The 55,477-nt window shown below is 67.4% G+C and carries 57 protein-coding genes, 1 other RNA gene and 1 riboswitch (2 of these 59 cut by a window edge); of the genes, 28 read left to right on the forward strand and 30 right to left on the reverse strand.

Features of this window, described 5'->3' with window-relative positions; all coding sequences use genetic code 11:
- The 5 genes from INQ43_RS09825 to INQ43_RS09845 all read left to right on the forward strand — a co-directional run.
- Positions 1-134 carry the 3' portion of a YceI family protein gene (locus INQ43_RS09825; RefSeq protein ID WP_228062477.1) on the forward strand. The gene continues 643 nt to the left of window position 1, outside the view, so only the last 134 of its 777 coding nucleotides appear in the window; its start codon lies off the left edge, out of view; its stop codon occupies positions 132-134.
- Complete coding sequence (locus INQ43_RS09830) at positions 131-715, forward strand: cytochrome b (RefSeq protein ID WP_194036314.1); 585 nt, start codon at positions 131-133, stop codon at positions 713-715. The genes INQ43_RS09825 and INQ43_RS09830 overlap by 4 nt, the downstream gene beginning before the upstream one ends.
- Positions 712-1,308, forward strand: a complete 597-nt coding sequence (locus INQ43_RS09835; RefSeq protein ID WP_194036315.1) for a YceI family protein — start codon at positions 712-714, stop codon at positions 1,306-1,308. Before INQ43_RS09830 ends, INQ43_RS09835 begins: the two co-directional genes overlap by 4 nt.
- 124 nt (positions 1,309-1,432) lie before the next feature.
- A complete protein-coding gene (locus tag INQ43_RS09840) occupies positions 1,433-3,208 on the forward strand; it encodes an N-acetylmuramidase domain-containing protein (RefSeq protein ID WP_194036316.1) in 1,776 nt (591 codons plus the stop codon).
- Between the two features lie 34 nt (positions 3,209-3,242).
- Positions 3,243-3,686: a hypothetical protein gene (locus tag INQ43_RS09845; protein WP_194034097.1), complete on the forward strand. Its 444-nt coding sequence runs from the start codon at positions 3,243-3,245 to the stop codon at positions 3,684-3,686.
- An 83-nt stretch (positions 3,687-3,769) separates the two neighbouring features.
- Here INQ43_RS09845 and INQ43_RS09850 read toward each other — a convergent pair whose 3' ends face one another.
- The gene (locus INQ43_RS09850; RefSeq protein WP_194036317.1) at positions 3,770-4,003 is read right to left on the reverse strand and encodes a glutaredoxin family protein; all 234 of its coding nucleotides are present in this window, start codon (positions 4,001-4,003) and stop codon (positions 3,770-3,772) included.
- A 74-nt stretch (positions 4,004-4,077) separates the two neighbouring features.
- Between INQ43_RS09850 and INQ43_RS09855 the strand changes: the two genes are divergently transcribed.
- Complete coding sequence (locus tag INQ43_RS09855) at positions 4,078-4,485, forward strand: PQQ-like beta-propeller repeat protein (RefSeq protein WP_194036318.1); 408 nt, start codon at positions 4,078-4,080, stop codon at positions 4,483-4,485.
- A gap of 105 nt (positions 4,486-4,590) precedes the next feature.
- A complete protein-coding gene (locus INQ43_RS09860) occupies positions 4,591-5,973 on the forward strand; it encodes an L-serine ammonia-lyase (RefSeq protein ID WP_194036319.1) in 1,383 nt (460 codons plus the stop codon).
- Between the two features lie 397 nt (positions 5,974-6,370).
- Here the strand turns inward: INQ43_RS09860 and INQ43_RS09865 are convergent, their stop codons facing one another.
- From INQ43_RS09865 to INQ43_RS09875, 3 genes are all read right to left on the reverse strand, one after another.
- Complete coding sequence (locus INQ43_RS09865; protein ID WP_228062688.1) at positions 6,371-7,444, reverse strand: homoserine dehydrogenase; 1,074 nt, start codon at positions 7,442-7,444, stop codon at positions 6,371-6,373.
- 173 nt (positions 7,445-7,617) lie between these two features.
- Positions 7,618-8,838, reverse strand: a complete 1,221-nt coding sequence (metB, locus tag INQ43_RS09870; RefSeq protein ID WP_194036321.1) for a cystathionine gamma-synthase — start codon at positions 8,836-8,838, stop codon at positions 7,618-7,620.
- Positions 8,835-9,896 carry a homoserine O-succinyltransferase gene (locus INQ43_RS09875; RefSeq protein WP_194036322.1) on the reverse strand — a complete coding sequence of 354 codons (1,062 nt, stop codon included), beginning with the start codon at positions 9,894-9,896 and terminating at the stop codon, positions 8,835-8,837. Before INQ43_RS09875 ends, metB begins: the two co-directional genes overlap by 4 nt.
- A 66-nt stretch (positions 9,897-9,962) precedes the next feature.
- Positions 9,963-10,084: riboswitch (SAM riboswitch) on the reverse strand.
- 127 nt (positions 10,085-10,211) lie between these two features.
- On the opposite strand from INQ43_RS09875, the gene INQ43_RS09880 reads away from it, so the two are divergent.
- Together INQ43_RS09880 and INQ43_RS09885 are read left to right on the forward strand one after the other, a co-directional pair.
- On the forward strand, positions 10,212-11,348 hold the full coding sequence (locus tag INQ43_RS09880; RefSeq protein ID WP_194036323.1) for a phytase: 1,137 nt from the start codon (positions 10,212-10,214) through the stop codon (positions 11,346-11,348).
- 5 nt (positions 11,349-11,353) lie between these two features.
- A complete protein-coding gene (locus INQ43_RS09885) occupies positions 11,354-12,262 on the forward strand; it encodes a peptidoglycan DD-metalloendopeptidase family protein (protein WP_228062478.1) in 909 nt (302 codons plus the stop codon).
- Positions 12,263-12,412: 150 nt separating this feature from the next.
- Here the strand turns inward: INQ43_RS09885 and INQ43_RS09890 are convergent, their stop codons facing one another.
- Both INQ43_RS09890 and INQ43_RS09895 read right to left on the reverse strand, forming a co-directional pair.
- Positions 12,413-12,727 carry a type II toxin-antitoxin system RelE/ParE family toxin gene (locus tag INQ43_RS09890; RefSeq protein WP_194036324.1) on the reverse strand — a complete coding sequence of 105 codons (315 nt, stop codon included), beginning with the start codon at positions 12,725-12,727 and terminating at the stop codon, positions 12,413-12,415.
- A complete protein-coding gene (locus tag INQ43_RS09895) occupies positions 12,715-12,972 on the reverse strand; it encodes a type II toxin-antitoxin system prevent-host-death family antitoxin (protein ID WP_194036325.1) in 258 nt (85 codons plus the stop codon). The genes INQ43_RS09890 and INQ43_RS09895 overlap by 13 nt, the downstream gene beginning before the upstream one ends.
- 367 nt (positions 12,973-13,339) lie before the next feature.
- Between INQ43_RS09895 and INQ43_RS09900 the strand changes: the two genes are divergently transcribed.
- The 9 genes from INQ43_RS09900 to coaE all read left to right on the forward strand — a co-directional run bounded on the left by INQ43_RS09900 (position 13,340) and on the right by coaE (position 21,864).
- Positions 13,340-13,771, forward strand: a complete 432-nt coding sequence (locus tag INQ43_RS09900) for a pilin (protein ID WP_194036326.1) — start codon at positions 13,340-13,342, stop codon at positions 13,769-13,771.
- A gap of 547 nt (positions 13,772-14,318) precedes the next feature.
- Positions 14,319-14,762 carry a hypothetical protein gene (locus tag INQ43_RS09905; RefSeq protein WP_194036327.1) on the forward strand — a complete coding sequence of 148 codons (444 nt, stop codon included), beginning with the start codon at positions 14,319-14,321 and terminating at the stop codon, positions 14,760-14,762.
- A 110-nt stretch (positions 14,763-14,872) separates the two neighbouring features.
- Positions 14,873-15,163, forward strand: a complete 291-nt coding sequence (nadS, locus tag INQ43_RS09910; RefSeq protein WP_194036328.1) for a NadS family protein — start codon at positions 14,873-14,875, stop codon at positions 15,161-15,163.
- A gap of 284 nt (positions 15,164-15,447) precedes the next feature.
- Positions 15,448-17,178, forward strand: coding sequence for a type IV-A pilus assembly ATPase PilB (pilB, locus tag INQ43_RS09915; RefSeq protein WP_194036329.1), 1,731 nt, complete (start codon positions 15,448-15,450; stop codon positions 17,176-17,178).
- 96 nt (positions 17,179-17,274) lie between these two features.
- The gene (locus INQ43_RS09920) at positions 17,275-17,577 is read left to right on the forward strand and encodes a helix-turn-helix transcriptional regulator (RefSeq protein WP_228062479.1); all 303 of its coding nucleotides are present in this window, start codon (positions 17,275-17,277) and stop codon (positions 17,575-17,577) included.
- Positions 17,574-18,803, forward strand: coding sequence for a type II toxin-antitoxin system HipA family toxin (locus tag INQ43_RS09925; RefSeq protein WP_194036331.1), 1,230 nt, complete (start codon positions 17,574-17,576; stop codon positions 18,801-18,803). The genes INQ43_RS09920 and INQ43_RS09925 overlap by 4 nt, the downstream gene beginning before the upstream one ends.
- Positions 18,804-19,024: 221 nt before the next feature.
- Complete coding sequence (locus INQ43_RS09930) at positions 19,025-20,284, forward strand: type II secretion system F family protein (RefSeq protein ID WP_194036332.1); 1,260 nt, start codon at positions 19,025-19,027, stop codon at positions 20,282-20,284.
- A 13-nt stretch (positions 20,285-20,297) separates the two neighbouring features.
- Positions 20,298-21,161, forward strand: coding sequence for an A24 family peptidase (locus tag INQ43_RS09935; RefSeq protein WP_193984256.1), 864 nt, complete (start codon positions 20,298-20,300; stop codon positions 21,159-21,161).
- Between the two features lie 82 nt (positions 21,162-21,243).
- Positions 21,244-21,864 carry a dephospho-CoA kinase gene (gene coaE / locus INQ43_RS09940; protein WP_194036333.1) on the forward strand — a complete coding sequence of 207 codons (621 nt, stop codon included), beginning with the start codon at positions 21,244-21,246 and terminating at the stop codon, positions 21,862-21,864.
- A 122-nt stretch (positions 21,865-21,986) separates the two neighbouring features.
- Here coaE and INQ43_RS09945 read toward each other — a convergent pair whose 3' ends face one another.
- From INQ43_RS09945 to INQ43_RS09955, 3 genes are all read right to left on the reverse strand, one after another.
- Complete coding sequence (locus INQ43_RS09945) at positions 21,987-22,979, reverse strand: Nudix family hydrolase (protein ID WP_194036334.1); 993 nt, start codon at positions 22,977-22,979, stop codon at positions 21,987-21,989.
- A gap of 54 nt (positions 22,980-23,033) precedes the next feature.
- On the reverse strand, positions 23,034-25,799 hold the full coding sequence (gene secA, locus INQ43_RS09950; RefSeq protein ID WP_194036335.1) for a preprotein translocase subunit SecA: 2,766 nt from the start codon (positions 25,797-25,799) through the stop codon (positions 23,034-23,036).
- Positions 25,800-25,957: 158 nt separating this feature from the next.
- On the reverse strand, positions 25,958-26,791 hold the full coding sequence (locus tag INQ43_RS09955) for a M23 family metallopeptidase (RefSeq protein WP_228062480.1): 834 nt from the start codon (positions 26,789-26,791) through the stop codon (positions 25,958-25,960).
- 82 nt (positions 26,792-26,873) lie between these two features.
- Here INQ43_RS09955 and INQ43_RS09960 point away from each other — a divergent pair, with 82 nt between their 5' ends.
- Complete coding sequence (locus INQ43_RS09960; protein WP_194036336.1) at positions 26,874-27,332, forward strand: DUF721 domain-containing protein; 459 nt, start codon at positions 26,874-26,876, stop codon at positions 27,330-27,332.
- A gap of 191 nt (positions 27,333-27,523) precedes the next feature.
- Here INQ43_RS09960 and lpxC read toward each other — a convergent pair whose 3' ends face one another.
- The 17 genes from lpxC to rsmI all read right to left on the reverse strand — a co-directional run bounded on the left by lpxC (position 27,524) and on the right by rsmI (position 46,374).
- On the reverse strand, positions 27,524-28,441 hold the full coding sequence (gene lpxC / locus INQ43_RS09965; protein WP_194036337.1) for a UDP-3-O-acyl-N-acetylglucosamine deacetylase: 918 nt from the start codon (positions 28,439-28,441) through the stop codon (positions 27,524-27,526).
- A gap of 237 nt (positions 28,442-28,678) precedes the next feature.
- Positions 28,679-29,914, reverse strand: a complete 1,236-nt coding sequence (gene ftsZ, locus INQ43_RS09970) for a cell division protein FtsZ (RefSeq protein WP_194036338.1) — start codon at positions 29,912-29,914, stop codon at positions 28,679-28,681.
- A gap of 105 nt (positions 29,915-30,019) precedes the next feature.
- On the reverse strand, positions 30,020-31,270 hold the full coding sequence (gene ftsA, locus INQ43_RS09975) for a cell division protein FtsA (RefSeq protein ID WP_194034124.1): 1,251 nt from the start codon (positions 31,268-31,270) through the stop codon (positions 30,020-30,022).
- Positions 31,254-31,976: a cell division protein FtsQ/DivIB gene (locus tag INQ43_RS09980; protein WP_194034125.1), complete on the reverse strand. Its 723-nt coding sequence runs from the start codon at positions 31,974-31,976 to the stop codon at positions 31,254-31,256. Before INQ43_RS09980 ends, ftsA begins: the two co-directional genes overlap by 17 nt.
- Entirely contained in the window at positions 31,973-32,938 is a 966-nt protein-coding gene (locus tag INQ43_RS09985; RefSeq protein ID WP_305058401.1) for a D-alanine--D-alanine ligase, read from the reverse strand. The genes INQ43_RS09980 and INQ43_RS09985 overlap by 4 nt, the downstream gene beginning before the upstream one ends.
- 20 nt (positions 32,939-32,958) lie before the next feature.
- Positions 32,959-34,401, reverse strand: a complete 1,443-nt coding sequence (gene murC / locus INQ43_RS09990; protein ID WP_194037652.1) for a UDP-N-acetylmuramate--L-alanine ligase — start codon at positions 34,399-34,401, stop codon at positions 32,959-32,961.
- Between the two features lie 8 nt (positions 34,402-34,409).
- Positions 34,410-35,546, reverse strand: a complete 1,137-nt coding sequence (gene murG / locus INQ43_RS09995) for an undecaprenyldiphospho-muramoylpentapeptide beta-N-acetylglucosaminyltransferase (protein WP_343221384.1) — start codon at positions 35,544-35,546, stop codon at positions 34,410-34,412.
- Positions 35,543-36,898 (reverse strand): putative lipid II flippase FtsW, encoded by a 1,356-nt coding sequence (ftsW, locus tag INQ43_RS10000; RefSeq protein WP_194036339.1) that lies wholly within the window; start codon positions 36,896-36,898, stop codon positions 35,543-35,545. Before ftsW ends, murG begins: the two co-directional genes overlap by 4 nt.
- On the reverse strand, positions 36,898-37,980 hold the full coding sequence (gene mraY / locus INQ43_RS10005; protein ID WP_193984272.1) for a phospho-N-acetylmuramoyl-pentapeptide-transferase: 1,083 nt from the start codon (positions 37,978-37,980) through the stop codon (positions 36,898-36,900). The genes ftsW and mraY overlap by 1 nt, the downstream gene beginning before the upstream one ends.
- Positions 37,970-39,400: a UDP-N-acetylmuramoyl-tripeptide--D-alanyl-D-alanine ligase gene (gene murF / locus INQ43_RS10010; protein ID WP_194036340.1), complete on the reverse strand. Its 1,431-nt coding sequence runs from the start codon at positions 39,398-39,400 to the stop codon at positions 37,970-37,972. The genes mraY and murF overlap by 11 nt, the downstream gene beginning before the upstream one ends.
- Positions 39,397-40,917 (reverse strand): UDP-N-acetylmuramoyl-L-alanyl-D-glutamate--2,6-diaminopimelate ligase, encoded by a 1,521-nt coding sequence (locus INQ43_RS10015; protein ID WP_228062482.1) that lies wholly within the window; start codon positions 40,915-40,917, stop codon positions 39,397-39,399. The genes murF and INQ43_RS10015 overlap by 4 nt, the downstream gene beginning before the upstream one ends.
- On the reverse strand, positions 40,914-42,755 hold the full coding sequence (locus tag INQ43_RS10020) for a penicillin-binding transpeptidase domain-containing protein (RefSeq protein ID WP_228062690.1): 1,842 nt from the start codon (positions 42,753-42,755) through the stop codon (positions 40,914-40,916). Before INQ43_RS10020 ends, INQ43_RS10015 begins: the two co-directional genes overlap by 4 nt.
- A 95-nt stretch (positions 42,756-42,850) precedes the next feature.
- The gene (ftsL, locus tag INQ43_RS10025; RefSeq protein ID WP_043958208.1) at positions 42,851-43,114 is read right to left on the reverse strand and encodes a cell division protein FtsL; all 264 of its coding nucleotides are present in this window, start codon (positions 43,112-43,114) and stop codon (positions 42,851-42,853) included.
- A complete protein-coding gene (rsmH, locus tag INQ43_RS10030) occupies positions 43,114-44,088 on the reverse strand; it encodes a 16S rRNA (cytosine(1402)-N(4))-methyltransferase RsmH (protein ID WP_194036342.1) in 975 nt (324 codons plus the stop codon). The genes ftsL and rsmH overlap by 1 nt, the downstream gene beginning before the upstream one ends.
- Entirely contained in the window at positions 44,085-44,531 is a 447-nt protein-coding gene (gene mraZ / locus INQ43_RS10035) for a division/cell wall cluster transcriptional repressor MraZ (protein ID WP_193984280.1), read from the reverse strand. The genes rsmH and mraZ overlap by 4 nt, the downstream gene beginning before the upstream one ends.
- A 400-nt stretch (positions 44,532-44,931) precedes the next feature.
- Positions 44,932-45,310: RNase P RNA component class A (rnpB, locus tag INQ43_RS10040), an RNA gene on the reverse strand.
- Positions 45,311-45,546: 236 nt separating this feature from the next.
- Positions 45,547-46,374, reverse strand: a complete 828-nt coding sequence (gene rsmI, locus INQ43_RS10045) for a 16S rRNA (cytidine(1402)-2'-O)-methyltransferase (protein ID WP_194036343.1) — start codon at positions 46,372-46,374, stop codon at positions 45,547-45,549.
- A 183-nt stretch (positions 46,375-46,557) separates the two neighbouring features.
- Here rsmI and INQ43_RS13005 point away from each other — a divergent pair, with 183 nt between their 5' ends.
- From INQ43_RS13005 to INQ43_RS10070, 5 genes are read left to right on the forward strand one after another with little or no spacing between them, the layout of a single operon-like run.
- The gene (locus tag INQ43_RS13005) at positions 46,558-47,208 is read left to right on the forward strand and encodes a penicillin-binding protein activator (protein WP_194036344.1); all 651 of its coding nucleotides are present in this window, start codon (positions 46,558-46,560) and stop codon (positions 47,206-47,208) included.
- Positions 47,130-47,915 carry a penicillin-binding protein activator gene (locus tag INQ43_RS13010; protein ID WP_255518499.1) on the forward strand — a complete coding sequence of 262 codons (786 nt, stop codon included), beginning with the start codon at positions 47,130-47,132 and terminating at the stop codon, positions 47,913-47,915. The genes INQ43_RS13005 and INQ43_RS13010 overlap by 79 nt, the downstream gene beginning before the upstream one ends.
- A complete protein-coding gene (locus INQ43_RS10060; protein ID WP_194034133.1) occupies positions 47,902-48,279 on the forward strand; it encodes a YraN family protein in 378 nt (125 codons plus the stop codon). Before INQ43_RS13010 ends, INQ43_RS10060 begins: the two co-directional genes overlap by 14 nt.
- Positions 48,280-48,298: 19 nt before the next feature.
- A complete protein-coding gene (locus INQ43_RS10065; protein WP_194036346.1) occupies positions 48,299-49,678 on the forward strand; it encodes an FAD-linked oxidase C-terminal domain-containing protein in 1,380 nt (459 codons plus the stop codon).
- Complete coding sequence (locus INQ43_RS10070) at positions 49,675-50,319, forward strand: uracil-DNA glycosylase family protein (protein WP_228062483.1); 645 nt, start codon at positions 49,675-49,677, stop codon at positions 50,317-50,319. Before INQ43_RS10065 ends, INQ43_RS10070 begins: the two co-directional genes overlap by 4 nt.
- On the opposite strand, the gene INQ43_RS10075 is transcribed toward INQ43_RS10070, so the two are convergent.
- Together INQ43_RS10075 and sufT are read right to left on the reverse strand one after the other, a co-directional pair.
- Positions 50,303-50,875 (reverse strand): hypothetical protein, encoded by a 573-nt coding sequence (locus tag INQ43_RS10075; RefSeq protein WP_194036347.1) that lies wholly within the window; start codon positions 50,873-50,875, stop codon positions 50,303-50,305. The two genes, INQ43_RS10070 and INQ43_RS10075, sit on opposite strands and share 17 nt — an antisense overlap.
- Positions 50,876-50,960: 85 nt before the next feature.
- Positions 50,961-51,518 carry a putative Fe-S cluster assembly protein SufT gene (sufT, locus tag INQ43_RS10080; RefSeq protein WP_194036348.1) on the reverse strand — a complete coding sequence of 186 codons (558 nt, stop codon included), beginning with the start codon at positions 51,516-51,518 and terminating at the stop codon, positions 50,961-50,963.
- Between the two features lie 97 nt (positions 51,519-51,615).
- Between sufT and INQ43_RS10085 the strand changes: the two genes are divergently transcribed.
- Positions 51,616-52,050, forward strand: coding sequence for a hypothetical protein (locus INQ43_RS10085; protein WP_194036349.1), 435 nt, complete (start codon positions 51,616-51,618; stop codon positions 52,048-52,050).
- A 59-nt stretch (positions 52,051-52,109) separates the two neighbouring features.
- Here the strand turns inward: INQ43_RS10085 and INQ43_RS10090 are convergent, their stop codons facing one another.
- The gene (locus INQ43_RS10090; RefSeq protein WP_194034138.1) at positions 52,110-53,534 is read right to left on the reverse strand and encodes an NAD(P)(+) transhydrogenase (Re/Si-specific) subunit beta; all 1,425 of its coding nucleotides are present in this window, start codon (positions 53,532-53,534) and stop codon (positions 52,110-52,112) included.
- Positions 53,531-53,875 (reverse strand): NAD(P) transhydrogenase subunit alpha, encoded by a 345-nt coding sequence (locus tag INQ43_RS10095; RefSeq protein WP_228062484.1) that lies wholly within the window; start codon positions 53,873-53,875, stop codon positions 53,531-53,533. Before INQ43_RS10095 ends, INQ43_RS10090 begins: the two co-directional genes overlap by 4 nt.
- A 191-nt stretch (positions 53,876-54,066) precedes the next feature.
- Here INQ43_RS10095 and INQ43_RS10100 point away from each other — a divergent pair, with 191 nt between their 5' ends.
- The 3 genes in view from INQ43_RS10100 to INQ43_RS10110 are tightly spaced (each overlapping or abutting the next) and all read left to right on the forward strand, a layout consistent with a single transcriptional unit that may run on beyond the window.
- Positions 54,067-54,672 (forward strand): RNA polymerase sigma factor, encoded by a 606-nt coding sequence (locus tag INQ43_RS10100; RefSeq protein WP_194036350.1) that lies wholly within the window; start codon positions 54,067-54,069, stop codon positions 54,670-54,672.
- Complete coding sequence (locus INQ43_RS10105; RefSeq protein WP_194036351.1) at positions 54,669-55,118, forward strand: hypothetical protein; 450 nt, start codon at positions 54,669-54,671, stop codon at positions 55,116-55,118. The genes INQ43_RS10100 and INQ43_RS10105 overlap by 4 nt, the downstream gene beginning before the upstream one ends.
- On the forward strand, positions 55,115-55,477 hold the 5' portion of the coding sequence (locus INQ43_RS10110; RefSeq protein ID WP_194036352.1) for a DUF3106 domain-containing protein. It continues 69 nt past the right edge of the window; 363 of the gene's 432 nt are visible here — the first part of the coding sequence; its start codon is at positions 55,115-55,117; its stop codon lies beyond the right edge, outside the window. Before INQ43_RS10105 ends, INQ43_RS10110 begins: the two co-directional genes overlap by 4 nt.

Here is a 55,477-nt window from a genome sequence, read left to right on the forward strand (position 1 = left end):
AAGTGACCATCCGGATCGAGGCAGAGGCCGTCCGTTCGCGCTCGGCCCCAGCAGAGCCCGAATTCGAGGCGGAAGCGGAAGCGGAAGCGGAAACGAAATCGAAACCCGAACTCGAACCCGGAGCTTTGCAATGAGCCTGAAGAACCCCGCCGACCGCTGGGGCGCGGTGAGCCAGTTCCTGCACTGGACCATCGCCGTGGCGATCCTGGCGATGGCGATCATCGGACTGTCGCTGGACAGCCTGCCCAAGTCGCCGAGCTACTTCTGGGTGTTCAACCTGCACAAGTCGCTGGGCCTGACCGTGCTCGCGCTGGCGGTGATCCGTTTGGCGTGGCGGCTGTACGCCGGGGCGCCGACCCCGATCGCAAGCATCCCCCGGTGGCAACTGCTGCTCGCCCGGGTCACCCACTGGCTGCTGTACGGGCTGATCATCGCCATGCCACTGTCGGGATGGCTGTTCGACTCCGCCAGCGGGCTGCGTCCGCTGCGCTGGTTCGACCTGTTCCAGGTACCCAAGCTCATTGCCCCCAATACCGGTGTGCGGGAGATCGCCCGCGACGCACACGGCTGGATCTTCTGGGTCCTGGTGCTGCTGATCCTCATGCACGCCGGTGCGGCCCTCTACCACCAATACTTTGTCGGCGACGGCACGCTGCGGCGGATGCTGCCCGGCCGCCGGTCGCCTCCTCCTTCTTCCAACCGGAATTCCCGATGATCAACCCTTCGCGCCCGAATCCCGCCCGCGCCCGTCCCGGATTGCTGCAGGTGTTGTCACTCGCAGCAGGCCTGACCTTCGCCAGCAGCGGCGTAGTTGCCGCCGATTACGTGCGGGCGCCCGGATCCACGCTGACCTTTGCCTCCAGCTTTGAGGGCGAGATCTTCACCGGCCATTTCGCCAGCTTCACCACCCGACTGCGCTTTGACCCGCAGCAACTGGATGACGCAAACCTTGACGTGACCATTCCGCTGGCCAGCGCGACCACCGCCAACCCCGAGCGCGACGACACCCTGCAGGGCAGCGACTTTTTCGCCAGCAAGCTGTTCCCGCAGGCCCGTTTTGTCGCCACGCGATTCCGCCATCTGGGCGAGGACCGCTACGCGGCGGACGGCACCCTGAGCCTGCGCGACGCCAAACACCCGGTGACGCTGACCTTCACCTGGAAAGACGGCGCGACCCCGGTGCTTGCCGGGCGGGCCAGCGTGGACCGGCTGGCGTTCGGCGTCGGCGGCGGCGACTGGTCGGACCCGGGGATGATTCCCGCGAAAGTGGCGGTCAGCACGCGGGTCAACTTCGCCCCGGCGCCGTGAATCCCGCCGACCTCGGGTAAACCCCAGCTGGGGGAGGCCCCGAGTGACCCCGCCCGGCCGCAGTGTTGGAATGCAGCCATGACCCGCGAACCGTGGGTTACTGCCCAAATGCGAGGATCAGGGAATGACTGTTCTCAGTGCAATCTCAGCGGCCCAGCCGCAACGCATCGACGCCGGCCGCGGCCGCCAGCACACCGTCCAGCATGGCGACACGCTGTCGGGGATCGCGAAGCAGTACGGCGTCAGCCTGTCCGCGTTGAAGGCCGCCAACCCGCAGGTCCTCAATCCGAACGTCATCTATTCCGGCGACCGCATCACGGTGCCGGGCGCGCAGACGCAGAGCAGCTCCGGCGGCGCACCCGTACAGACCCACAAGTCCGCCGCGGGCAGCACCGCTGCCAAAGCCGGTTCCACCCAGTTGACCATGGCCGATTACCAGCGCGCCGCCTCCGCCCTCGGCGTCGATGTCGCCACCGTGCGTGCGGTCGCGGATGTGGAGTCCTCCGGCGGCGGCTTCCTCGCCGATGGCCGCCCAAAGATCCTCTTCGAACGGCACATCTTCGCCCGCGAAACCGGCGGTCGCTTCAACGGCTCGCATCCGGGCATCAGCGGCTCGCCGGGTGGCTACGGCGCCAGCGGCGCGAACCAGCACGCCCGCTTCGAGCAGGCGTTCAAGCTTGACCCGGCGGCAGCGATGAAGTCGGCCTCCTGGGGCGAATTCCAGATCATGGGCTTCAACCACAAAATGGTTGGCTACGACAGCGTTGGCAAGTTCGTCGACGCGATGCGCAGCTCGGCGGGCAGCCAGCTGGACGCGTTCGTCAGCTTCATCGAGTCAGCCGGGCTGAAGGGCAAGTTGCAGAACAAGGACTGGGCCGGCTTTGCGCGCGGCTACAACGGTCCGGGCTACGCCAAGAACAACTACGACGGCAAGATGGCGGCCGCCTACGCCAAGTACGCCGGCAGCAACCCGCCGCCGGTAGCCAGCGGCGGAACGTCGACCGGGCCGACCTCCCCCACCGCTCCGACGGCGCCTGCACCGACCGCGCCGCAGGCCAGCACGGGAACCTACTCGGTGCGCTCGGGCGACACCCTCAGCGGCATCGCGCAGGCTCACGGCGTCTCACTCTCCGCTCTCGCCGCGGCCAATCCGCAGATCCGCAACATCGACCTGATCTTCCCCAACCAGGTCGTCAAGATTCCCGGCGGCAGTGGTGCGGCGGCCAGCCACACCGTTCGCAGCGGCGACACCCTGAGCGGCATCGCCCAGCAGCACGGCGTGTCGCTGGCGGCGCTGAGCGCGGCCAACCCGCAGATCCGCAACATCCACCTGATCCATCCCGGACAGACGGTCCACATCCCCGGCAACCCCGCCGTGGGCGCGCCGGCGGCCGGCACTCCCGGCAATCCTCCGGTACGCGGCGACAGCAAGGTCGATACCCCCGCGCCGGTCGGCGGCAGCAGTTCGGATGCGGCCAAGATCGCCGAGAAGTATCTGGGCTGGTGGGCCGGCGACCTGAAGGTCAGCGGCCACCTGCCAATGGACCCAAGCGTCCCCAACACCGTCAACTGCGCGAACTTCGTCTCCGCCGTCCTGCAGAAGGCCGGGCTGATCAACTTCCACACCAACCTGGTCACCGGCTCCAACAGCGGCAACCCGCAGGCACTGGGCACGAAGTTGAAGGCCGCCGGCTGGACGGTGGTTCCCGCATCCCAGGCGCGGCCGGGTGACGTGGCCATCGTCAACAACGGCGGACACGTCGAGCTGGTGCACAGCAACAACAATGGCAAGATCACCCTGATCGGTTCCAACAATACCGGTGGCGGCTCCGGTCCGCAGAAGGTCAGCTACGGCAACCCGTTCGGCAACGCCTGGTACCTGACGCCGCCACGCAAGTGATAGACCGGTCGCACCGGTCCGTCAGGAGACGCGCATGCGAACCCTGTCATTCTTGATGCTCCTACTGATGGGTTTTGCCTGCATGCCAACCAACCACGCCCAGACACCGTCCGCGTTGCACATCCCCAATCCAGGATCCCCCGAGCGCGCTGCCATCCTCGACAGCGCACGCGCCTCGATCGACGAGGAGATCGGCCGCACCGTCCAGTTCGTGGTCGAGCGCCTGGCCATACAGGGCGAGTGGGCCTTCCTCTACGCCCACATGCAGGCCAGTGATGGCGGCCCGGTGGACTATGCGCGCACCTCGATGGCGGAGGCGGCCGAAGCCGGCTTTGTCTCCCAGGTCTATGCCGGCCTGCTGGAGAAGGAGGACGGCGAATGGGTCGTTCGCGCCCAGGCCATCGGGCCGACCGACATGGCGTGGCAGCCGTGGGCGGCGGACTATGGCGCGCCCGAGGCGCTGTTCAAGCTCGATTGACCTGCTGGCAACCGCCGGTGCGGTGGGCGACCGCCGGTTGGCCACGCCCTCTCATCGCCCGGGCAGCGCGCCGCCGACCCGCTTCAACCGCTCCCGGCCAGCCACGGCCTGAGCGCGTCCGCGTCGAATGGCCACGCCAGTTCCCGCATGGTGTCGAGATCGAGCAGCACCGGGACGCGCACACCGTAGCGTTGCTCCAGGCCCGGATCGTCGTCGATGAATACGCTCTCGAAGTCCGGCGCCCGGGCGCGCGCCAGCTCCAGCAGCGCCAGGTCGCACAGGTGGCAATCATCACGCTGGTAAAGGATCAGCTGCATCTTCTCGGGGCGCCTCTGCAATGGCCCGGGGGCGGCGGCTATCATAGGCGTTCATTCCGGAGGGCTCCGCAGCCGTGACCAGGTTTCTTCTTTCCGCCGCGCTGATGTTCTCACTGGCCGCGTGCAGCGCCGAGCAGGCCTCCGCCACTGCCGCGCAGTCACCCGCGTGCGATGTTGCCGAGGCTGCCCTGATCGGCGACTGGCAGCGCAGCGGCGACGCGGGGACCTTCGAGCAGTTCTCGCTTGTCACGCAGAACGGCGTACGCCGCTTCGACTCGTGGCTGCACGAGCGCCCGGAAGTCAGTGGCGGTTCGTGGACCTATCAGGCCGACGACTGCCGCCTCGCCCTCAACGGCGCCGACAGCAACCTGGCGTGGCACTTCAAGGTGTCCGCGGACGAGGCTGGCAACCGGCTCACCCTGAGTCCGCTGGATGCTGGCAGCGGCACCGTTGACGGAACCTACCAGCGACTCGCCGACTGATCGGGCACGTTGCGCGTCGGCTGGCCGCGAGCCTTGCACGCCAACCAGCGTCGTCCCTGAGCGGTCCGCACGCCCACCCACCGCTGTTTTCAGTACTGGATCCACATGTCCGTCAGTTGTTTCGACCTGTTCAAGATCGGCATCGGGCCGAGTTCCTCGCACACGGTGGGGCCGATGCGCGCCGCTGCCCGCTTCATCGAGCGCTGGATCGTCGACAACGGCGATCTTGAGCGCACCGCGCGCGTGCGCGCCGAGGTGTTCGGCTCGCTGGCGATGACCGGGCGCGGTCACGGCACCGACAAGGCCCTGATGATGGGTCTGGAAGGCCATTGGCCGGACCGGATCGACCCGGACATCATCCCGGCGACGCTGGAGCGCATCCGCGGCGGGAAACGCATCCGCCTGCACGGCCGCCATGAGATCGGCTTCGACGAGAAGCACGACCTGATCATGAACAAGCGCCAGAAGCTGCCGTTCCACACCAACGGCATGCGCTTCACCGCCTACGACGCGGCGGGCGAGGTGATCGCCACGCGGGATTACTACTCGGTCGGCGGCGGCTTCGTGGTCAACGAGGACGAGGCGGCGGAGGACCGCATCGTCGCCGACACCAGCGTGGTGCCCTACCCGTTTTCCTCCGGCGACGAGCTGCTGATGCGCGCGCGCGACAGCGGCCTTTCGATCGCCCAGATGATCCATGCCAACGAGCAGGTCTGGCGCAGCACGGCCGAGATCGATGCCGGCCTGGACCAGCTGTGGGACGCGATGAAGTCCTGCGTGGAGCGCGGCATCCGCTCTCCCGGGACGTTGCCCGGGGGGCTGCGTGTTACCCGTCGCGCACCCGCCCTGCACGCCGACCTGCAGTCGCGGCCCGACGCCGGCCTGGACGATCCGCTGACGATGCTCGACTGGGTCAACCTGTTCGCGCTGGCAGTGAACGAGGAAAACGCCGCCGGCGGCCGCGTCGTCACCGCGCCTACCAACGGTGCGGCCGGGATCATCCCGGCGGTGCTGCATTACTACGACCGCTTCATCCCCGGCGCCAACATCGAGGGCGTGCGCACCTTCCTGCTGACCGCCGCGGCGGTCGGCATCCTCTACAAGGAAAACGCCAGCATCTCCGGCGCCGAAGTGGGCTGCCAGGGCGAGGTCGGCGTCGCCTGCTCGATGGCGGCCGCCGGTTTGACCGCGGCGCTGGGCGGCAGTCCGGTCAAGGTCGAGAACGCGGCGGAGATCGGCATGGAACACAACCTGGGCCTGACCTGCGACCCGATCGGGGGGCTCGTCCAGATCCCCTGCATCGAGCGCAACGCGATGGGCTCGGTGAAGGCGATCAACGCCTCGCGGCTGGCGATGCGCGGGGACGGTTCGCAGAAGGTCAGTCTCGACAAGGTCATCAAGACCATGCGCGACACGGGGCGCGACATGCAGGACAAGTACAAGGAAACCAGCCGGGGCGGGCTGGCGGTGAACGTCATCGAGTGCTGAGGGGTTAGAAGCGTCGCGGCTGCGCGGTCTCGGAGCACGGGCGCGGGTGCCGTTGGGTGCGAATGTCCCCCGGCACCGGTGAAGCCGGTGCCTCCTTCTTTATTTCGCACCCAAGGGCACCCGCTCCCTCGTAATGGCTTCCGGCACCGGTGAAGCCGGTGCCTCCTCTTGTTTCGCTCCACTCGCGCCCGTCGGTGGGGCATCGCGGTGTTTGATAAAGCACAGAGCCGGCCGCACCTCGCAAGGCAGAAATCGGCTGACAGACGTGACCTGCAGGGCTTCCGGGCGAAATAAAGGAGGAGGCCTGCGCCGCAGGCGTGGGCCGGGGGACATTCGCCGGGAAGCCCTGCAGGTCGCGGCCAATTCGCAGAACCGAGCGAAGACTCCCACTTTTCGTTCAATCAGGCGTTGAGCGCGCGATTCGCAATGCATCGTCGAGGAGGCCCGCGGCGGTGACTTCCGCGCCTGCGCCAGGTCCCTGGATCACCAATGGTTGGTCGCGGTAGCGGTCTGACCAGATTGCGAGCTTGTTGTCGGTGCCGGCGCCGCTGGCGAGGGGATGGGTCGCGTCCAGCGTCTCCAGGCGCACGGTGGCGCGTCCGTTCTCCAGTCGGGCGATGTAGCGCAGTTGCGCGCCCTTTGCTGCTGCATCCCGGTGGAGCCGTTGCAGCAGAGCGTCGATGGGCGGAGGAACTACGGTGTCCTCGCCTCTCGCGCCGACCGGGTCTTGCCCCGCCTCACGGACCGCCAGATCCAGTAACGACTCCACTTCCACCTCCTCACTGGACAGTGCTACGCCGGCGGCGCGGGCGAGGATCAGGATCTTGCGGCGCACGTCCTGGCCGGACAGGTCTTCGCGCGGATCCGGTTCGGTGTAGCCGGCCTGCCGGGCTTCGTCCACCAGTTCCGAGAAAGGCTTTCTGCCGTCGTAGTGGTTGAACAGCCACGCCAGCGATCCGGACAGCACGCCGGCGATGGCATGGATGCTGTCGCCGCCGGCCTGGAGGTCGCGGATGTTGCGCAGCAGCGGCAGGCCCGCGCCGACGGTGGCGCTGTCGCCATAGCGGGCGTTGCCGTGAGCCGCGGCGTCGTGGATGGCCTGCCGGCGCTCCAGCGTTGTGCCAAGTCCCAGCTTGCAGGCGGTCACCACGTGGATGCCCTGCGCCAGCCAGCGGGCGTGGTGGTCTGCGACCTCGCCGCTGGCGGTCGCGTCGATGATGATGCGGTGCGCCGGCCCGTTGCCGGCAAGCGCTTCGGCGACACCTGACAGATTCGCCAGCGCGGAGTCGGCCTGCCACGCACTGCCATCCACGAGCCGCAGTTTGATGTCGACGGGACAAAGCCGCTCGGCGCGCAACGCGCCGCGGGAATTGCCCGCATGCACCAATGCCAACGAATCTCCGCGCGGGGTGCCAGCCCACCCTGCCAGTCGGTCGAGAACGGCCTTTCCGACGTTGCCGGTTCCGAGCAGTGCTACACGGGCCGAGGGCTCACTCGGCGTTCGGTGTACGCGCCGATCGTGTTGCGAACCCGCTGCGGTCTCCGTGCGCACATGCGTGTCCGTGCGCCTCTCGGACCGTACGCTCGTGTTGAGCCGCGGACTCTCGTCACCGCCAACCCGCAGGCGGTTCGCCACGCCCGCGCTCATTGCGCTGCACACGGGGCAAGCTGGATACGCTGGACGCGCTCCAACGCCGCGCCCAGATCGGCCCGCAGGTCCTCGGCGTGCTCGATGCCGACCGACAGGCGCAACAGGCCGTCGGTGATGCCCGCCGCGGCACGTGCCTGCGCGGTCATCGCAGCGTGGGTCATCGTCGCTGGGTGGGCGATCAGGCTTTCCACGCCGCCGAGCGACTCGGCCAAGGTGAAGTACGCCAGCCCATCCAGGAACGCGCGCACCGCGGTCTCGCCACCTGCGCCGCCGTCTTCCAGCTCCAGCGAAACCATCGCTCCGAAGCCGTCCTGCTGGCGCGCCGCGACGGCGTGGCCGGGATGGCTTTCCAGCCCGGGGTAATGGACGGCGCGCACCGCCGGGTGGCCGTCGAGCAGGTCCACCAGCGCGGCCGTATTGCGCTCATGCACACGCAGGCGCGCATCCAGCGTGCGCAGTCCGCGCAGGGTCAGAAAGCTGTCGAAGGGCGAGCCGGTGATGCCCAGGCAGTTGGCCCACCACGCCAGGTGCTCGTGCTGGTCCTGCTCGCGGGCGATCACCGCGCCACCGACCACATCGCTGTGGCCGTTGATGTACTTGGTGGTGGAATGCACGACCACGTCGGCCCCAAATTCGATCGGTCGCTGCAGCGCCGGCGAGAGGAAGGTGTTGTCGACCACGACGCGCGCGCCAGCCGCGTGCGATGCCTCGATCACGAAGCGCAGGTCGGTCACTCGCAGAAGCGGGTTGGATGGCGTCTCGATCCAGACCACCGCCGGCCCCAGCGCCAGCGCCTCGGCCAGCGCGCGCGGCGAGGTCAGGTCCACGGTCGTCAACTCGAAGGCGCCCTTCTCCGCCAGCGCGTTGAACAGCCGCCAGCTGCCACCGTAGGCATCGTGCGGCACGACCAGCCGGTCGCCGGGTTTCAGCAGCGCGTTCAGCACCAGCGTGATCGCAGCCATACCCGTCGCCGTGACCACCGCGCCAGCGCCGCCTTCCAGCTCGGCCAGCGCCTCGGCCAACAGGTCGCGGGTCGGATTGCCGCTGCGGGTGTAGTCGTAGGTGCGCCTGTCGTTGAAGCCGGCAAAGCTGAAGTTGGACGACAGCACCAGCGGCGGGGTGACCGCGCCGAAGGCTTCGTCACGGTCGATGCCGGCGCGTACGGCGGTCGTACAGCGATGCGACGGGCGGGCCTGCACGTGCTGCGCCCTCATGCCAGCGCCTCGGCGTCCGCATCGGCGGCAATGTCGAGCAGGGCCTCGCGCAGGATGCCGTCGATCGCGCGCGACTCCTTCAGGAACGCGTCGTGGCCGAAGCGCGAATGGATGACGTGCAGGCGGGTCTCGCCGCGCAGGCGCTGGACCAGGTCGTAGGCATCGGCCAGCGGCACCAGCAGGTCCTCCGCCACCGCCACCACGGTCACCGGCACATGCACGGTTTCCGGATCGACCGCCTGCAGGTCGATGGATTCGGACAGGCGCACGAAGGCGTGCGCGGCCACGCGGTCGGCGAACTGCTGGCCGCAGTGGTCCAGATAGTCCTCGGCGGCGACCTGGACGCGGCCGTTGACCACCTTGGCGGCGCCGAAGCGGCTGTCGAACTCGTCGGCGGTGCGGTAGCTGAGCATGGCCAACTGGCGTGCCAGCGCCACGCCCTGGCTGTCATCGCACTGCAGCGCGCCCAGGGCGACCGCGCGACGCTGCAACGCGCGCCAGGCACTCGCGTAGGGATGCGCACGGTGAAACCCGCTGATCGCGACCAGACGGCCCACGCGCCGCGGATGCAGCGCGGCCAGGTGCAGGCCGACCATCGCGCCGTAGGAGTTGCCGATGAAGGCGCTCAGGCGCGCAATGCCCAGCGCGTCCAGCAGCGCGACCACCGCTGTCGCCTGGTCCACCGGATCGATCACGGCGTCCAGCGTGCCATCGCCGCCGACCCAGTCGAAGGCGAGGATGCAGTGCTGGCTGGGATCCAGCGCACGGCCCGGGCCGGACTGCTCCTGCCACCAGCCGGCATCGCTGAACTGGTCGCTGGCACCGACGTGGCGGTTGGCGGAAATCCCGCCGGCCACGAACAGCACCGGCAAGGACGGATCGCCGACGCGCTCGTAGCGCAGGGTCACCGCGCGGGTGCCGGCGTGGCGCATCTCCAGCTGGACGTCGATCTCGCCGCGCACCGCCATCTTCCGTGCCACGGCCGGGAACCGCGAGACGGCGACGTGGCGGGGCTGGAAAAGGGTTTCGGTGGTGCGCGAAGCGAGTTGCAGGCTCATGAGGGCTATCCGAAGTGGCGGGGAGCCATCGAGGGATGGCTGCCAACGCACACTGGATCGTGCCGGCAACCATCTTCCGGCCACCGCTGAAGCGCGGCGCCGCAGGATTTGGCACCCGTTCGCGGCTTGCGCTGCGATGGGTTGCCCCGGCTTCAAAGGGCCTGTCCCTCTGCCGGTCTCGATGGATGGCAGGCAGTGTGCCCACGCTTTCTGGCGATGTCAATCGCTTTATCCGCATAAAGCGATGCCTTGCTCGATCCGGTCGTTGCGCACCCGCCACCGCCCCGCGCACGTGCAGGCACTAGACTGCCCGCCATGACTCTCTGCCGACTCTTCGCCGCGACCGGCGTACTCCTCGCCCTGGCCGGCTGCGCCACCGGACTGCAACGCAACAGCGACATGGCCCCTTTGAGCGATGTCGACACCGCAACCTTCCCCGTGGATGAGCGCGTCGTGCCCGAGCGCTATGTCTCGCCCGCCCATCCCGGCGTGGAACTAGACTCGCTCGCCACCTGGCCCGCGCCCGACGGCCGCACCTGGCTGATCGCCAGCGCCAAGACCGCGCACACCCTGATGGTGTTCGACGCCGACACCGGCGAATGGCTGCAGACCGTGGGCGGCACGGAGGACGCCGCGCGCACGTTCAAGCGTCCCAACGGCCTGGCCGTGCACGGCGACCACCTCTTCGTCGCCGAACGCGACAACCACCGCGTGCAGATGCTCGCCCTGCCCGACTTCACCACACTCGGCACCTTCGGCGAAGACCAACTGCGCAGCCCCTACGGCCTGTGGATCAACGAGGTCTCGCCCGGCGGCCTGGACGTGTATGTCACCGACAGCTTCATGTACGGCAAGCGCTACGAGATCGTGCCGCCGCTGGAGGAACTCGACCAGCGCGTGCGCCGCTTCCACGTCGAGCTGGATGGCGAGGGCTACACCGCCGACTATCTCGGTTCGTTTGGCGACACCGCTGAGCCCGGCGCGCTGCGGGTGGTGGAATCCATCGCCGGCGACCCGACCTTTGACCGCCTGATGATCGCCGACGAGCGCTTTCCCGGCAGCACCGGCCGCAACGCATCCACCCTGCGCGAATACACCCTCGCCGGCATCTTCACCGGCCGCAGCCTGCCCGAGGACACCTTCGCCACCGAAGCCGAGGGGGTCGCGCTGTGGGCCTGCAGCCCCGACACCGGCTACTGGGTCGCGGTCGACCAGCGCGAGACGCGGACCGCCTTCCACCTGTTCAACCGTGTCGACCTCGCGCCTGCCGGCAGCTTCCGCGGCATGACCACCGCCCTGTCCGACGGCATCGCCGTGCATGCCGCCAGCACCGCCGCCTTCCCGCACGGCGCGCTGTTTGCCATGCACAACGACGAGTCGGTGAGCGCGTTCGATCTGGCCGATATCGCCCGCAGCCTGGAACTTGCCGCGGAATGCACCGGCTCGCGGTGAGTCGCATGCGTCACATGCGGGTCCGCCCGATGTCACTACTCGCGCCGGTGGTAATCGCGTTGGCGCTCCCTTCGCTGGCCCCGGTCAACGCTGCCACTCCCACGGCGGGCGCCCCGGATAGCTGCGCCGCCCGGGTCCGCATCGAAGCCACCGACGACGGCTACCACGCCTGGGCCGACAACCCCCTGCCCGGCCCGATCGAAGTCAGATTGCGCTACCGCCAGCGCCACAACACCGTTTCCTCACCGGCGTTGCCCGCGCGCGCCACCATCCCCGCCGGCAGCAGCGTCGTGGTCGCGGCTTTCCGTGTCGCCGACCCATCGCGACCGGTCGACTTCGACCTTATCCTGGACAGCGTGCCCGGAAACCCGAGCGCACAGCCGCGCGATGTGACCTACCTGCTGCCGCTGACGAAAGACACGCCAGTCATGATCGATCAGGGTTTTGCCGGCAGCTTCAGTCACGACGACGATGAAAACCGTTACGCCATCGACTTCGCGGTCCCGGTCGGCACCGCCGTATTGGCAGCGCGCGACGGCGTGGTGATGCAGGTGATTGACCGCTACCCCGATACGCCCCGCAACAACCCGGCCGAACACCGCGGCGCCGGACCGGCTGACACACGGCTGCGCAACGCCAACCTCGTCCGCATCCTGCATGACGACGGCAGCATGGCCGTGTATGCGCATCTGCAACGGGGCGGCGCAGTTGTCGCGCAAGGGCAGCGCGTTCGGACCGGCCAGCACATCGGTTGGTCCGGCAACACCGGTTTCAGCACCGGTCCACACCTGCACTTCGCAGTGCAGGTCAATCGCGGCATGCGGCTTGTCTCGCTACCGTTCCGGATGGAAGGGGCTTCCCCTATCCCAAGTGATAGCGGCGCTTCTGTGGGGGAGCCGGGGCAACGGGAGTGAGTGTCCTTGGGTGCGAATGTCCCCCGGCACCGATGAAACCGGTGCCTCCTCCTTTATTTCGCACCCAAGGACACCCGCACCCGTGTGGAGCGCATAGACAAGAGTCAAGGCGCTTTGGGTAGCGCCTCGTCAGGTAGACCGTCCCGGACCTTATTTCTGCGGGGTCCTTGAGGTCAGCTGCGCCTTCCGAAGCAGACGCTCAGTGCGCATCACGTAAAGGACGAACACGGTCTGTCCGTCGTAGCGATAGAACACCCGGCACGGCGGCTCGACAACCTGCCGATACCGCGAACGCCCCAGTTCCGCCGGGCGGCTACCGCTTTCAGGATGGTCCGCCAGCTGCTCGACATGAGCGAGGACGCGCTTGACCAGTTCCGATGCCGCGACCGGATCCTCCAACGCGATGTAATCCGCGATCGCATCCAGATCGCTCAGCGCGGGCGCTGTCCAGACTATTTCAGCCATCGGGCGAGGCGCTTCCGGGCTTGCGCGTGAGTGACAACACGGCTCTCGGCAATCGCCTGTTCACCGCGGGCAATGCCCTCAAGCACCGCCATCCGCTGCTGCATGAGCTGGTAGCTCTCGACGTCCACCAGATACGCACTCGGCAGGCCGTGTTGCGTGATGAGGATGGGCTCCTTGTCCCGCTCGATGTCAGAGAGCAGTTCAGTCGCCTGGCGCTTGAGGGTGGTGACGAGTTCGGTACGCATGGAGTGACACTAAAGTATCACTCGTGACCGCGCAAGCTCCCGCCCCGCACGTCAACCGGCAAGCCGACGGTGATAACTTGCGTGTCGCAAACGAAGCGACAGCAGCTATTGCTCGATGAGTCGTCCCAGCGGTGACCATTTCCGTCACATCGCACGCCAAAACAGACCAATTACGTCACCTGAACGATCGAGGTCACCGGCCAAACGTGACTGGCGGTTCAGTTTCGACATCCAAAACCGGGAAAACCACACTTGGCACGGGAAGTGCGTACCTTACCGTGCACGTGCCAACCAGCACGGCTGCCCGAGGACCGGAACGCCCGGCTCAGACGGCACGTGAAAACTGACCACTCCTAGGGGAAACACCATGAAGAACGTACAGAAAGGTTTTACGCTCATCGAGCTGATGATCGTTGTTGCGATCATCGCGATCCTGGCTGCGATTGCGCTGCCGGCTTATCGTGATTACACCGTCCGCGCCAAGGTCAGCGAAGCTGTGATGGCGGTTAGTGCATGCAAAACGTCGGCGTCTGAGTTTTTTGCGACGACGAATGCACTGCCAACTTCGCTCGCGGAGGCTGGCTGTAATGAGGCTACAACCGGAACCAGTCAGTATGTTAGCAACTTGACGATGGCTGCCACCGGCGGTGCTATTTCGGTCGTAACTGCTGCGACCGGCGCGGCGCCTGCTGAATGCACCTTGACCCTTACACCGACAGTCGCTAATGGCGAGATCACCGCTTGGGACGGCTCCCACTCGGGCTGTTCCGCTAAGTACGTTCCTGCGACATTCCGCTAAGGGCTGCACCGTTAAAAATAGATAGATCATTCAAGGGCTGGCTGCCCTTAGAAACTTTCTTGTTGATTCATAAAAGCCCTTCTTCGGAAGGGCTTTTTTTCGCAAGTGACTGGAAGAAAAGTAGAAGAAAGCGATCAGTTAACATTTTCACTTGAATCCGCATCCTGAAATAACCTGCACGTATTCACTCGACCCGCCTTCCTGGCAACACAAAGAACCCCGGCATCCGCCGGGTTTTTTTGTGGTTCTTCTCCCGACTGAGCGAACGGCGTACGGCCTCGTTGACACCCCTCCACTTCCATAGCAGACTCGGTTCCACGGAGCGTAGAAACTCCCCTAAGAGCGGTCCCCACCTCCGTCAAACCGGTGGGTTTTTTGTGCCCGTGCTGCTGCGGGCGTGGACCGACGCAATGCCTGCGTCGGGAGGGCGGCTAATACAACACCCTCCGGGGAAATACGCCCGCCGTCTCTTAGCGGTTTCTAACCTCCCGACTTCCCGTCGGCCGCGTTGCGGTGGCGGGTCACTTCATGGAATGAGGAGGCGACGATGTCGAAGCGCGAATCGGAGAATATGGATACGACCGGCTATGTATTGCCTGAGGACAGCCAGTTCCGGCTCAAGAAGGCAGGCAAACGCCGCTTGGTCTTCGGCGTGACCCTGGAGCAAATGGACGAACTCGACCGCCTGCTCGCCATGATCACGGCCCACGGCGACGTGGTGTTCAGCGCCCATGATGCCGACCTGGCCATCGGCACGTTGCCGTTGGTGGGGCATGCGATCTTTGACGATGCCATTGCCGCGAAGGACATCATCGGTCAGGTGACGTCGCAACGGCTCGGCCGGTCGCCCAAGCCGCGAAGCGGTATACGCGAGGAGCGGGCCATTTATGGTGCCCGGACCGCGGGGAGATCCAGGCATGATCCTGCCGGGCTGATGGTTTCGGCGCAGGCGGATTCGTCAAGGCAGCAGGACTCTGTCGCCCGGCATTGAGCAAGCTGGATGCCATTGCCGGCCATGAGTCAATGACGTACTATCCGCCATGATCTTCATCGAGACCGCGGTGCTCACCCACCAAATCAGCGAGATGGTGACGGTTGACCATGAACAAGAACCTTTTTGCCGAACTCCTTGAGAGCGTGGAACAGGCGGGCGAGATCATGCGCGGCGAGCGCGCTGCGTCTCGCGAGTTCAACGTCGACGCGGTAGAGATCAAGAAAATCCGCGCCGTCACGGGCCTGTCGCAACCGAATTTCGCCAAGATCCTTGACGTGGACGTAGGCACGCTCCGGAATTGGGAGCAAGGGCGTCGCGAGCCCACCGGACCCGCGCGGGCACTGCTGCGTGCGATCAAGAAAGACCCCGAGCATGTAATGCGAGCGTTGGCGCTATGACAAAGCCCGTCGACGTTCAAACCATATGACCCATACGAGGGCACGCGTGCACTGGAAATGGCCCGCACCCTGACGGGGCCAGGTAGTCCTCCCGCAGGATTTCGCCGGGATGAATGGCGCGCATCTTGTTGGTGGGATGGATCATGGGAGCACCTCAGTGGGTACGTCACGCGTAAAGCGTCAAACGGGGTGATCCGCCCCGAACAAGGCGCCGTGCCGCTCCCACACGCCGGCCATGAGCGTGTTTGCAGTAAAGTCGTCCGCACGGAACCACAGGGGATCACATGAACGCCGTAGCCACTGCCAACCTCGTCGGTATCACGGGCATTGCCCGCCGCCTCGTGCAGGATGGCGCGCTTTCCGAGTCCGCCGCGCGCGAGGCGATGGCAGCGGCTACCGAGCTGCGCAAGCCGCTGGCCAGCTACATCATCGAGAAGCGCCTTGTCGCGCCCGCGCATCTGGCCGCGGCCAACTCCATCGAGTTCGGTGTGCCGATCTTCGATGCCGCGGCGATGGACCCCGAGCAATCGGCCATCAAGCTGGTCAAGGAGGAACTGCTGCGCAAGCACACGGTGCTGCCGCTGTTCAAGCGCGGCAACCGGCTGTTCGTCGGCATCGCGGAGCCGACCAACACCCACGCGCTGGCGGAGATCAAGTTCCAGACCAACTTCACCGTCGAGGCGATCCTGGTCGATGAGGAGAGCATCAAGCGCCATCTGGATCGCTGGCTGGAAAGCGCCGACGCGCTCGGCGATGTCATGGGCGAGGATGACGAGGGCCTGGAGAACCTGGATGTCGGTGGCGGTGACGACGACCTGTCCGGCGATTCCGGTGTGGACGCCAAGACCGACGACACGCCGGTGGTCAAGTTCATCAACAAGGTGCTGGTGGACGCGATCCGCCGGGGCGCCTCCGACATCCACTTCGAGCCCTACGAGACCGAGTACCGCGTGCGCCTGCGCATCGACGGGCTGCTGAAACAGTCCGCCAAGGTGCCCGTCAAATTGCAGCCGCGCATATCCGCACGCCTCAAGGTGATGGCGCAGCTGGACATTGCCGAGCGCCGGGTGCCGCAGGACGGGCGAATCAAACTCAACCTGAGCAAGACCAAGCAGATCGACTTCCGCGTGAGCACGCTGCCGACCCTGTTCGGCGAGAAGATCGTGCTGCGTATCCTCGACGGCAGCGCGGCCAAGCTGGGCATCGAGAAGCTCGGCTACGAGGACGACCAGCGCGATATCTTCCTCGCCGCGGTCAAGCGCCCTTACGGCATGGTGCTGGTCACCGGCCCGACCGGGTCCGGCAAGACGGTCTCGCTGTACACCGCGCTGAACATCCTCAATGACGAGACCCGCAACATCTCCACCGTCGAGGATCCGGTCGAGATCCGCGTGCCCGGCATCAACCAGGTGCAGATGAACGTCAAGCGCGGCATGACCTTCGCCGCCGCGCTGCGCAGCTTCCTGCGCCAGGATCCCGACGTGATCATGGTCGGCGAGATCCGCGACCTGGAAACCGCCGAGATCGGCATCAAGGCCGCGCAGACCGGTCACATGGTGCTGTCCACCCTGCATACCAACGACGCCCCGCAGACCATCGCGCGCCTGATGAACATGGGCGTGGCGCCGTTCAACATCACCTCCTCGGTGACGCTGGTGATCGCCCAGCGCCTGGCGCGCCGTCTGCACAGCTGCAAACGCCCGGTGGAACTGCCTGAGCACGCGCTGCTGGCGGAGGGCTTTACCGCCGAGGAAATCGCCAGCGAGGACTTCACGATTTTCGAGGCGGTCGGCTGCGCGGACTGCACCGAAGGCTACAAGGGCCGTACCGGTATCTACCAGGTCATGCCGATGACCGACGAGATCCAGGGCATCGTGCTGGCCGGCGGCAACGCGATGCAGATCGCCGAGGCCGCGCAGAAGTCCGGCGTGCGCGACCTGCGCCAGTCGGCGCTGATGAAGGTGCGCAACGGCGTCACCAGCCTGGCGGAGATCAACCGGGTGACCAAGGACTGATCAGGCTCAACATGCAACAGCCCGCAATACGCCTATAGCGGTAAGGTGCTATATATTGAGCCTTACGGACCATTTCCGAGCCTAAGCATCAATATGTTGAGCTTTAACTTGGCGACGCCGGGTGAGGTCAGCCGCGAACTGGGGACACGGGTTCGCCACCACCGGTTGACCCGCAGCCTGTCGCAACCCGAGCTGGCCGCGCGGGCGGGCATATCGGTGCCCACCCTGCGCAACATCGAGCGCGAAGGTCAGGCCACACTGGATGCGTTTATCAGGGTGCTGATGGCATTGGGCATGTCCGAACAGCTCGCGCCCCTGCTCGACACCCGCGCCACATCCCTCAAAAGCATGGAGCAGGCCAGCAAGCCCCGGCAGCGCGCGCCAAGGAAGCGCACGTGAAAAAGCTCAGCGTGATCTACGCGGGCTGGGGGGAGCGCTACGTCCTGGGTCACCTGGGGGACGACGGCACGCAGGTGCTGTTCGAGTACTCACCCGTGGCATTGCAGCAGGGGCTCGAACTGTCCCCTCTGCGCCTGCCCTTGCGCGAGCAGGCCTACGGTGGCTTCCCCGGATATCAGCTGTACCTGCCGGGACTGATCGCGGACGCCCTGCCCGATGGCTGGGGCATGCTGCTGATGGACCGGATTTTCCGCCGGGAAGGACGCAATCCCGCCCGCATATCGGCGCTGGACCGCCTCGCCTTTATTGGCGACACCGCGATGGGCGCGCTGTCATTTGAGCCGCCCAGCGAGGGCGAGCTTGAGCCTGCAGACGTGCAACTGATCGAGCTCGCCATGCGGGTGCGCGAGGTGCAAAGCGCGACAGGTACGGAGAGCGGGGACGTATTGCGTGAGTTGGCTCTGCTGGGCGGCTCACCACAAGGTGCGCGGCCCAAGGTCCTGGTGAACTTCGACCCGGCGTCCGGACACATGTCCAATTCGGAGCAAGGCAGCGGTACGCCGTGGCTGGTCAAGTTCCAAGCCGGAAACGAGCACAAGGAGGTGTGCGCCATCGAAGCGCTGTACGCCCGGCTGGCAGCCGCCTGCGGGATTCAGATGCCCGCTTCGCACTATTTCGATCTGGACAGCAATCTGGCCGCATTCGGGGTGGACAGGTTCGACCGCGAGGATGGCATGCGGGTGCCCATGCATACCGCCGCCGGCGCGCTGGACATGGACTTCCGGATGCCATCGCTCGACTACACCACCCTGCTCCGCTTGACCCGTTTCATGACCCGTGACGAGCGTGAGGTCGCCAAGGGCTATGCGCGCTGCGTGTTCAACGTGGTTTTCAACAACCGTGACGATCATGCCAAGAACTTTTCCTTCCGGCTGCGGCAGGACAGGCAATGGACGGTGTCCCCGGCGTACGACCTGACCTTCAACGAAGGCCCCCGGGGAGAACACCAGACGGACATCTGCGGCGAGGGACGTGCCCCCACCCGTAAAGACCTGCTGCGTTTGGCAGACGAGGCTGGCATCGACACGCGGGAGGCCCTTGACATCATCGCCAGATGCGTTGACGTCGCCGGGCATTTCAAGGTGATGGCCGGGGAATTTCCGGTACGCACTGGCACGGTCGACCACATCACCGGGCGGATCGAGGCAAACCGGCGGCGGATGTAGATCAACCGGGTGACCAAGGACTGATCAGGCGTATGTGACCGGCGTTGCTATCGCGACGCACCGGGTCAGGATATGCTGGCGCACGGCATGTCCCGTTTGAGGTTGCGGGCGCGTGCCGGTGATCCGTGGCCCGGGGATGGCGGCGGATCGCCCGGGGATGGCGTACCGATGCCGGCGCGCCGCGCTGCACTAATCAACAAGTGACACTGGGGAAACACGCTATGTCTGTCAGCCGCACTGCCGCCAAGAAACCCGTCGTGGCGCCACGGCGCGCCGAAGCGACGCCGCTGTTCGTCTGGGAAGGCACCGACAAGCGCGGCATCACCATGAAGGGCGAGCAGACCGCGAAGAACGCCAACTTCGTGCGCGCCGAGCTGCGCCGCATGGGCATCACGCCCAAGGTCGTCAAGATCAAGCCCAAGCCGCTGTTCAGTGCCGGCAAGAAGGTGACGCCGCAGGACATTGCGGTGTTCGCGCGACAGGTTGCCACGATGATGAAGGCCGGCGTGCCCATCGTCGGCGCGCTGGAGATCATCGCCAGCGGCAACAAGAACCCCAGGATGCAGGTGCTGGTCAACTCGATCCGCTCCGAGGTCGAGAGCGGCTCTTCACTGAGCGAGGCGCTGGGCCAGCATCCGGTCCAGTTCGACCTGCTGTTCCGCAACCTCGTGGCTGCCGGTGAGTCGGCCGGTGTGCTGGAAACGGTGCTGGATACGGTGGCGACCTACAAGGAAAACACCGAGGCGCTCAAGGGCAAGATCAAGAAGGCGATGTTCTACCCAGCGGCCGTGGTTGCGGTCGCATTGATCGTCAGCGCGATCCTGCTGGTGTTCGTGGTGCCGATGTTCGAGGACGTGTTTGCCAGCTTCGGCGCCGAGCTACCGGCGTTCACCATGCTGATCATCAAGCTGAGCCGGTTCATGGTGGCGTGGTGGTGGCTGATCCTGATCGTCGCGGTGGCTACCGTGGTGGCCTTCATCATGGCGAAGAACCGCTCGGTCGCGTTCCAGTTTTTCCTCGACCGTATGATCCTGAAGGTGCCGGTGGTCGGCCAGATCATCCACAACTCCGCCATCGCCCGCTTCGCTCGGACGTTGGCCGTGACCTTTCGCGCCGGCGTGCCGTTGGTGGAAGGCCTGGATACGGTCGGCGGCGCCACCGGCAACATCGTCTACGAGAAGGCTGTGCACCGCATCCGCGACGACGTGGCCGTGGGCTACTCGGTCAATATGGCGATGAAGCAGGTCAACCTGTTCCCGCACATGGTGGTGCAGATGGTGGCCATCGGCGAGGAAGCCGGCGCACTGGACACGATGCTGTTGAAGGTCGCGGAGTTCTACGAGCAGGAAGTCGACAACGCCGTGGACGCGCTGTCCAGCCTGCTGGAGCCGATGATCATGGTGTTCCTGGGCGTGGTGGTGGGCGGCATGGTGATTGCCATGTACCTGCCGATCTTCAAGCTTGGCGCCGTGGTGGGTTGAGGCAAAATAGGGCATGGCATTTCTCGATCAGAACCCCGAAATCGGCTACCCACTGGTCGCCGGTTTCGGCCTGCTGCTGGGCAGTTTCCTCAATGTGGTGATCCTGCGCATGCCGCGCCGGATGGAGTGGCAGTGGCAGCGCGACAGCCGCGAGATCCTCGGCGAGCCGGAGACCTACGATCCGCCGCCGCCGGGCATCGTGGTGGAACGCTCGCACTGCCCGCACTGCAAGCACCAGCTGTCCTGGTACGAGAACATCCCGCTGTTCAGCTGGCTGGCCCTGCGCGGGCGCTGTCGCAGCTGCAAGGCGCGCATCTCGGCGCAGTACCCCCTGGTGGAGCTGCTGACCGCGGTGTTGATGGTCGCTTGCGTCGCCCGCTTCGGCTTCGGCTGGCAGGGCTTCGGGGCAATGGTGTTCACCTGCTTCCTGATCGCGCTGTCCGGTATCGACCTGCGCACGCAACTGCTGCCTGACCAGTTGACCCTGCCATTGATGTGGCTCGGGTTGATCGCGGCCGTCGACAACCTCTACATAGCCGCCAAACCGGCAGTGATCGGCGCCGTCGTCGGCTACCTGAGCCTGTGGGTGGTGTGGTGGCTGTTCAAGCAGATCACCGGCAAGGAAGGCATGGGCCACGGCGACTTCAAGCTGCTGGCCGCGATTGGGGCCTGGACCGGCCTGGCAGGCATCCTGCCGACCGTACTGCTGTCCTCGCTGGTGGGCGCCATCATCGGCTCGATCTGGCTGGCCGCGAAAGGCCGCGACAAGGCCACGCCGATCCCGTTCGGGCCGTATCTCGCAGTCGCCGGATGGATCATCTTCTTCTGGGGCGAGCAGTTGATCGGCGGCTATATGCGGATCTCGGGACTGGCCTGACGGAAGTGCGCGCGAGCGGCGTGGCTCCTTGTCCGCTCGTGTCGCGATCCAAGAAATCCCGCGCCATGACATCCTGCGCCGCATGAGCAACTACATCATCGGAGTCACCGGCGGCGTCGCCGCGGGCAAGAGTGAAGTCACCCGGCGTTTCGAGGCGCTCGGCGTGGTCGTCGCCGATGCCGACGTCGCCGCACGCGAGGCGGTCGCCCGCGGCTCGGACGGCTTGGCGGAATTGGTGGATACGTTCGGCGCTGGAATCCTCACCGCCGACGGTGATCTGGACCGCGCCGCGATGCGCGAGCGGGTCTTCACCGACACCGATGAGCGCAAACGGCTGGAAGCCATCGTCCATCCACGGATCCGCACCAAGGTGCGCGCGATGTGCGAGCAGGCGGACGGTGCTTACGCCATTGCGGCAGTGCCGCTGCTGGCCGAGGGGGGTGGTCGCACGGCGTACCCATGGCTGGGACGCATTCTGGTGGTGGATGTGCCAGTGGCAGTCCAGCATGCCCGCCTGATGCAGCGCGACGGCGTGGATGCGGCGCTGGCCGACGCGATGATCGCCGCCCAAGCCACTCGCGCGCAGCGCCTGGCGATCGCAGACGACATCATCGTCAACGACGGTGGCTTGGACACGCTGGATGGGCACATCGCGGCGCTGGATCGGTCCTTTCGCGCGCTGGCAGCGGCAGTCGCCGCCTGAGGATTGGGATACGCGCCGGGCAGCACTTCTTGCCGGAGCTCCATCTGAATTAGCCCACCGGATATGTGCATGTGACACGCGCGGCGAGACTCATGGGCCGCTGACGAGACCTTCGTGGTACCTCAGCCGACCCAAAGCCCACGTATCGCCGCAATCCCTTGCGCTCCATGGGCGCGCGCGTCATCCATGTCGTCGATTCCCATTCCACCGATGGCATAGATCGGCATAGAGACGTGCTCGCGCATGGCAGCAAACGCCTCCCAGCCGATGCCGTCCCGGCCGGGGTGGCTCGCGGTCGGCTTCACGTTGCCCAGCACCACGAAGTTGCAGCCCAAGCGCTCCGCCGAGCGCAGGTCATCCATCGTGTGGCAGGACGCCGCCAGCGGCACGTCGCCACCAACCGGTCGATCGAGGTAGGCGCCGAGCTGATCCGAGCGCAGGTGCACGCCGACGCCCAGCCGCGCGGCGAGCTCAGGATCGCCGTTGACCAGAGCTTCGGCTGACGGGGCCTGGCAGAGCTCAACGGCGGACTTGCAAAGACGCGCCCAGCGCTGCGGATTCGCGGTCGGCGAACGCAACTGGACACGGCAAATGCCGGTGGCCAGCGTGCGCTCCAGCGCATCCAGCCACGCCTGCTCCGCCGCCTCGAGTTCCGCGCCACCCAACCCGGCAGTGAGCTCCCCCACATCCGGCGTAACCAGATACCGGTCCGGCTGCTGCAGGGCCGCGACCACCGGCCGGTCGGCGGGCGGCATCCGGTAAAGGGCGAGCTTGCGCGGCGGCACCCACAGCAGGGCCTGCCCTTCCCGTCCGCGTGGGTTGCCCTGCCACCGCGTCACGTGGCGCACGTCCAGGGTCAGGCGCTTGTCCGGGTAAAGCTGCGGGACGGTGATGACCGCCTCGCCGACCTCGGCCTGGATGCCCAGCTCCTCATCCAGCTCGCGCACCAGCGCGTGCTCGGGGCTCTCGCCGGGATCGATCTTGCCACCTGGGAACTCCCACAAGCCGCCCAGGTCGCTGGCGCCGGTGCGCTGGGCCAGCAGGATGCGGCCGCGCGCATCGCCTATCACTCCTGCAACCACGCGCACGAAGCGCGTTGGCGCTGTTTCGCTCATCGTCGATGCACCGCCGGGGCGTTCATCGGGGCGGATGCACTGGGCATCCGCCATCTACTGCCGTTGGGGCTGGGGTCGGACCAGCTGACCATGGCAATGCTTGTATTTCTTGCCGCTGCCGCACGGGCACGGCTCGTTGCGGCCGACGCGGGTGACTTCGGCATTGGCCGCGCCGCGGGCCAGCGCCTGCTGGGCTTCGGCCGCCTCTTCATCGGCGCTGTAACCGCCGGAGCTGGCGTGCTGGAACTGCATCTGCTTGGCCTGCGCCTCGGCCTGCGCGCGTTCCTGTGCTTCCAGCGCGGCGACCTCGTCCTCGCTGCGGATGCGCACGCGCGCCAGCAGGCTGATGACGTCGTGCTTGACCTTCTCCAGCATGTTGGAGAACAGCAGGTAGGCTTCCTGCTTGTACTCCTGCTTGGGCTGCTTCTGGGCGTAGCCGCGCAGGTGGATGCCCTGGCGCAGGTAGTCCATCTGCGCCAGGTGCTCCTTCCAGCTCTGGTCGAGCACGTTGAGCATGAAGTGCTTCTCCAGCATGCGCATGGTTTCCGCGCCCAGCTGGCGTTCGCGCTCGGCGACCTGGCGGTTGACCTCTTCCACGACGAATTCAGTGACCGTCTCGTCGTCGATCTCCTCGCGGCCGTTGACGAAGCCCTGCACGTCGATCTGCATGTTGAAGTCGGCGGCCATCAGGGCCTCCAGACCGGGCAGGTCCCATTGCTCGTCGATCGAGTTCGGCGGCACGAACCGCGCGATCGCGGCGTTGATGACGTCCTCGCGGATGCCCTCGATGTTGTCCTGGACGCTCTCGGCTTCCAGCAGTTCGTTGCGCTGGCCGTAGATCACCTTGCGCTGGTCGTTGTTGACGTCGTCGAAATCCAGCAGGTTCTTGCGGATGTCGAAGTTGTGCGCCTCGACCTTGCGCTGCGCGTTGGCGATCTGCTTGGACACCAGCGGGCTTTCGATGATGTCGTCTTCCTTCAGGCCCATCCGCGCCATCACCTTCTGCACCCAGTCGGCGGCGAAGATGCGCATCAGGTTGTCTTCCAGCGACAGGTAGAAGCGCGAGGAACCCGGGTCGCCCTGACGGCCGGCACGGCCACGCAGCTGATTGTCGATGCGGCGGCTTTCGTGGCGCTCGGTGCCCACGATGTGCAGCCCGCCAGCGGCCTTGACCGCCTCGTGGCGCTCCTTCCATTCGGCCTTCAGGCGCGCGCGGGTGGCCTCGTCGACGGGCTCGCCGGTCTCGGCTTCCAGCATCGCGATCTCGTTGTCCACCGATCCGCCCAGCACGATGTCGGTACCGCGACCGGCCATGTTGGTGGCGATGGTGATCGCGCCGGGACGACCGGCCTGGGCGACGATGGTCGCCTCGCGCTCATGCTGCTTGGCGTTGAGCACTTCGTGGTGGATGCCCTCAGCGGTCAACTGCTCGCTAAGCATCTCGGAGACCTCGATGGAGGTCGTGCCCACCAGCACCGGCTGGCCCTTGGCGTGAGCCTCCTTGATCTCGGCGGCGACCGCGCGGTACTTACCGGCGCGGTTGAGGAACACCGCATCCGGGCTGTCGATGCGCTTGACCGGGCGGTTGGTCGGGATCACCACCACTTCCAGGCCGTAGATGCTCTGGAACTCGAAGGCCTCGGTATCGGCCGTGCCGGTCATGCCGGCCAGCTTGTTGTACATCCGGAACAGGTTCTGGAAGGTGATCGAGGCCAGCGTCTGGTTCTCGCGCTGGACCGGCACGCCTTCCTTCGCCTCCACCGCCTGGTGCAGGCCGTCCGACCAGCGCCGGCCGGCCAGTGTGCGGCCGGTGAACTCGTCCACGATCACGATCTCGCCGTCGCGGATGATGTAGTCCACGTCCTTCTGGTAGATGGCGTGGGCGCGCATCGCGGCGTTGAGGTGGTGGACGACGGCCAGGTTGGCCGGCGAGTACAGGCCTTCGTCCTCGTCGGGACCGAGGATGCCGGCGTCGCGCAGAAGCTGCTCGGCGTGTTCCTGGCCTTCCTCGGAGAGGTGGACCTGCTTGCCCTTCTCGTCGACCCAGTAGTCGCCCTCGCCTTCCTCGGTCTCCTGGCGCACCAGCGACGGCACGATGCGGTTGACCTTGATGTACAGCTCGGGGGAATCCTCGGCCGGGCCGGAGATGATCAGCGGCGTGCGCGCCTCGTCGATCAGGATCGAGTCGACCTCGTCGATGATCGCGAAGTTCAGGCCGCGCTGGTGGCGGTCCTCCTTCGACAGCGCCATGTTGTCGCGCAGGTAGTCGAAGCCGAATTCGTTGTTGGTGCCGTAGGTGATGTCGGCGGCGTAGGCCTCGGCCTTGTCGCCGTGCGGCATGTTGGGATACACCACGCCCACGCTCAGGCCCAGCCAGTTGTAGAGCTCGCCCATCCAGGCCGAGTCGCGCCGGGCCAGGTAGTCGTTGACGGTGACCAGGTGCACGCCGTCACCGGTCAGCGCGTTGAGGTAGACCGGCAGCGTGCCGACCAGGGTCTTGCCCTCGCCGGTGCGCATCTCCGCGATCTTGCCCAGGTGCAGCACCATGCCGCCGATCAGCTGCACGTCATACGGACGCATGCCCAGCACGCGGCGCGATGCTTCGCGGCAGACCGCAAACGCCTCGGGCAGGAGGTCGTCGAGCTTGGCGCCATCTTTCAGCCGCTGCTTGAACTCCGGCGTCTTGGCCTGCAGCTCGGTGTCGCTGAGCTTCTCCATGTCCGGCTCGAGCGCGTTGATCTTGACGACCGTGCGCTGCAGCTGACGGAGGAAACGGTCGTTGCGGCTGCCAAAGACACGGGTAAGCATGTTGTTGAGCATGGATGGTTCCAGTCGGATTACATGACGGCGGAAACAAAAACAGGGCGCGGGGCACCCTGTCTTGGTAAACGCCTATTCTAGCGTGGGGGCGGGCGGGCGCCTATCAAGCCCGCCGCATCGCCACCCACCAGCGCAAACTCCCTCTGCGCGCGACCGGATCAGCCGTGCAATGGCGACTGCTGGTTGAGGAATTTCTTCGGATTGACGGCCTGGCCGTTCTGCCACACCTCGAAGTGCACGTGGGCACCGGTGGAGCGGCCGCTGGAGCCCGCCTTGGCGACTTCCTCGCCGGCGCGGACCAGGCCGCCGACCTTCAGGCTCAGCCGCGAGTTGTGTGCGTAACGGGTGACGTAGCCGTTGCCGTGGTCGATCTCGATGGTGTTGCCGTAGCCACTGCGCACACCTGAGAAGCTCACCACCCCGTCAGCCACGGCCATAACCGGATCGCCGACGTTGGCCTTGAAGTCGATGCCCTTGTGGAAGGCGCGACCGCCGCGGAACGGGTCGGCGCGGTGGCCGAAATTGGAGGTGATGTAGCTCTCGATCGGCTCGCGCGACGGCACCGCGTTCATGTCCAGCTGGCGGTTGAACAGCAGCGATTCGAGCACCGAAAGCTGCTCGCCGGAAGCGCGGAACTGCTCGCCCAGTTCCGACAGGCCCTGGTCGAGCTCGCCCTTGGGCATGTCTTCCACCGGGCCGACACCGCCCATGCCGACGGGCTCGTTGAAGTCGAACTCGCCATCCTGCAACTGGCCGATGCGGGTCAGGCGCTTGCCCAGGGCATTGAGCCGGTTGGCTTCGGCCTGCAGCTCACCCAGACGCGCCGCCAGGGCATTGATTTCACGTTGCGCGTCGGCCTGGGCCGAGTCGATCTGCACCTGCTGCTGGGCGACCTGGTCGCGCAAGCCGTGGTTGGCCGCGTAGCCTGTACCCAGGCCGAGCATCAGCCCGCCACCCAGAAGTACCGCGCCGGCGCCCAAGGGGCGCTGCATGGCGGCCTGAAGCGCGCGGTGGGCGAGTGAAGCCCAGGTACCACGCGATTTATTTAGGATGTCTTGATAGGTCATAAGTCCGATGTCTGAATTCCAACCCAAACCGGCGAAGTCATCGCGCCTCCCTTCGACTCCGACCGCGGCGCTGGATGCGCTGCTGGCGGTGCCTGCGGGTAACACGATCCGCCGTGCCCTGTGGCTCGACGAACTGGACCGCCGGTTAAGGCCACTCCTGCCGTTCCCGCTGTCCGCGCATGCGCGGCTGGCGAATCACGAGCACGGCAGGCTCGTTTATCTGGTGGATTCCCCGGTGTGGCGGGCCAAACTTCGCCTGCTCGCTCCGGAACTGTTGTCAGGTGCCCGCTCCGTGGGTCTGGACGCGGCGGAAGTCGTCATCAAGACAAGCCTTCCTTCGCGCGCACCGGCCCCTCCGGCGCCCGCGAAAACCGTGACCATGTCCGCGGCCGCGAAAAAATCGCTCGAGGCTGCGCTGGCGTCCCTCAAAACCACCGACCCCGATGGGACGGATGACGCCGGATGAATCCTTGCAACGTCGTAGCGCGTTAATCGCCGTGACGAACAAGTGAACATCGACGGGGCATCCTAAAGCGCTGAAACCCCGGATTTGTTAAAAGTCCGGGGTTTCAGCGTGAAATAACTGTTAATTCTACGTGAAGCAGTCACATTCGTGATGCATGCACGGCGGCCCGGAAACGGGCGGAGAAGTGGGTCTCAGACCGTCGCCAGACGCCCAAACGCGGTCGTGATGGCCTGCGGATCCTCGTCCTCGGTGTAGCTGACGATTTCCCAGGCCGACTCTTCGGCCAGCAGGGCGCGCACCAGTTTGTTGTTGAGCGCGTGGCCGGACTTGAAGCCCTCGTAGGCGCCGATGACGGCGTGCCCGGCCAGGTAAAGGTCGCCGATAGCGTCGAGGATCTTGTGCCGCACGAACTCGTCGGCGTAGCGCAGGCCGTCCTCATTGAGGACGCGGAACTCGTCGAGCACGATGGCGTTGTCCATCGACCCGCCCAGGCCGAGGTTGCGCTCGCGCATGTACTCCAGGTCGCGCATGAAGCCAAAGGTGCGCGCGCGGCTGACTTCCTTGATGTAGTTGATGGTCGAGAACTCGACTTCGGCGCGCGACTGCGAATCGGGGATCGCCGGGTGCTTGAACACCACGGTGAAACCGACCCGGAAGCCGTCGTGCGGCTCAAAACGGGCGAACTTGTCGCCATCACGCACCTCGACGGGGTGCAGGATGCGGATGAAGCGCTTGGCGGCGTCCTGCTCGACGATCCCCGCCGATTGCAGCAGGAACACGAAGGGGCCGGCCGAGCCGTCCATGATCGGCACTTCGGCCGCGGACAGGTCGATGTAGGCGTTGTCGATGCCCAAACCCGCCAGGGCGGACATGAGGTGCTCGACCGTCTGCACGTTGGCCGCACCCAGGCTGAGCCCGGTGCACAACGTGGTCTCGGTAACGAGGTCGGCGCGCGCCGGGATGTCGACCACCGGATCCAGGTCGATGCGACGGAAAACGATGCCAGCGTCGATCGGTGCCGGACGCATCGTGAGGAAGACCTTTTCGCCGCTGTGCAGCCCCACGCCGGTGGCGCGGATCACGTTCTTGAGGGTGCGCTGACGCAGCATGGGAATAGGTGTGCCTGAAGACGGAAAAACCGGGTAACGGTACCACGCAGCCTATTGGAGGCAGATCAATTGGCCCTGAACAACGTTCCCGCCGGTATGGGCGGAAAATGACCGGTCGCCGCGCCTGATGGCGGACGACCGGCCCAAATGCCCCGCGAGGACACCCGCGGAGCCAAGACGAACCGGACTACGGCATTACAGCTCTACTACCAGGGCATTCCGTCGGCATGCGGCCGATCAGTCCGCCTGGCGACGCAGGAAGGCCGGGATGTCGAGGTAGCTGTCAGGACCGAAGTCGGCCGCGCCCGTCGCCGGGGCGGGTTCGGATTTCGCGGACTCACCGCGCAGGCTGCTGCTGAAGCTCGGCACCGACGGCGCGCGCGACTCCGACGAGGAGGCTGACGAGGAGGAAATCGCGTCGACCGGGAATTCCGGCTGGCCGGTGGTGGCGTTGCGGACCAGCTGGATCGGCGCACGGTTGCCCTCGACACCCTTGATCTTGCTGCCGGCACCGCGGTTGAGGCCGGTGGCAACGACGGTCACGCGCACTTCGTCCTGCATGTCCGGATCCAGCACGGTGCCGATGACGATGGTTGCGTCCTCGGAGGCAAACGCCTCCACGGTGCGTCCGACCTCATCGAACTCGGCCATCGTGAAATCCGGGCCGGCGGTGATGTTGACCAGGATGCCGTTGGCGCCCTGCAGGTTGACGTCGTCCAGCAGCGGGTTGAGCACGGCGGCCTCGGCGGCGGCCTGGGCACGGTCGTCGCCCTTGGCGGCGCCACTGCCCATCATCGCCAGGCCCATCTCGGACATGACGGTGCGCACGTCGGCGAAGTCGACGTTGATCAGGCCCGGACGCACGATCAGGTCGGCGATGCCCTGCACGGCGCCCAGCAGGACGTCGTTGGCGGCGCGGAACGCCTGCACCATGGTCGCGTTGCGGCCCAGCACGGTGATCAGCTTCTCGTTGGGAATGGTGATGAGCGAGTCGCAGTGGTGGCTCAGCTCCTCGATGCCCTTGAGCGCGACCTGCATGCGGCGGCGACCCTCGAACGGGAACGGCTTTGTCACCACGGCGACAGTCAGGATGCCCATCTCCTTGGCCAGCTGGGCCACGACGGGCGCCGCGCCAGTCCCGGTACCACCGCCCATTCCGGCGGTGATGAACACCATGTCGGCGCCTTCCAGCGCGTCCATCAGGCGCTCGCGGTCCTCCAGCGCGGCCTGGCGGCCGACCTCGGGGTTGGCGCCTGCACCCAGGCCCTTGGTGACGTTGTTGCCCAGCTGCAGCTGCAGCTTGGCGCCGCAGTTCTTGATCGCCTGCGAGTCGGTGTTGGCGGTGATGAACTCCACCCCGTCAACGTTGTTGCTGACCATGTGGGCGACCGCATTGCCGCCTCCGCCGCCGACGCCGATCACCTTGATGATCGCGTTGGGCGCCATGCTTTCCACCAGTTCGAAATGTGCCATGTCCGTGTCCTCGTTGGTCTAGTTTTGGTTGCTGCCGTGGTCTTTCGTGTTGCGTGCCGCGTTTGTTCGTCTGCCGTCTCGCCCGCCGCTGTCGTGCACCGCTGCTCAGAAGTGGTCGCTGTACCAGCTCTTGAGCTTGTTGAAGAGCGAACCTGCGCGTCCGGTGTTGATCACCGGACGGCGCGGATTCTCGAATTGGCTGCCCATCAGCAGCAGCCCCACACCGGTGGCGTGGACCGGGTTGCCCACCACCTCGCCCAGGCCGGTGACGTGCTGGGGGATGCCCACCCGCACCGGCATCTGCAGCATTTCCTCGGCAAGTTCCACCACGCCTTCCATCTTTGAGGCGCCGCCGGTGAGCACCATTCCGGCGCGCACGTGCTGCTCAAAGCCGCTGCGGCGCAGCTCGGCCTGGACCATCTCGAAGATTTCCTCGTAACGGGCCTGGACGGCCTGCGCCAGCGAGGCGCGCGGCATGCGCCGGGGCGCGCGGTCTCCGACGGAAGGCACCTGGATGGATTCCTCGGCAGTGGCCATCTGCGCCAGCGCGCAGGCGTAGCGGACCTTGATCTGCTCGGCCTCCGGCGTCGGCGTGCGCAGCATGTGGGCGATGTCCTCGGTGACCTTGTCGCCGGCGATGCCGAGGCTGGCCGAGTGCGCGATCGCGCCCTGCACGAACACCGCGATGTCGGTGGTGCCCGCGCCGATGTCGACCAGCACCACGCCCAGCTCGCGCTCGTCGCTGGTCAGCACCGCGTTGGCCGAGGCCAGCACGCCCAGGATCAGGCTGTCGACCTGCAGGCCGCAGCGCTGCACGCACTTGCTGACGTTGGCGGCGGCCGACTGCGCGCACACCACTAAGTGGGCATGCACTTCCAGGCGCACGCCGGTCATGCCGATCGGGTTGCGGATGCCTTCCTGCGAATGGTCCAGCACGTAGTCGCGCGGGATCGCGTGGAGGATCTTCTGGTCGGCCGGAATCGCGACCGCCTTGGCCGCGTCCAGCACCCGGTCCAGGTCGGCCACGCTGACCTCACCGTCGCGGATCGGGGCGATGCCCTGCGAGTTGCGGCACTGCACGTGACTGCCGGAAATGGACGCGTAGACCGAGCGGATCTCGCAGCCGGCCATCAGCTCGGCCTCCTCGATCGCGCGCTGGATCGACTGCACGGTGGATTCGATGTCCACCACCACGCCCCGGCGCAGGCCGCGCGACTCGTGGCTGCCGATGCCGATGACCTCGATCGGGTTGTCGGGGCCGGTGTCGCCGGGGCTGTACTCGCCCACCAGCGCCACCACCTTGGAGGTGCCGATGTCGAGGCCGACGATCAGATGTTTGTCACCCTTGCGATTCATGGTTTTCCCTGCTGTCGGCCCACACGAGTGCGAAACCGTTGGTGTAGCGAAGATCGGCGCGCGCCAGTACCTGCGTCTGCTGGGCCAGCAGTTGCGGCAACAGGCGCACGAAGCGGTTGAGGCGACCGCGCGCCTCGTGGCGGCCGACGATGACCTCGGCGCCGTTGTCCAGGCGAAGCGTCCAGCTGCCGCGCGGGTCCAGGCGGGCCTCGCGCACCTCCAGTCCGAGCGGGGCAAACATCGTCCGCGTCTGGTTGTAGAGCTCGACCACCTCGTCGATGCGCGTGTCCGGCCCGCCCAGCAACGGCAAATCGGCGGGGATGTCGATGTTGGCGGCGGGAAACAGCCGGCCCTGCTCGGACAGCAGCTGGTTGTCATCCCAGCGCGCGAACGGGACGTGCTCGGCCAGGTGCACTTCCAGCACGTCGGGCCAGCGCTTGCGGACCTCGGCGTGCTCGACCCAGGGCAGTGCGGCCACGGCCGCGCGCGCCGCGTCCAGATCGACCGCGAAATAGCCCTGGCGCGCGAACGGCATCAGGGTGTCGCGCAGGAGGGTCTCGTCCACGCGCTGGAACTGCGCGGTGGCACGCAGCTTGCTCAGCGGCCAGTGCTCGGCACCGACCCAGCCGTTGAGCAGGCCGACCACCGGCAGGACGACGAGTGCCACCGCGAGCAGCCAACCCAGCAGGCGCAGAAGGGCGTTCACCGGCCTGCCACCTCCGCGAGGGTCCCTTCCAGAACGCGCCAGCACAGTTCCTCGAAGCCGATGCCGAGCTGGGCGGCGGCCTTGGGCACCAGCGAATGGCTGGTCATGCCGGGTGCGGTGTTCACCTCGAGCAGATAAAAGGCGCCGGTGGCGCGGTCGCGCATGACGTCCACCCGGCCCCAGCCGCGGCATTCAACGGCCTCGAAAGCGGCCAGCGCGATGCGCTGCAGCTCGGCTTCGGCGCTGTCTTCCACGCCGGGGCACAGGTACTGGGTGTCGTCGGCCATGTACTTGGCGTTGTAGTCGTACCACTCACCCTTGGGCACGATCCGGATCGAAGGCAGCGCGCGCGGGCCGGTGCCGTCGTCGAGCACGCCCACGGTCAGCTCGTCGCCAACGATCATCTGCTCCATCAGCAGCTCGCCGTCGTAGTTGGCGGCAAAGGCCTGCGCGGCGGCGAGATCGGCCTCCTCCAGTATCCGGAACGCGCCGACGCTGGAGCCTTCGCAGGAGGGCTTGACGAACACCGGCAGGCCGAGCGAGCGCGCGGCGGCGTGCATGTCATCGCCGTTGACCAGGCGGACAAAGCGCGGCGTCGGCAAGCCGCAGCTGAGCCAGACCTGCTTGGTGCGGATCTTGTCCATCGACAACGCCGAGCCGAGCACGCCGGAACCGGTGTAGGGCACGCCCAGCACCTCGAGCACGCCCTGCAACACGCCGTCCTCGCCTCCGCCCTTGTTGCCGTGGAGGATGTTGAACACGCGGTCCACGCCGCCCTGGCGCACACGCTCGACCAGCGCCGGGATGCCGTCGACGGCAAACGCGTCGACACCGCGCGCCTGCAGCGCTTCGAGCACGTTGCGGCCGGAATCCAGCGAAACCTCGCGCTCGGCGCTGGTGCCACCCATCAGCACCGCCACCCGGCCGAATCGGGTCGGATCGGTGGTGCGTTGCGGGGCGATGTGCGGGGCAGTCGGGATACTCACGCGTCACCTTCCTGGGTCGTGGGGAGTCCATCGAAGGCAAGCTGTTGCGCGGCGTGGCCGATATCGCCGGCACCCATCAACAGCAGCAGGTCGCCGTCCTCGAGCACATCGGCGAGGACCTCGGGCAGTTCGGCCACCGGCCCGATCACGACCGGGTCGATGCGCCCGCGGGCGCGGATAGCGCGGGCCAGGGCGCGCTCGTCGGCGCCGGCGATCGGTGCCTCGCCGGCCGCGTAGACCTCGGTGAGGATCAGCGCATCGACGTCGGACAGCACGGCGGCGAAATCGTCAAAGAGGTCGCGGGTACGGCTGTAGCGGTGCGGCTGGAAGGCGACCACCAGGCGGCGCTCGGGCCAGCCGCCGCGGGCGGCCTGGAACACCGCCGCCAATTCGTTGGGGTGGTGGCCGTAGTCGTCGACCACGGTGGCCGTGCCGCCCCGCGGCAAGGCAATGTCGGCCAGCACGTTGAAGCGGCGTCCGATGCCGGCGAATGCCTCCAGCGCGCTGGCGATCGCGGCCGGCTCCACGCCCAGCTGCCAGCCCACCGCCGCCGCGGCCAGGGCGTTGAGCACGTTGTGTCCGCCGGGCAGCGCCAGGGTCACCGGGCAGCGCTCGCCGCCGGGCAGGCACAGGGTGAAATGCATCCGCGCGCCGGTCTGGGTGACGTCCTCGGCGCGCACGTCGGCCTCCGCCGACAGGCCGTAGGTCATCACGTGGCGCGGCGTGCGCTCGGCGAGCGCGGCGACTTCGGGATCGTCGATGCACAGCACCGCGAGGCCGTAGAACGGCAGCCGCAGCATGAACTCGCCGAACGCCGCCTGGACGTTGGCGAAGTCGCCGCCGTAATTTTCCAGATGGTCGGCATCGATATTGGTGACCACCGCGATCTGCGGGCTCAGGCGCAGGAAGCTGCCGTCGCTCTCGTCGGCCTCGGCCACCAGCCAGTCGCCACCGCCCAGCTTGGCGTTGGCGCCGGCCGCGAGCAGCTGCCCACCGATGACGAAGGTCGGATCGATACCGCCCTCGGCCAGCACGCTTGCGGTGAGCGAGGTGGTCGTGGTCTTGCCGTGGGTGCCCGCAACGGCGATGCCGCGCTTGAAGCGCATCAGCTCTGCCAGCATCTCGGCTCGGGGGACCACGGGGATGCGCTGCGTGCGCGCTTCGACCACTTCCGGATTGTCATCGCGGATCGCGCTGGAGACGACTACGCAGTCGGTACCTAGCACGTTGGCGGCAGCGTGGTCCTGATGGACGTCGATGCCCAGGCGCGACAGGCGCCGGGTCACGGCGTTGTCGGCGCGGTCCGAGCCGGACACCTGGTAGCCCAGCGTGCACATCACCTCGGCGATGCCGCTCATGCCGGTGCCGCCGATGCCGATGAAATGGACGCGCGGGAAGGCCTTGGCCAGATCACCATCGTGTTGCAGCCGGCGGCGCACGGTACTGCTCATGCAGCGGGCTCCTGGGAGGATTGGGGGGAAGAAGGAAGCTCGCGGCCGGTCGAACCGGCCAGCACGATGTCGGCGACGCGCCTGGCGGCGTCCGGCAGCGCCAGCGCACGCGCGGCGGTGGCAAGGCGAAGCAGCTCGTCGCGCCCGCAGATGCTCTCGATGGCCGCGACCATGCGCTCGGCAAGGTCGTCGGCAGGCGCCTGCGGCAGCAACACGGCCGCGTCGCGGTCGACCAGATAACGCGCGTTGCGGGTCTGGTGGTCGTCGACCGCCTGCGGGAACGGCACCAGCACGCTGCCCACGCCGACCGCGCACAGTTCGGCCAGGGTCAGGGCGCCGGCGCGGCACACCACCAGGTCGGCCCATGCATAGGCGTCTGCCATGTCGGCGATGAAGGGCTCGATGCTCGCCGGCACGCCGGCATCGGCGTAGCGGCGCTCGGCGTCCTCGACCTGCGCCTGGCCACACTGGTGACGCACCTCTACCGGTCCAATCCTCTCGCGGAGCGATGACAGCGCCTGCGGTACCGCGGTATTCAAGGCGCGCGCGCCCTGGCTGCCGCCCAGGACCAGCAGGCGCAAGGGCCCCTGGCGGCCGGCGAAGCGCTGCGCCGGCGCGGGAACCTGCACGATCTCCTCGCGCACCGGGTTGCCGACCACTTCCTCGTTGGCAAAGGTGTCCGGGAATCCCGTCAAAACCCGCTGGGCGAGGCGAGCCAGCACGCGGTTGGTCATGCCTGCCGCGCGGTTCTGCTCGTGCACGAACAAGGGGATCCGGGCCAGGCGGGCCGCCAGACCGCCGGGCCCGGCCGCATAGCCACCGAAGCTGATCACCGCGCGTGGGCGCCGCGAGCGCAGCACAGCCGCGGCGTGCCGCACGGCGGACAACAGCTTGACCGGGGCAGCCAGCAACGTGGTGACACCCTTGCCGCGCACGCCTCGCACCGCAATGGTGTCGATCGGGATGTTCTGGGCGGGCACGAGGCGCGTTTCCATGCCGCCTTCCGCGCCCAGCCAGGTGACCGGCACGCCGCGCGCCGTCAGTTGCCGGGCCACGGCGAGGCCGGGGAAAATATGCCCACCAGTGCCGCCGGCGAGGATCATCACCGGACGCGGGTCAACGGCGGCGTTCATGCCATTCCCCCAAGCGTCGGCTCGATGCGCTGCTGCAGCCGGCTCGTGCCGCGGCCTGAATCGGCGCGCTTGCGGGCAAATGCCGGTGCCGCAGCCGGACAATTGGGCGCGCTTGCGGATGTGGGTCCGGCGACGTGATGCGGTCTGCCGCCTGCGATGGAGGCCGTCTCTGCGTGCACGTCTTCGCGCGCGGCGTCACCACGCAGTCGCGCCATCTGGCGCTTGGCCCGCTCCAGCTCGTAGGACACCCGCAGCAGCAGTCCCATCGCCGCGCAGGTCATCAGGACACTGGAGCCGCCGGAGGAAATCAGCGGCAGGGTCAGACCCTTGGTCGGCAGCAGGCCGAGGTTTACGCCGATCGATACGAAGCTCTGCAGGCCGATCCACAGCGCGATGCCAAACGCCAGGTAGGCCGAGAAATGGCGGCGCATCTCAACGCACTGCAGGCCGATCCAGAACGCGCGCCCCACCAGCACCGCGTACAGCGCGATGATCGCGCAGACGCCCACAAAACCCAGTTCCTCGGCGATCACCGCCAGGATGAAGTCGGTATGCGCCTCGGGCAGGTAGGAGAGCTTCTGGATCGAACTGCCCAGCCCCACGCCCAGCCACTCGCCGCGCCCGGCGGCCATCAGCGCGTTGGTCAGCTGATAGCCGGAATTGAACGGGTCCGCCCAGGGATCCATGAACGAGGTCAGCCGGCGCATGCGGTACGGCTCAAGCACGGCGATGAACGCCAGCGCCGGCAGCCCGATCAGCACCGGCAGGAACATCCGCGGCATGTTGACCCCGCCCAGCACCAGCAGTCCGGCGGTGATCGCCAGCAGCAGCGAGGACGAACCGAAGTCCGGCTGCAGCAACAGCAGCCCGACCAGCGCCGCCACGACCACCAGTGGCTTGAGCATGGCGATCCAGGTTGCATTGACCTCGTCGCGGAAGCGCACCAGGTAGCTCGCCAGCCAGATGATGAAGAGGACCTTGACCGCCTCCACCACCTGGAAGTTCGACACGCCCACGTTGATCCAGCGGTGCGCGCCCTTGACGCTGACGCCCAGGCCCGGCACGAACACCAACAGCAGCAGCACGAAACAGGCCAGCAGCATCAGCTGGTTGTAGCGCTCCACCGTGCGCAACTCGATCCGCGTCGCCCACACCGCCAGCACCAGGCCACCGGCAAGGAACACCAGGTGCCGGGTCAGGTAGTGGAAGGGATCGGGGTGCTGCGAGATCGAGCTGGAACCGACCATCACCAGTCCCAGCGACGACAGCGCCAGCACCACGGCCAGCAGCCACGGGTCAAGGCGACCCTGGATGTCGTCGATGCGGGTGGCCTGGCGCGCGGAATCGTTCATCAGCGCACCTTCAACGTGGCCAGTCCGACCAGCACCAGCACCACGGAGATGATCCAGAAACGCACGATCACCCGCGGCTCCGGCCAGCCCTTGAGTTCGAAGTGGTGGTGGATCGGCGCCATCCGGAACACGCGCTTGCCGGTCAGCTTGAACGAGGCGACCTGGATCATCACCGAGAGCGTCTCGATGACGAACACGCCGCCCATGATCACCAGCACCAGCTCCTGGCGGACGATCACCGCGATCGCGCCCAGCACGGCGCCCAGCGCCAGCGCGCCGATGTCGCCCATGAACACCATCGCCGGGTAGGTGTTGAACCACAGGAATCCCAGTCCGGCGCCGGCAATCGCGGCGCAGATGATCACCAGCTCGCCCGCCCCCGGCACCGGCGGGATCTGCAGGTATTCGGAAAACACCGCGTTGCCGGAGGCATAGGCGAACACGCCCAGCGCGCAGGCGACCAGCACGGTCGGCATGATCGCCAGGCCGTCCAGCCCGTCGGTCAGGTTGACCGCGTTGGAGAAACCGACGATCCAGAAATAGGCCACGACGATCAGCCCGGCACCCATCGGGAAGGCGAGCGACTTGAACATCGGTATGTAGAACGTGGTGGCCGCCGGGACATCCGCGGTCATATAGAGGACCACACCCGCCGCGAGCCCGAAGATCGACTGCAGCAGGTATTTCCACCGCGACTTGAGTCCGTTGGGATCGCGGTGGACGATCTTGATCCAGTCGTCGTACCAGCCGATGGCGCCGAAGGCGACCATCACCGCCAGCACCACCCACACATACTTGTTGCGCAGGTCGCCCCACAGCAGCACCGAGGCCAGCACGGTCAGCAGGATCAGGCCACCGCCCATGGTCGGCGTACCCGCCTTGGAGAAGTGGCTTTCGGGGCCGTCGCTGCGGATCGGCTGGCCGCCCTTGTACTGGGCCAGCTTGCGGATCGCCGCCGGCCCCCACCACAACGACAGGGCGAGTGCGGTCAAGGCACTCAGGATGCCCCGGAATGTCAGGTAGTTGAACAGACCGAACAGGCTGTCCAGTTGCTCGAGCCAACGCGCCAGTTCAAGCAGCATCGGTATCGTCCTCCGGCCCCGTGGGGCGTTGCATCGACAGCAATGCCGTCACGACCTTGTCCATCGCGCTGCCGCGGGAACCCTTCACCAGCACGTTCACCGGCGTGCCCTGGTCCTGCATCAGCGCGTCCTGCACCAGCGCGGCCTGCTCCAGCGCGGTCGCCAGCGCGTCGGCCAATGCGGCGTGGTCGGCATGCACGCTGGCGCCGTCGCCGAATTCCGCAGCCGCGGCGGCGCTCAGGCTGCCCAGCGCAAACAGCCGCTGCAGGCCCGCGGCCCGTGCCTGGCGTCCGGCCTGGGCATGCATGGCCTCGGCATCGGCGCCCAGTTCGCGCATGTCACCCATGACCAGCCAGCCCGCGCCGGGCATCGCCGCCAGCGTGTCGATCGCGGCGGCCAGCGAGCCGGGATTGGCGTTGTAGCTGTCGTCGATCAAGGTGGCGCCGTTGCCCAACGACCGGGCGACCATGCGGCCATCGACCGGCACTGCCGCCTGCAGGCCTTGCGCAATCGCCTCCAGCGACACGCCCAGGCCGACGGCCAGCGACGCGGCAGCCAGCGCATTGCGCACGTTGTGACGCCCGCGCAGGGCAAGCGTCACCGGAACGGTTCCGTCCGGCGTGACCAGGGTAAAACGCGACCCGTCCACGCCGGCAACGACGTCGCGCGCGGTCACATCGGCGCTGGCATCCAGGCCGAACCGGACCAGCCGGCGGCCGTGGGCGCGCTCGGCAAAATACGGCGCGAACGCGTCATCGGCGTTGATCACCGCCACGCCCTGCGGCGGCAGCGCGTCGTAGATCGCCGCCTTGGTATCGGCCACGCCGAGCAGGCTGCCCATCCGCTCCAGGTGGGCGGGCGCGATGTTGTTGACGAGGACCACGTCCGGGCGTGCGATCGCGGCGAGGTAGGCGATGTCGCCCGGCTTGCCCGCGCCCATCTCGTAGACCGAGAAACGCGCGTCTTCGGGCGCGGCCAATACCGACAGCGGCAGGCCGATCTCGTTGTTGAAGTTGCCCGGGTTGGCGTACGCGGGAGCGACGCGCTCCAGGATCGCCAGCAGCATCGACTTGACGCTGGTCTTGCCGTTGCTGCCGGTGATCGCGACCACGTGGCCGCTGCGTTGGCGCTGCACCGCCGCGGCGAAGTCGCCCAGTGCGCGCTCGGTATCGGCGACCAGCACCTGCGGCACGGACACCTCGAGCAGTCGCGACACCAGCACCGCCGCGACCCCGCCCTGCACCGCCGCTGCGCCGTGCTCGTGGCCGTCGAAGTTCTCGCCCTTCAGCGCGACGAACAACGCATGTCCATCGGCCGGCAGTTTGCGGGTGTCGGTAGCGATCGCCTCCACCAGGACGTCGTCGCCGTGCAGGCGGCCGCCGACCATGCGGGCAATTTCGGATAGTTGCAGCGGCTTCATGCCCGTCGCTCCAGTGCCGCGCCCGCGACCTGCGTGTCATCGAATGGGTGTTTGACGCCGGCGATGTCCTGGTCGGGCTCGTGGCCCTTGCCGGCGATCAGCACGATGTCGTCCGCCCCGGCCCGGCCGACCGCATGTGCAATCGCGGCGGCCCGGTCGCGCAGCACGACCACGTCCGCAGGCTGGGCAAACCCGGCGAGGATGTCGGCCACGATCGCATCGCCGTCCTCGTGGCGCGGGTTGTCATCAGTGACCACGACTGCGTCGGCGCCGGCCTCGGCGATCGCCGCCATCTGCGGGCGCTTGCCGCGGTCGCGCTCGCCCCCGCAACCAAACACGCACCACAGATGGCCGGTGACGTGGTCGCGCAGGGACGCGAGCGCCTGCTCCAGCGCATCGGGCGTGTGGGCGAAGTCGACCACCACCAGCGGCTTGCCATCCGTGCCGCCAAGGCGGTTCATGCGGCCGTGGATCGGACGCAACTGGTTCAGCGCGGTCGCGATGTCCTGCGGCGCGACCCCCAGCCCGAGGAGCGCGCCGGCGACCGCCAGCAGGTTGTCGACGTTGAAGCGACCCAACAGCGCCGAACGCACCGGGTGGCGCTGCCCGCCCTGCTGCGCGTGGAACACGAGCTGGAACGTGGCGCCGGCGTTGTCGAGCTGCACGTCATCGGCCTGGATCGCCGCCAACGCATTGCCGCGCGAACTCACGCCGATCGCATTGACGCTGGCGGGGAGCGCCGCCTGCATCGCGCGTCCGTGCGCATCGTCCAGATTGACCACCGCCGCCTGCAGTCCCGGCCAGGCCAGCAGGCGCGCCTTGGCCGCCGCGTAGGTGTCCATGTCGCCGTGGTAGTCGAGGTGGTCGCGGCTGAGGTTGGTGAACACGCCCACGTCGAAATGGACGCCATCGACACGGCCCTGGTCCAGGGCGTGCGAGCTGACTTCCATCGCGACCGCTTCGGCGCCGCCGTCGCGCAGGCCGGCCAGCAACGCGTGCACGTTGAGCACCAGCGGCGTGGTGAACCCGGTCGGCACCAGCGCACCGTCGAAGCCGACGCCCAGGGTGCCGATGCTGGCGCCGCGCACGCCCAACAACTGCCAGGCCTGGGCCAGCAACTGGACCGTGGAGGTTTTGCCGTTGGTGCCGGTAACACCGACCATCCGCATCGCGGCGCTGGGCCGGGCGTGGAAGCGGTCGGCCATCGCGCCCATGCGCGAGCGCAGGCCGGGCACGGCGATCGCATCCGCCGGCGCCGGCGTGTCGGCGCTGGCGGGCGGCTCGTAGAGGATCACCGCCGCGTTCGCAGCGCGCGCCTGCTCAACGAACTTCAGCCCGTGGGTACCAAAGCCGCCGATCGCCACGAAGGCGTCGCCGGCGCGGATCTCGCGGCTGTCCTGGACCAGGCCAGAGATTTCCAGCCCGGCCGGAATCCCGGCCACGTCCGGCAGCAGTTCGGCCAGTGGCATGCGGCGCGGATGTGCCTGCGGAACGCGCAGCTTCGGCATGCCGCTCATGGCGCGACTCCGATGCTGACCGGCGCCGGCAGGTCGGCGGGCTCATAAACCGGCGGCTCGGGCTCCTGCGCCGCCTGCGGCAGCACCGGCACGCCCGCCAGCGGCTTGCCACCATTGGCGCGGATCCGCTTGTCACGCGCGTCCGCCTGGGCCGCCAGCCAGGTCTCGATATCGTCGGGCTGCACGTCCATCAGGCGAAGCGTGCCTTCCATCACGCTCTTGAACACCGGCGCGGCGACCGCACCGCCGCCGTAGCCGTGGCCCTTGCTGGCGTCGGGATCATCGATCACCACGACCATCGCGAACCGCGGGTTCTCCACCGGCACCACCCCGGCGAACAGGGCGATGTACTGGCGCGAATAGCCGCCGGTGCCGCTGAACTTGCGCGAGGTCCCGGTCTTGCCGGCGACGTGGTAACCCAGGATCGCAGCACGGGTGGCGGTGCCGCCGTTCTCGGTGACCGTCTGCATCGCCGTCAGCACCTGGCGTGCGACTTCCGGGCTCATCGCCTGGGTGGATTCGTTGCGCTGGCCCTTGACGAAGGTCGGCGCGATGACCCGGCCACCGTTGGCAATCGCCGCGTAGGCGACGGCAATCTGCAGCGGGGTGGCCGAGAGGCCGTAGCCATAGGACATGGTGGCCTTGGTCGTGCCGCTCCACTGGCCCGGCGCGGCCAGCAGCCCGGAGGCTTCGCCGGGAAACCCGCTGCCGGGCTTGTTGCCGTAGCCGAAGCCGTGGATGAACTCGTAGAAACCGGCGTCCGGCAGCGCCAGCGCCAGCTTGGCCGCGCCGACGTTGGAGCTCTTGGTCAGCACGCCGGTGACGGTCAGCGCGCCGTAGTTGCGGAAGTCGCTGATCGTGTAGCGGCCGTTGCGCATGGTGCCGGGGTTGGTGTTGACCACGGTGTCCAGGCTGACCGTGCCGGCGGTCAGCGCGGCGCCGACGGTGATCGGCTTCATGGTCGAACCGGGTTCCACCACGTCGGTGACGGCGCGGTTGCGGCGGGTGTCGCCACCGCCGCCATCGAGCTGGTTGGGGTTGTAGCTGGGCAGGTTGGCCATGGCCAGCACCTCGCCGGTGTCCACGTCCAGCACCACCGCCGAGCCGGCCGAGGCCTTGGCCTCGTGCAGCGCGTGGCGCAGCTCGCGGAACGCCAGGTACTGCACCCGGCGGTCGATCGTCAGGGTGAGGTCGTGGCCGGGCTCGGCGGGACGGATCAGGTCGACGTTCTCGATGATCCGGCCCTGGCCGTCGCGGATCACCCGCTTCGCGCCCGGCACGCCGCTGAGCCAGCTGTCGAAGGCCAGCTCCAGGCCTTCCTGGCCGCGGTCGTCGATGTTGGTGAAGCCCAGCACGTGGGCAATCGCCTCGCCCTGCGGGTAGAACCGGCGGAACTCGCGCTGGTTGAACACGCCAGGCACGCCCAGATCGAGGACCTGCTTGGCGCGCTCGGGATTCATCCGCCGCGCCAGGTACATGAACTCCTTGTCGGCGCGCTGGCTGAGCTTGCGGGCCAGCTCATCGGCCGGCACGCCCAGCGCCTGCGCCAGCTCGGGGATGCGGTCCGGATGCTGCAGCAGTTGCGGCGGATTGGCCCACAGCGAATCCACCGGGGTCGAGACCGCCAGCGGTTCGCCATTGCGGTCGGTGATCATGCCGCGCGAAGTCGGGATCGGCAGTTCGCGCAGCGAGCGCGCATCGCCCTGGCGAACGTAGAAATCGTTGTTGAGCACCTGCACGTCCAGCGCGCGCGCCACCAGCGCCACCGAGCAGATCGCCAGCGCGCCGCCGACCAGGGCCATGCGATGACGGATGTTGTAATTGCTGCGACCGCGCATGCGGGTCCTGGCGCCCAGGCCAAGACGCTCGCGCAGGCGGGTCCATGCAGATGCACCTGCATCGCCGCCGCGGGGACGCTTGCCTGATTGCAGGCTCATGGCCGGATCACCACGGTTTCCTCGCCTTCGGGAAACTTCATCCCTAGGCGATCGCGCGCGACCTGGTCGATGCGGTTGCTTTCCGACCAGGTCGCCTGTTCCAGCTGCAGCCGGCCGAAATCGATGTCCAGCTCATCGCGCGCCTTGTCCAGTTGGTTGAGCTCGACAAACAGCACGCGGTGGCGATGGCGCGCATGCACGACACCCAGTGCAGTGACCAGGTTGGCCACCACCAGCACCGTCAGCAGCAGGCGCAGGATCATGCGGCCTCCGCCACGGCAAGTTTTTCCGCCACCCGCAACACCGCCGAGCGCGAGCGCGGGTTCTCCGACGTCTCGGCGTAATCGGCCTTCTGCGCGCCGCCGATGGCGGCCAGCCGCGGGGTGAAGGCGATCTCCACCGGCAGCCGGCGGTTGGACGGCGGCGCCTTGGCATGGCGGTTGATGAACTGCTTGACGATGCGGTCTTCCAGCGAATGGAAGCTGATTACCACCAGCCGGCCGCCGACCTTCAGGCAATGCAGCGCGGCGTCCAAACCCGCTTCCAGGTCGGCCAGCTCGCGGTTGATGAAGATGCGGATCGCCTGGAAGCTGCGGGTGGCCGGGTGGATCCGGCTCTTGTCCGAACCGGGCTTGCCGCGCGGCATCACCGCCGCGATCAGCTCGGCCAGTTGCGCGGTGCGGACCAGCGGCTCCTCGGCGCGACGGGCAACGATGGCGCGGGCGATCCGCCGGGACTGGCGTTCCTCGCCATACGTCCACAGCACGTCGGCGATTTCCTGGTCATCGGCGCTGGCCAGCCACTGCGCGGCGCTCTGCCCGCTGTCGGGGTCCATGCGCATGTCCAGCGGACCGTCCTTGCTGAAACTGAAACCGCGCTCGGCCACGTCCAGCTGCGGCGAGGACACGCCCAGATCAAGGAACACGCCATCCAGACCGGCGTTGGCCGCGTCCCAGCTGCCCATCGCCGCGAAGCTGCCGCGGAAGATCGACACCCGCGGGTCGCCGCCAAAGTCGCGCTCGGCCACCGCGATCGCGTCGGGATCCTTGTCCATCAGCAGCAGGCGGCCGTCGGGCCCGAGCAGGTCGAGCACACCGCGCGCATGGCCGCCGCGACCGAAGGTGCCGTCCAGATACGTGCCCTTCCCGTTGACCTGCAAACCGTCCAGGGACTGCCGGTACATCACGGGGAGGTGGCCGGAGGGCGCTGCTCGCTCCACGCCACCGGCCGTCATAGCTGCAGGTCGAGAAGGTCCTCGCTCAGATCATCGTCGGATACCGTCTGACGGATCTGTGCGTGGTGAGCCTGCTCGCTCCAGAGTTCGAATTTCTCGCCCATGCCCAGCAGCACGGCCTTGCGCTCGATTCCCACCGCAGCGCGGTGGCTGGCGGGAATCGTCAGGCGGCCGTTGCCGTCCAGCTCGACGAACGCCGCGGCGCCCACCAGCTTGAGCTGCATGGCGCGGTTCACGCGTTTCGCCTTGGGCAGCTTGTTGACCTGGTCGCGCACGCGCTCCCACGCCTCGACCGGATACAGGTACAGGGAGCCAACCTCGAACGGGTTGTAGGTGATCACCAGGCGGTTGCCACAATCACGCGCGACGTCGTCACGGAAGGCGGTGGGCACCGCCATCCGGCCCTTCTCGTCGATCGTGATGGCGGTTTCGCCCTGGAACATTGCGCACCCTGGTTTTGGCCCGCCTCGGGGGACGGTTTACCGGTCGGGCAACCGGGGCTCCCCGGCTGCAGCCAAGGAAAACCACAAAAAACCCGGCTTTCCCACTGATCACCACCTTAGGGAGCGCCCCTGGCGATGTCAACGACTTTCAGGGACAAATTCACCAACGGGATCAATGGCTTGCAGAACACTTGAGAGTTCAATTCAAGACTTGGCTACTAAGCGTTGTTTCGTCTCATATTTTGAGACGCAGCGCACTGGACAAGCGAACGAAGCACAAACTCCGCCTTCACAAGGCCTTAATGCTGCATTGCAGGATCCGCGCTAAATGAACAGGCGCGGCAACCTGTGTACGGCGTGGCCGGCGCGTCCCGGCGTGGGGCACCAGCAAAGAAGAAAGTGGCGGAGCCGGCCGATAAGCCGGGTTCTGTCGTGGACAGTCATTCCTCTAGGCGCATCGTCACCGATACGCTCAAGCAACCTACCCGGACCCGACGCGGGCCGCGCCATGAGTCCCTATTTGGTCTTGCTCCCGGTGGGGTTTGCCATGCCGGTCTGTTGCCAGACTCGCGGTGCGCTCTTACCGCACCGTTTCACCCTTGCCACGCATCGCGCATTCCTGCGAACACCCGACCGTTCGGCGGTCTGCTCTCTGTTGCACTTTCCGTCGGCTTGCGCCGCCCAGGCGTTACCTGGCACCGTGCCCTGTGGAGCCCGGACTTTCCTCGGCACCGCAACGGATTGCTCCGCTGTGATGACGCGACTGTCTGGCCGACTCCGCCTCGGGAAGTTTACCGGTTGCGCGGGTGCTTCGGTGCGTTGTGGGGTTCCGAATGACGCCTGGGTTCAGCGAGGATTCGCGGGAACGCGCCTGCCGGGAATCCCGCTCAGTCGCTCCACGATATTCGCTTGGTGAGCGGGACACCCGGCAGGCGCCCTGCGACATTTCGGTGGCCGAAAGACGGGCCAAAGCCAGCAGATTGCGGTTGACGCCGTGATCGGCAGCGCGCGTCTGTCAGCTATCGCCGCCGTACAGGGCTTTGCGGGGAGCGCCACTGAGTTCGGCAGCGAGTTTGGCAGCGGCTGAGGGCGGCAGGTGGGCGGAAAGCTTGCCGTACAGACGGCGACCTTCGATCAGCTGCGATTCGGCTTCGTCGCCCACCCCTTCCACCACCAGGACAAACTCGCCCTTGCGCTGGTTGGGGTCGGCCTGCACACGGGCGAGCAGTTCAGACAGGCCGCCATCGAGGACGGTCTCGAACAGCTTGGTCAGCTCGCGCGCCAGCACGACGCGGCGATCAGGGCCTAATGCCGCGGCCATGTCGGCAAGCGACTCTTCGATGCGGTGGGCGGACTCGTAGAACACCAGGGTGCGCGGCTCGGAGGCAAGGCGGGCCAAGCGTTCGCGGCGCGCACCGGACTTCGCTGGCAGGAAGCCTTCGAAGGCGAAACGGTCCGAGGCGATGCCGGCAACGCTGAGGGCGGCGATTGCGGCGCAGGCACCGGGGACGGGCGAGACGCGGATGCCGGCAGCTCGGGCGGCACGCACCAGGCGGAAGCCGGGATCGCTTACCAGCGGCGTTCCGGCGTCGGAGACGAGTGCCAAGGAGTCGCCTGACTGCAGGCGGGCGACAAGCTGGCCCGCCTGGGCCTCCTCGTTGTGCTGGTGCAGGGCCAGCAGCGGCCGCTCCATGGCGAAGTGGGACAGCAACTGGCGGGTGTGGCGGGTGTCCTCGGCGCAGATGGCGTCGACACTGCCCAGCACCTCCAGCGCGCGCGCGGAGATGTCGCCCAGGTTGCCGATGGGCGTAGCGACGATGTACAGGGTGCCGGGCTTGTCCATCGCACCGATGGTAGGGATGCGCGAGGCGGATGTCGCCCTTGGGGAGGTCGCGCCTGATCCAGTCACGCCCGATCGCGCGGAGGGCGGAAATCGCACACACGCTGCAGACATTCCCCGGCCGCGGCGACAGGTAGAATCGGCCCAACTCCACAGTAAACGCCGCCTCGCGGCGAGCGCTTGCCGATGAATGCTCCTACTCGACGTCTGCTGCACGCCTGGTTCCTCGCTCTTGCCACCGCGGCCTTGCTGGTCGGCGGTTGCACCACGATGGAACCGGTCCGCGGTCCATCCGTGTCGCGCGTGGATCCGGTTGTCAGCCAGGCCGCTGCATTGCTCGCTGGCGGCGCCGACGCGCAGCAGGTGGCCGCCCTTCTCGGTCAACTGGACGATGCCACGTTGGCCGCGCAGGCGGCGGCGCTGCCGGAAGGCGATCCGCTCTACAACCACATGGCGCGGGCGCTGTTGGCCCGCGGCCTGGCGCTGCCGAGGCCGATGGACCGCGCCGCCTGGGGCTTTGACGCCGACGGACGCCCGCCGGCGGACCGCGACGGCTACCGGCCGCCGGTCAAGCTGGGCGTGCTGCTGCCGCTGAGCGGCGACATGGCGGCACCCGCCGCCGCGGTGCGCGACGGTTTCCTCACCGCCTACTACGCCGAGTCACGGCGACGCCCCGACATCGCGTTCTATGACACCCATGGCACTGCCGGGGGGCACTGGCCGCCTACGACCAGGCTGCCAGCGCCGGCAACGATTTCATCGTCGGTCCGCTCTCTCGCGAAGGCGTGGACGCGCTGTTCCGTCGCGGCTCGCTGCCGGTCGCGATGCTCGCGCTGAACCAGGGCAACGTCGACCCACCGGCGGGCAACGTCAGCTTCTCGCTCTCGCCGGAGGAGGAAGGCGTGGCGGCCGCGGACCTGCTCGTCGAGCGCGGCGCGCGCCGGGTGATGGTGATCAACGCCGGTGACGACAATGCCCGTCGTTCCACCGACGCGCTGCGTGCGCGTCTGGCCGAGTTAGGTGGAACGGTGACCGACGTGGTTGGCGCCGGCATCGCCGACCTGACGCCGTTCGCGCAAAAGGAAGGTGGAGTGGATGCGATCTACCTGGCCATGCGCGGGCCCGCCGCGCGCGAGCTGATGCCGCGCCTGGCGATGGCTGGGCTGTCTGGCAAGCCGCTGGTGGCGACCTCGCAACTGCTTTCCGGTACCGGTGACGCCGAAGAGGACCGCGTACTGGACGGCATCGCCTTCCCGGCCGAAAGCTGGACCAGTGGACGCCACGTTCCCGGTCTGCCGTCCGCCGCGAGCGTCAGCCCAAGACTGCAGACCGCGCGCGGCGCGGCGGCACGTCTGTTCGCATTCGGACACGACGCCTGGTTGCTGACCGCCTACCTGGAGCGGCTGGCCCAATCCCCGGATGCGCATGTTGCCGGCGCTACCGGCGGGCTGGCCATCGATGCTTCCGGCAAGGTCCTGCGCACGCCGGCGTGGTCGACCTTCCGTGGCGGGTACGCGTCTCCGCTGGCCAGTGCCGGCAACTGACCGCCGCGGTCTCGGTTCGGCGGTCGAAGCCGCCGCCCGCGATCACCTGATCGATGCGGGACTGCGCCCGGTCGCCGCCAATGCCAACTACCGGCTGGGCGAGCTGGACCTGGTCATGCTCGACGGCGACACCCTGGTGTTCATCGAGGTGCGCTACCGCCGCGACGACCGCTTCGGCGGCGGTGCGGCCTCGGTGGATTTCCGCAAGCAGCGCAAACTGGTGCGGGCCGCGCAGTTGTTCCTGCAGCGCCACCCGCGCTATGCCGACAGGCCCTGCCGCTTCGATGTGGTCGAAGCTGAAGGGGAACCGGCAGCGCCCCGTCTGAACTGGCTGCGCGACGCTTTCCGCGCCGACGATTGCTGATGTCTACGCGGAGCGCGTGATGCCATTGCCTGCCGCACTCCGGCGCGAGATGGCGGGTCTGCTTGGCGATGCCTGGCGGACCGATGACAGCGAGCGGCTCGCCTACGCCTACGACAACTCGCGCCGGCTCGCCCTTCCCGATGCGGTCGCACTGCCGACCACCACCGCGCAGGTGCAGGCGCTGGTACGCGTGTGCCGCTACCACCGGGTTCCGGTGATCGCGCGCGGCCGCGGCACCAACACCACCGGCGCGGCGGTGCCGATCCAGGCCGGCGTGGTCGTCTCGTTCGAGCGCATGGACCGGATCGTCGACACCGCGCCCGGTGACCGCTGCGCGGTCGTCCAGCCCGGCGTGATCAACGGCGACCTGCAGACCGCCCTCGCCGCGCATGGCCTGTTCTGGCCGCCGGATCCGACCAGTGCCGGGTTCAGCACCATCGGCGGCAACCTGGCCTGCAACGCCGGCGGCCCGCGGGCGGTGAAGTACGGCGCCAGCCGCGACAACGTACTGGCGCTGACCGCGGTTACCGGCGCGGGCGAGTTGATCCACTGCGGAACGCGAACGACGAAGGGATCGACCGGCTACGACCTGCAGCGGCTGCTGGTCGGCAGCGAAGGCACCCTGGCGCTGATCGTCGAGGCGTCGCTGCGTTTGACCCCGACACCGGTGGCGCGGCGTGCGCTGCGGGCGATCTACCTCGATGTCGACAACGCCGCCCGGGCCGTGGCCCGGTTGATGGCGCAGCCGGTCACGCCCTCGATGCTCGAGTTCATGGACGCCAGCGCCGTGCGACTGGCCCGCGAAGTCGGCGGCGCGGATCTTCCCCAATCCGCCGGGGCGCTGCTGATGATCGAGGCGGACGGCGATCCCGCGCACCTGGCCGATGACATCGATTCGTTGCGGCGAGCCGCCTCCGGCGATGGGCTTGTCGCGCTCGACGACGCAGCCGACGAGACCGCTCGGGCGCAACTCTGGGCCGCACGCAAAGCACTTTCGCCCGCCTTGCGTACCCTCGCGCCGGGCAAGATCAACGAGGACGTCGTGGTGCCGGTCTCGCGCATCCCGGAACTGGTCCAGGGCGTGCAGCAGCTTTCCGTCGAATGCGGGCTGCCCATCGTCTGCTTCGGCCACGCCGGCAACGGCAACCTGCACGTTAACCTGATGTACGACCCGACCGACGGCGATGAGGCCGCACGCGCTGCCGCGACGATGTCGCGGGTGTTCGCGCTGGCGGTGTCGCTCGGCGGCACCCTGTCGGGTGAGCACGGCATCGGCCTGGCCAAGCGCGATTTCATGCCTACCGCGGTCACCGCGCCCACCCTGGCGCTGATGCGCCAGATCAAGACCGCATTCGATCCGGACGGGATCCTCAATCCCGGCAAGTTGCTGCCGCCGTGACCCATCCCATCGACCCAAAGGCACCGCGCGCGACCACCACCGATACCGCGCTGGAAGACCTGCTGGTGAACATCCGCGCCTGCCGGATCTGCGAGGCCCACCTGCCATTGGGACCGCGCCCGGTACTGACGGCCACCCGCAGCGCCCGCCTGCTGATCGCCGGCCAGGCGCCGGGCCGCAAGGTGCATATGAGCGGGGTTCCGTGGGATGACGCCAGCGGTGCGCGCCTGCGTGACTGGCTGGGGATCGACAGTGAAACGTTCTACGATCCGACGCAGGTGGCAATCGTCCCGATCGGCTTCTGCTACCCGGGCAAGGCCGGCTCCGGCGATGCACCGCCGCGGCCGGAATGCCGCGCCACCTGGCATCCGCGCCTGCTGCCGCTGTTGCCGGAGATCCGCCTCAACATCCTGATCGGCCAGTACGCGCAGGCCTATTTTCTCGGTCCGAGCCGCCCGGGAAACCTCACCGCGACGATGCGTCAGTGGCGCGATTTCCTGCCGCGCTACCTCCCGCTGCCCCACCCCAGCCCACGCAACGTGGCGTGGTTCAAGGCCAATCCGTGGTTCGAGGGCGAGGTATTGCCGGAGCTTCGCGACGAGGTACGACGAGTGCTGGGGCGCCCTACTTCAGCGGCTTGACCGGCGGCACGTCGACACCGGTGCGGATGGTCATGACGCCGTCGACCTCGATGTACTCAACATCGGGATCGGCCGAGAAGCGGTCCATCAGTTCCGCCGCCGCCTTGCGGTCCAGCGGACGGTCGGTCTTGAAGACATCGGCATCCACGCCAAGGCGCCGCAACCATTCCATCTCGACCCCGGTCCGGTCCTGCATTGCGTCCAGTCGTTCGCGGGCGACGCCAGCGTCACGGCCCGGAGCACTCCCGTCCCGGTACTTGACGATGAAACGCTGGAACTGGCTGTCCGCCGGCAACTGATCGAAGTGACTTGCCTTGGCCGTTCCGTCCGAAGCGCCGGGCGCTGCTGCCGCAGTACCCGCCGTGGCTGGACCTGCCGACGATGCAGTTGCTGGCGACTTAGCTGCCGGTGATGCACTCCCGGCCGGTGCAGTTTCCGGCGCCTTGCCGGAAGAATTGTCGCCGGCGGCCGCGCAGCCGCTCATGGCCACCACCGCAGCGACGGCGAGGGATGCGGCAATTCGCCGGTTCGGGAAATGGGCAGTCTTGGCATGCATGCGCTCCTCCAATACTTGCAGCGGGTCAGGGGCCGATCATGCCCGAGCGCAGGTGAATGCCGATGCTTACCGGGACCATGCCCGTTTAAAACATCCCCACTTCCAGCCGCGCGGCCTCCGACATCATGTGCTGCGTCCACGGCGGTTCGAACACCAGTTCCACGTCCGTATCCACCACGGTCGGGATCAGCTTGAGCTTGTCGCTGACGTCGGACACGAGGACCTCCCCCATGCCGCATCCCGGCGCCGTCAGGGTCATCCGCACCTCGACCAGGCGCTGGCCGGGTTGCTCGGGATGTGGCAGGACCTTGGCTTCGTAGATCAGGCCCAGGTCGACCACGTTGATCGGGATTTCCGGATCGAAACACGTGCGCAGCTGGTGCCAGACGAGCTCCTCGACCGCGTCGTCGTTGGCGCCCTCGGGCAGCACGAGCGGCGGGGTGGGTTCCTTGCCGATCGCGTCGGCGTCCTGCCCGGCGATGCGGAACAGGTTGCCGTCCACGAACACCGTGAAACTGCCGCCCAGGCCCTGGGTGATGTAGCCCACCGAGCCGGCGGGGAGTTTCACCTCGTCGCCCTGGGGGACGAGAACGGCGGGGCAATCGCGTTCGAAACGGACAGGTTCGCTGCTACGGGAATACATGCTTTCTGGCTGCTGGATGAAGTCGTACCATTCTAGTCCAATATGCCTGCCGACGCCCACCCGTTATGCTCGGCAGCTGCCTGAGCCGATTGTTTCGATGACCCCTCCCCTGCCTTCGACCGGGCGCGCACGCCGCGCGCCTGCCCGTGTGTTTTCCTGCGTCCTTCTGGCGCTGGGCGTGTTTGGCTTTGCCGCCGCCTGGGTGCTCGTCGCCCTGTCCAGTGGCCGTCTGGGCAGCTGGATGGCCATCCTCGGGGCGATCGACATTGTGATCGTGCTGCGACTGGGCGGCTGGCGTCCGGGGCCGGCGCGTGCTCTGCTCGCCGCCGTTGCCACCGCGTGCATCGCTGCCCTCGCCATCTGGTGGATCATTGCCGCCCATCTGGGGGCGATGCTGGGCCTGACGCCTTGGGGCTCGGCGATCCGGCTGGGTTTCCATCACGCCTGGACGCTCGCGGGCATCGCAATCGGCCCGATCGACCTGCTCTGGATGGCGGCGGCCGTCGTGCTGGCCGCCGTCGCCAGTCGCTGAACCTGGCGTAGCGTTGCCACGCGGCAGCCGCGCGATGCCACCGCGGGCTGCCGCCAGCCTCAGGCGTCCAGCGCCTTCAGCTCCGACACCAGTGCGCCCACCGCCTCCGCCCCGTCGCCGTAGAGCATGCGGGTGTTGTCGGCGTAGAACAGCGCATTCTCGATGCCGGCAAAACCGGTGCCCTTGCCGCGCTTGATCACCACGGTGTTGCGTGCATTGACCACGTCCAGGATCGGCATGCCGTAGATCGGGCTGGCCGGATCGGTCTTGGCCACCGGGTTGACGACGTCGTTCGCACCGATCACCAGGGCCACGTCGGTCTGCGGGAACTCCGGATTGATGTCGTCCATGTCGACGATCAGGTCGTAGGGCACGCCGGCCTCGGCCAGCAGCACATTCATGTGTCCCGGCATGCGCCCGGCCACCGGGTGAATCGCGAACTTCACTTTCACCCCGCGATCGATCAGCCGCTGGGCCAGCTCCCAGACCTTGTGCTGGGCCTGGGCGACTGCCATCCCATAGCCGGGCACGATCACCACCCGCTCGGCGAAGGCCATCATCGAGGCGACATCGCCGGCCTCAATGGGCTTCTGCGAGCCACTGATTTCCTGCGCTTCGCCGGTCGCGCCGAAATGCGAGAACAACACCCCGCTGATCGGCCGGTTCATCGCCTTGGCCATCAGGCGGGTCAGCAGCATGCCGGCCGCGCCAACCATGGTGCCGGCGATGATGAGCGCCTCGTTGCCGAGCACGAAGCCTTCGAACGCCACCGCCAGGCCAGTCAGGGCGTTGTACAGCGAGATCACGACCGGCATGTCCGCGCCGCCGATCGGCAGGGTCATCAGCACGCCCAGCAGCAGCGCGAGGACGAAGAACGCGACGATCGCCGGCATCTGCAGCGTGGCCACCGCCCACCCGCCGGCCAGCAGCATGGCCAGGAACACCAGCGCGCTGAGGAGTTGTTGCGCCGGGAAGACGACGCGCCGGTCCAGGCGTCCGTCCAGCTTCGCCCAGGCGATCACCGAGCCCGACAGCGACACCGCACCGATCGCTGCGCCCAGTACCGCCAGGGTCAGGGTGAAGGTGGACAAGGCCGGCAACGTACCCGCCAAGGCGGGCGTCGCAACGCCGACCATCGAGGCGGCGCGCAACAGCTCCACCGCGCCGATCGCCGCAGCGGCGCCACCGCCCATGCCGTTGTAGAGCGCGACCATCTGCGGCATGTCGGTGATGGCGACCTTCTTGCCCGACACCCAGGCCGCCACCGTGCCGATGACCAGCGCGGTGACGATCAAGCCCAGGTTGTGCAGGTCCGGCAACAGGAAGGTGGCGGCGGTCGCCACCAGCATGCCCGCGCCGGCCCAGCGGATGCCGCTGCGTGCGGTCTTCGGCGAGGCCATCCGTTGCAGGCCAAGCAGGAACAGCGTGGCAGCGACGAAGTAGCTGCTCGCGGCGACCAGCGACTGCAGTTCTGCCGCGCTCACGCGTGAGTGTCCGGTGCTTTGGACGCTTCGCCGGCCGGTGCACGCTTCACGCTGGGCTTGAACATGTCCAGCATGCGTTCGGTCACCACGTAGCCACCGGCGGCATTGCCCGCGCCCATCAACACGGCGACGAAGCCGATCACTTTCTCCAGCGTGGTATCGGCGTGGCCGAGCACCACCATCGCGCCGATCAGCACGATGCCGTGGATGAAGTTGGAACCCGACATCAGCGGCGTGTGCAAAATCACCGGCACCCGCGAGATGATCACATGCCCGGCGATCGCCGCCAGCATGAAGATGTAGAGCATCGCAAACGCCTGCACCATCAGCCCTTCGCCCATCGTTGCTTCCCCGCGCGGTAGTTCCCCATCATAACCACGCATTCAGGGGCGCCGGCAAAGCCGCTGGCGGTTGATGGCAATTCCGCGCGGCCTGTCAACCCGCACCGGCCTCGCGCGTTTCCCTGTCTGCAGCAACCGCTGCGACCCGCCGCGCGACGCGATTGTCGCGAGCGACCGGATGCCGGCCGTATATGCTTGATTTCGTGACCCATGACGCCATCGAACCACCTGCGCAGGCCGCCGTTGCGCCTGATCCGACCGACGCTGGCGCCGCGCTCTTGCGCGAGCCGAGGACGCTGGACGAGTTCCTCGCCCGCCTCGGCACCCGGGCGTTCCGTTTCGCCGAAATCGGCCTGCGCCAGCGTGAGGATGCGCTCGACGCGGTGCAGGACGCGATGATGAAGATGATGAACTACCAGGACCGACCGCCGGCGGAGTGGACGCCGCTGTTCTGGAGCATCCTGCGCAGCCGGATCATCGACATCCAGCGTCGGCGCACGTTCCGCATGCGCTGGATGGCGCCTGCGATCGAGCGCGACGACGGCAGCACGCCGGACTGGCCCGATCACGGCCCAGATCCAGCGCGCAATCACGACGGCCGCGAAGGCTACGCGCGCCTGGTCGAGGCGCTGCAGCAGTTGCCGCGTCGCCAGCGCGAGGCGTTCAGCCTGCGCATCCTGGAAGAGCTTGACGTGGCAACCACCGCCAAGGCGATGGGCTGCAGCGAGGGCTCGGTGAAAACCCATCTGTCCCGTGCACGCACGGCGCTGCAGTTGCAGCTGGAGGACTGGAAATGAACCGCTACGCATCACCGCCGACTGCGGACCCGCGGAACAGTCCGCAGAGCCGGTTTGACGCCCACGCGCGTGAATGCCACGCCGACGCGCTGGCCCACGTCTCGCCGCATGTCCTCAGCCGGCTGCAGCAGGCGCGTCGCGCCGCGACGCTGGGCGCTCCCCGCAGGCACAGCCGGGTGTGGGCGTGGTCCGGCAGCGCCGCCGTGCTGGCGCTGGCGCTGGGCGTGGGCGTGCAGTTCCAGCGCGCGCCCGATTCAACTCAGGGCGCCAGCGTCCCAATGGCCAACACGGCCGATCTGGCGGCAGGACAGGCCGTGGCCGCGCTGGGCGAAGTTGACAGCGAGGTCAGCGGCCTGCTCGCCGCGCTGGACGAAAACCCGGACTTCTATCTCTGGCTGGCCGCCAACGACGGCGCCCTGTCACCACCCGCGGAGCGATACCCATGAACCGTCCATTGCGCTTGACCTTCCTGACAGTCCTGGCCGCCGCGGTGTGCATGCCGGCGATGGCCTCCGAGCCGACCATGCCCGAATGGGACCAGCTCAGCGCGGAAACGCGCGCCACGCTGATCGCGCCGATGCGCGAGCGCTGGAACAGCCAGCCCGACGGGCGGGAACGGATGCTGCAGCGCGCGCAGCGCTGGAGCGAGATGACGCCGGAACAGCGCGGCAAAGCGCGCCACGGCATGGACCGCTGGCACCACATGTCACCCGCCCAGCGGCTGGAGGCGCGTGCGCTTTACAGCAGGATGCGCGGAATGGATCCGGACGCCCGCAAGGCGCTGCGCGAGCAGTGGCGCCGCATG

The organism is Lysobacter sp. H23M47 (genome assembly GCF_015209765.1).
Classification (GTDB): domain Bacteria; phylum Pseudomonadota; class Gammaproteobacteria; order Xanthomonadales; family Xanthomonadaceae; genus Novilysobacter; species Novilysobacter avium.

Coding starts and splice junctions, on each gene's coding strand:
- rsmH (WP_194036342.1), bottom strand. CDS start 44,088: ATGACGGCCGGTGGCGTGGAGCGAGCAGCGCCCTCCGGCCACCTCCCC.
- INQ43_RS10065 (WP_194036346.1), top strand. CDS start 48,299: ATGCCATTGCCTGCCGCACTCCGGCGCGAGATGGCGGGTCTGCTTGGC.
- nadS (WP_194036328.1), top strand. CDS start 14,873: ATGAACAAGAACCTTTTTGCCGAACTCCTTGAGAGCGTGGAACAGGCG.
- INQ43_RS09845 (WP_194034097.1), top strand. CDS start 3,243: ATGCGAACCCTGTCATTCTTGATGCTCCTACTGATGGGTTTTGCCTGC.
- INQ43_RS09900 (WP_194036326.1), top strand. CDS start 13,340: ATGAAGAACGTACAGAAAGGTTTTACGCTCATCGAGCTGATGATCGTT.
- mraY (WP_193984272.1), bottom strand. CDS start 37,980: ATGCTGCTTGAACTGGCGCGTTGGCTCGAGCAACTGGACAGCCTGTTC.
- INQ43_RS09875 (WP_194036322.1), bottom strand. CDS start 9,896: ATGAGCCTGCAACTCGCTTCGCGCACCACCGAAACCCTTTTCCAGCCC.
- ftsW (WP_194036339.1), bottom strand. CDS start 36,898: ATGAACGATTCCGCGCGCCAGGCCACCCGCATCGACGACATCCAGGGT.
- INQ43_RS09960 (WP_194036336.1), top strand. CDS start 26,874: ATGTCTGAATTCCAACCCAAACCGGCGAAGTCATCGCGCCTCCCTTCG.
- INQ43_RS13005 (WP_194036344.1), top strand. CDS start 46,558: ATGAATGCTCCTACTCGACGTCTGCTGCACGCCTGGTTCCTCGCTCTT.
- rsmI (WP_194036343.1), bottom strand. CDS start 46,374: ATGGACAAGCCCGGCACCCTGTACATCGTCGCTACGCCCATCGGCAAC.
- ftsA (WP_194034124.1), bottom strand. CDS start 31,270: ATGAATCGCAAGGGTGACAAACATCTGATCGTCGGCCTCGACATCGGC.
- INQ43_RS10095 (WP_228062484.1), bottom strand. CDS start 53,875: ATGGGCGAAGGGCTGATGGTGCAGGCGTTTGCGATGCTCTACATCTTC.
- INQ43_RS09895 (WP_194036325.1), bottom strand. CDS start 12,972: ATGCGTACCGAACTCGTCACCACCCTCAAGCGCCAGGCGACTGAACTG.
- pilB (WP_194036329.1), top strand. CDS start 15,448: ATGAACGCCGTAGCCACTGCCAACCTCGTCGGTATCACGGGCATTGCC.
- INQ43_RS10105 (WP_194036351.1), top strand. CDS start 54,669: ATGAACCGCTACGCATCACCGCCGACTGCGGACCCGCGGAACAGTCCG.
- metB (WP_194036321.1), bottom strand. CDS start 8,838: ATGAGGGCGCAGCACGTGCAGGCCCGCCCGTCGCATCGCTGTACGACC.
- INQ43_RS09955 (WP_228062480.1), bottom strand. CDS start 26,791: ATGCAGCGCCCCTTGGGCGCCGGCGCGGTACTTCTGGGTGGCGGGCTG.
- INQ43_RS09935 (WP_193984256.1), top strand. CDS start 20,298: ATGGCATTTCTCGATCAGAACCCCGAAATCGGCTACCCACTGGTCGCC.
- INQ43_RS10085 (WP_194036349.1), top strand. CDS start 51,616: ATGACCCCTCCCCTGCCTTCGACCGGGCGCGCACGCCGCGCGCCTGCC.
- INQ43_RS09930 (WP_194036332.1), top strand. CDS start 19,025: ATGTCTGTCAGCCGCACTGCCGCCAAGAAACCCGTCGTGGCGCCACGG.
- INQ43_RS10020 (WP_228062690.1), bottom strand. CDS start 42,755: ATGCGCGGTCGCAGCAATTACAACATCCGTCATCGCATGGCCCTGGTC.
- INQ43_RS09885 (WP_228062478.1), top strand. CDS start 11,354: ATGCGTCACATGCGGGTCCGCCCGATGTCACTACTCGCGCCGGTGGTA.
- ftsZ (WP_194036338.1), bottom strand. CDS start 29,914: ATGGCACATTTCGAACTGGTGGAAAGCATGGCGCCCAACGCGATCATC.
- INQ43_RS09890 (WP_194036324.1), bottom strand. CDS start 12,727: ATGGCTGAAATAGTCTGGACAGCGCCCGCGCTGAGCGATCTGGATGCG.
- INQ43_RS09830 (WP_194036314.1), top strand. CDS start 131: ATGAGCCTGAAGAACCCCGCCGACCGCTGGGGCGCGGTGAGCCAGTTC.
- INQ43_RS09945 (WP_194036334.1), bottom strand. CDS start 22,979: ATGAGCGAAACAGCGCCAACGCGCTTCGTGCGCGTGGTTGCAGGAGTG.
- murG (WP_343221384.1), bottom strand. CDS start 35,546: ATGAACGCCGCCGTTGACCCGCGTCCGGTGATGATCCTCGCCGGCGGC.
- lpxC (WP_194036337.1), bottom strand. CDS start 28,441: ATGCTGCGTCAGCGCACCCTCAAGAACGTGATCCGCGCCACCGGCGTG.
- coaE (WP_194036333.1), top strand. CDS start 21,244: ATGAGCAACTACATCATCGGAGTCACCGGCGGCGTCGCCGCGGGCAAG.
- INQ43_RS09840 (WP_194036316.1), top strand. CDS start 1,433: ATGACTGTTCTCAGTGCAATCTCAGCGGCCCAGCCGCAACGCATCGAC.
- secA (WP_194036335.1), bottom strand. CDS start 25,799: ATGCTCAACAACATGCTTACCCGTGTCTTTGGCAGCCGCAACGACCGT.
- INQ43_RS09850 (WP_194036317.1), bottom strand. CDS start 4,003: ATGCAGCTGATCCTTTACCAGCGTGATGATTGCCACCTGTGCGACCTG.
- INQ43_RS09860 (WP_194036319.1), top strand. CDS start 4,591: ATGTCCGTCAGTTGTTTCGACCTGTTCAAGATCGGCATCGGGCCGAGT.
- sufT (WP_194036348.1), bottom strand. CDS start 51,518: ATGTATTCCCGTAGCAGCGAACCTGTCCGTTTCGAACGCGATTGCCCC.
- INQ43_RS09905 (WP_194036327.1), top strand. CDS start 14,319: ATGTCGAAGCGCGAATCGGAGAATATGGATACGACCGGCTATGTATTG.
- mraZ (WP_193984280.1), bottom strand. CDS start 44,531: ATGTTCCAGGGCGAAACCGCCATCACGATCGACGAGAAGGGCCGGATG.
- INQ43_RS09835 (WP_194036315.1), top strand. CDS start 712: ATGATCAACCCTTCGCGCCCGAATCCCGCCCGCGCCCGTCCCGGATTG.
- INQ43_RS10075 (WP_194036347.1), bottom strand. CDS start 50,875: ATGCATGCCAAGACTGCCCATTTCCCGAACCGGCGAATTGCCGCATCC.
- INQ43_RS10015 (WP_228062482.1), bottom strand. CDS start 40,917: ATGAGCGGCATGCCGAAGCTGCGCGTTCCGCAGGCACATCCGCGCCGC.
- INQ43_RS10100 (WP_194036350.1), top strand. CDS start 54,067: ATGCTTGATTTCGTGACCCATGACGCCATCGAACCACCTGCGCAGGCC.
- INQ43_RS09880 (WP_194036323.1), top strand. CDS start 10,212: ATGACTCTCTGCCGACTCTTCGCCGCGACCGGCGTACTCCTCGCCCTG.
- murF (WP_194036340.1), bottom strand. CDS start 39,400: ATGAAGCCGCTGCAACTATCCGAAATTGCCCGCATGGTCGGCGGCCGC.